At 56.9% G+C, this 57,671-nt stretch carries 48 protein-coding genes and 1 pseudogene (2 of these 49 only partly in view); 37 read left to right on the plus strand and 12 right to left on the minus strand.

The genetic code is table 11. From position 1 onward, the window contains the following. Both ACN08V_RS00570 and pheA read left to right on the plus strand, forming a co-directional pair. Positions 1-1,643 (plus strand): annotated as a pseudogene (locus ACN08V_RS00570) (DUF3427 domain-containing protein) (it extends 1,372 nt beyond the left edge of the window). A 144-nt stretch (positions 1,644-1,787) separates the two neighbouring features. Then, positions 1,788-2,741 (plus strand): prephenate dehydratase, encoded by a 954-nt coding sequence (pheA, locus tag ACN08V_RS00575; RefSeq protein WP_419104148.1) that lies wholly within the window; start codon positions 1,788-1,790, stop codon positions 2,739-2,741. Here the strand turns inward: pheA and ACN08V_RS00580 are convergent. Continuing rightward, positions 2,738-3,898, minus strand: a complete 1,161-nt coding sequence (locus ACN08V_RS00580; RefSeq protein ID WP_419104149.1) for a diacylglycerol/lipid kinase family protein — start codon at positions 3,896-3,898, stop codon at positions 2,738-2,740. The two genes, pheA and ACN08V_RS00580, sit on opposite strands and share 4 nt — an antisense overlap. Positions 3,899-4,043: 145 nt before the next feature. Here ACN08V_RS00580 and serS point away from each other — a divergent pair, with 145 nt between their 5' ends. The 4 genes from serS to ACN08V_RS00600 all read left to right on the plus strand — a co-directional run bounded on the left by serS (position 4,044) and on the right by ACN08V_RS00600 (position 8,127). Further along, positions 4,044-5,345: a serine--tRNA ligase gene (serS, locus tag ACN08V_RS00585; RefSeq protein ID WP_419104150.1), complete on the plus strand. Its 1,302-nt coding sequence runs from the start codon at positions 4,044-4,046 to the stop codon at positions 5,343-5,345. A gap of 211 nt (positions 5,346-5,556) precedes the next feature. Then, positions 5,557-6,513 (plus strand): metal ABC transporter substrate-binding protein, encoded by a 957-nt coding sequence (locus ACN08V_RS00590; RefSeq protein WP_419098998.1) that lies wholly within the window; start codon positions 5,557-5,559, stop codon positions 6,511-6,513. A gap of 8 nt (positions 6,514-6,521) precedes the next feature. Beyond that, a complete protein-coding gene (locus ACN08V_RS00595) occupies positions 6,522-7,271 on the plus strand; it encodes a metal ABC transporter ATP-binding protein (protein ID WP_419098999.1) in 750 nt (249 codons plus the stop codon). Continuing rightward, entirely contained in the window at positions 7,267-8,127 is an 861-nt protein-coding gene (locus ACN08V_RS00600; protein WP_419099439.1) for a metal ABC transporter permease, read from the plus strand. Before ACN08V_RS00595 ends, ACN08V_RS00600 begins: the two co-directional genes overlap by 5 nt. Here the strand turns inward: ACN08V_RS00600 and ACN08V_RS00605 are convergent. Then, positions 8,124-8,822, minus strand: a complete 699-nt coding sequence (locus ACN08V_RS00605; protein WP_419104151.1) for a metal-dependent transcriptional regulator — start codon at positions 8,820-8,822, stop codon at positions 8,124-8,126. The two genes, ACN08V_RS00600 and ACN08V_RS00605, sit on opposite strands and share 4 nt — an antisense overlap. Positions 8,823-9,066: 244 nt before the next feature. On the opposite strand from ACN08V_RS00605, the gene ACN08V_RS00610 reads away from it, so the two are divergent. After that, positions 9,067-9,906 (plus strand): HAD family hydrolase, encoded by an 840-nt coding sequence (locus tag ACN08V_RS00610; RefSeq protein WP_419104152.1) that lies wholly within the window; start codon positions 9,067-9,069, stop codon positions 9,904-9,906. Between the two features lie 42 nt (positions 9,907-9,948). Beyond that, on the plus strand, positions 9,949-11,142 hold the full coding sequence (locus ACN08V_RS00615; RefSeq protein ID WP_419099002.1) for a glycosyltransferase 87 family protein: 1,194 nt from the start codon (positions 9,949-9,951) through the stop codon (positions 11,140-11,142). 6 nt (positions 11,143-11,148) lie between these two features. Here ACN08V_RS00615 and ACN08V_RS00620 read toward each other — a convergent pair whose 3' ends face one another. The 3 genes from ACN08V_RS00620 to ACN08V_RS00630 are packed head-to-tail and all read right to left on the minus strand — an operon-like array spanning position 11,149 to position 16,376. Further along, positions 11,149-11,790 carry a recombinase RecJ gene (locus ACN08V_RS00620; RefSeq protein WP_419104153.1) on the minus strand — a complete coding sequence of 214 codons (642 nt, stop codon included), beginning with the start codon at positions 11,788-11,790 and terminating at the stop codon, positions 11,149-11,151. A 37-nt stretch (positions 11,791-11,827) separates the two neighbouring features. Next, the gene (locus tag ACN08V_RS00625; RefSeq protein ID WP_419104154.1) at positions 11,828-12,565 is read right to left on the minus strand and encodes a hypothetical protein; all 738 of its coding nucleotides are present in this window, start codon (positions 12,563-12,565) and stop codon (positions 11,828-11,830) included. A 1-nt stretch (position 12,566) separates the two neighbouring features. Next, entirely contained in the window at positions 12,567-16,376 is a 3,810-nt protein-coding gene (locus ACN08V_RS00630) for an AAA domain-containing protein (protein ID WP_419104155.1), read from the minus strand. Between the two features lie 622 nt (positions 16,377-16,998). On the opposite strand from ACN08V_RS00630, the gene ACN08V_RS00635 reads away from it, so the two are divergent. Next, positions 16,999-18,120 (plus strand): CAP domain-containing protein, encoded by a 1,122-nt coding sequence (locus ACN08V_RS00635; protein WP_419104156.1) that lies wholly within the window; start codon positions 16,999-17,001, stop codon positions 18,118-18,120. A 57-nt stretch (positions 18,121-18,177) separates the two neighbouring features. On the opposite strand, the gene dacB is transcribed toward ACN08V_RS00635, so the two are convergent. Then, positions 18,178-19,578 carry a D-alanyl-D-alanine carboxypeptidase/D-alanyl-D-alanine-endopeptidase gene (gene dacB / locus ACN08V_RS00640; RefSeq protein ID WP_419104157.1) on the minus strand — a complete coding sequence of 467 codons (1,401 nt, stop codon included), beginning with the start codon at positions 19,576-19,578 and terminating at the stop codon, positions 18,178-18,180. 208 nt (positions 19,579-19,786) lie between these two features. Between dacB and ppa the strand changes: the two genes are divergently transcribed. The 20 genes from ppa to ACN08V_RS00740 all read left to right on the plus strand — a co-directional run bounded on the left by ppa (position 19,787) and on the right by ACN08V_RS00740 (position 41,659). Beyond that, a complete protein-coding gene (gene ppa, locus ACN08V_RS00645) occupies positions 19,787-20,311 on the plus strand; it encodes an inorganic diphosphatase (RefSeq protein ID WP_419104158.1) in 525 nt (174 codons plus the stop codon). 143 nt (positions 20,312-20,454) lie between these two features. After that, entirely contained in the window at positions 20,455-21,600 is a 1,146-nt protein-coding gene (locus ACN08V_RS00650; protein WP_419104159.1) for a zinc-dependent metalloprotease, read from the plus strand. Beyond that, complete coding sequence (gene tilS / locus ACN08V_RS00655; RefSeq protein WP_419104160.1) at positions 21,584-22,774, plus strand: tRNA lysidine(34) synthetase TilS; 1,191 nt, start codon at positions 21,584-21,586, stop codon at positions 22,772-22,774. Before ACN08V_RS00650 ends, tilS begins: the two co-directional genes overlap by 17 nt. A gap of 83 nt (positions 22,775-22,857) precedes the next feature. Continuing rightward, the gene (gene hpt / locus ACN08V_RS00660) at positions 22,858-23,409 is read left to right on the plus strand and encodes a hypoxanthine phosphoribosyltransferase (protein ID WP_419099011.1); all 552 of its coding nucleotides are present in this window, start codon (positions 22,858-22,860) and stop codon (positions 23,407-23,409) included. 240 nt (positions 23,410-23,649) lie between these two features. Further along, complete coding sequence (ftsH, locus tag ACN08V_RS00665; RefSeq protein WP_419104161.1) at positions 23,650-25,797, plus strand: ATP-dependent zinc metalloprotease FtsH; 2,148 nt, start codon at positions 23,650-23,652, stop codon at positions 25,795-25,797. Next, entirely contained in the window at positions 25,788-26,354 is a 567-nt protein-coding gene (gene folE / locus ACN08V_RS00670) for a GTP cyclohydrolase I FolE (RefSeq protein ID WP_419099012.1), read from the plus strand. Before ftsH ends, folE begins: the two co-directional genes overlap by 10 nt. Before the next feature lie 247 nt (positions 26,355-26,601). After that, the gene (folP, locus tag ACN08V_RS00675) at positions 26,602-27,498 is read left to right on the plus strand and encodes a dihydropteroate synthase (protein ID WP_419104162.1); all 897 of its coding nucleotides are present in this window, start codon (positions 26,602-26,604) and stop codon (positions 27,496-27,498) included. Positions 27,499-27,750: 252 nt separating this feature from the next. Then, a complete protein-coding gene (folB, locus tag ACN08V_RS00680; protein WP_419099014.1) occupies positions 27,751-28,164 on the plus strand; it encodes a dihydroneopterin aldolase in 414 nt (137 codons plus the stop codon). Next, positions 28,154-28,660, plus strand: a complete 507-nt coding sequence (folK, locus tag ACN08V_RS00685) for a 2-amino-4-hydroxy-6-hydroxymethyldihydropteridine diphosphokinase (RefSeq protein WP_419099015.1) — start codon at positions 28,154-28,156, stop codon at positions 28,658-28,660. The genes folB and folK overlap by 11 nt, the downstream gene beginning before the upstream one ends. A 44-nt stretch (positions 28,661-28,704) precedes the next feature. Then, positions 28,705-29,178 carry a DUF3180 domain-containing protein gene (locus tag ACN08V_RS00690; protein WP_419104163.1) on the plus strand — a complete coding sequence of 158 codons (474 nt, stop codon included), beginning with the start codon at positions 28,705-28,707 and terminating at the stop codon, positions 29,176-29,178. Positions 29,179-29,190: 12 nt separating this feature from the next. Then, positions 29,191-29,859: a PH domain-containing protein gene (locus ACN08V_RS00695; protein ID WP_419104164.1), complete on the plus strand. Its 669-nt coding sequence runs from the start codon at positions 29,191-29,193 to the stop codon at positions 29,857-29,859. Continuing rightward, entirely contained in the window at positions 29,859-31,421 is a 1,563-nt protein-coding gene (locus ACN08V_RS00700) for a PH domain-containing protein (RefSeq protein ID WP_419104165.1), read from the plus strand. Before ACN08V_RS00695 ends, ACN08V_RS00700 begins: the two co-directional genes overlap by 1 nt. 11 nt (positions 31,422-31,432) lie before the next feature. Beyond that, on the plus strand, positions 31,433-32,110 hold the full coding sequence (locus ACN08V_RS00705) for an ABC transporter ATP-binding protein (RefSeq protein WP_419104166.1): 678 nt from the start codon (positions 31,433-31,435) through the stop codon (positions 32,108-32,110). Then, positions 32,100-33,476 (plus strand): hypothetical protein, encoded by a 1,377-nt coding sequence (locus tag ACN08V_RS00710; protein ID WP_419104167.1) that lies wholly within the window; start codon positions 32,100-32,102, stop codon positions 33,474-33,476. Before ACN08V_RS00705 ends, ACN08V_RS00710 begins: the two co-directional genes overlap by 11 nt. A gap of 51 nt (positions 33,477-33,527) precedes the next feature. Further along, entirely contained in the window at positions 33,528-34,424 is an 897-nt protein-coding gene (locus tag ACN08V_RS00715; RefSeq protein WP_419099021.1) for a Rossmann-like and DUF2520 domain-containing protein, read from the plus strand. A 91-nt stretch (positions 34,425-34,515) separates the two neighbouring features. Further along, positions 34,516-35,382, plus strand: a complete 867-nt coding sequence (panC, locus tag ACN08V_RS00720; RefSeq protein WP_419099441.1) for a pantoate--beta-alanine ligase — start codon at positions 34,516-34,518, stop codon at positions 35,380-35,382. Between the two features lie 99 nt (positions 35,383-35,481). Beyond that, positions 35,482-36,939 carry a lysine--tRNA ligase gene (gene lysS, locus ACN08V_RS00725; RefSeq protein ID WP_419104217.1) on the plus strand — a complete coding sequence of 486 codons (1,458 nt, stop codon included), beginning with the start codon at positions 35,482-35,484 and terminating at the stop codon, positions 36,937-36,939. Positions 36,940-37,463: 524 nt separating this feature from the next. Then, a complete protein-coding gene (locus tag ACN08V_RS00730) occupies positions 37,464-37,817 on the plus strand; it encodes a histone-like nucleoid-structuring protein Lsr2 (RefSeq protein WP_419099022.1) in 354 nt (117 codons plus the stop codon). Between the two features lie 392 nt (positions 37,818-38,209). Continuing rightward, complete coding sequence (locus ACN08V_RS00735; protein ID WP_419099023.1) at positions 38,210-40,792, plus strand: ATP-dependent Clp protease ATP-binding subunit; 2,583 nt, start codon at positions 38,210-38,212, stop codon at positions 40,790-40,792. 360 nt (positions 40,793-41,152) lie between these two features. After that, positions 41,153-41,659 carry an amino-acid N-acetyltransferase gene (locus ACN08V_RS00740; RefSeq protein ID WP_419099024.1) on the plus strand — a complete coding sequence of 169 codons (507 nt, stop codon included), beginning with the start codon at positions 41,153-41,155 and terminating at the stop codon, positions 41,657-41,659. Positions 41,660-41,791: 132 nt separating this feature from the next. Here ACN08V_RS00740 and ACN08V_RS00745 read toward each other — a convergent pair whose 3' ends face one another. Beyond that, positions 41,792-42,757 carry an A/G-specific adenine glycosylase gene (locus ACN08V_RS00745; protein ID WP_419104168.1) on the minus strand — a complete coding sequence of 322 codons (966 nt, stop codon included), beginning with the start codon at positions 42,755-42,757 and terminating at the stop codon, positions 41,792-41,794. Positions 42,758-42,844: 87 nt separating this feature from the next. Between ACN08V_RS00745 and ACN08V_RS00750 the strand changes: the two genes are divergently transcribed. From ACN08V_RS00750 to radA, 3 genes are all read left to right on the plus strand, one after another. Further along, complete coding sequence (locus ACN08V_RS00750) at positions 42,845-43,654, plus strand: hypothetical protein (protein ID WP_419104169.1); 810 nt, start codon at positions 42,845-42,847, stop codon at positions 43,652-43,654. A gap of 94 nt (positions 43,655-43,748) precedes the next feature. Continuing rightward, positions 43,749-44,816 carry a DNA integrity scanning diadenylate cyclase DisA gene (gene disA / locus ACN08V_RS00755; RefSeq protein WP_419099027.1) on the plus strand — a complete coding sequence of 356 codons (1,068 nt, stop codon included), beginning with the start codon at positions 43,749-43,751 and terminating at the stop codon, positions 44,814-44,816. A 74-nt stretch (positions 44,817-44,890) separates the two neighbouring features. Next, positions 44,891-46,300 carry a DNA repair protein RadA gene (gene radA, locus ACN08V_RS00760; protein ID WP_419104170.1) on the plus strand — a complete coding sequence of 470 codons (1,410 nt, stop codon included), beginning with the start codon at positions 44,891-44,893 and terminating at the stop codon, positions 46,298-46,300. 227 nt (positions 46,301-46,527) lie between these two features. Here the strand turns inward: radA and ACN08V_RS00765 are convergent, their stop codons facing one another. Next, complete coding sequence (locus ACN08V_RS00765; RefSeq protein WP_419104171.1) at positions 46,528-47,973, minus strand: FUSC family protein; 1,446 nt, start codon at positions 47,971-47,973, stop codon at positions 46,528-46,530. 221 nt (positions 47,974-48,194) lie between these two features. On the opposite strand from ACN08V_RS00765, the gene pstS reads away from it, so the two are divergent. The 4 genes from pstS to pstB all read left to right on the plus strand — a co-directional run bounded on the left by pstS (position 48,195) and on the right by pstB (position 52,287). After that, positions 48,195-49,298: a phosphate ABC transporter substrate-binding protein PstS gene (gene pstS, locus ACN08V_RS00770; RefSeq protein ID WP_419104172.1), complete on the plus strand. Its 1,104-nt coding sequence runs from the start codon at positions 48,195-48,197 to the stop codon at positions 49,296-49,298. Between the two features lie 86 nt (positions 49,299-49,384). Beyond that, positions 49,385-50,353, plus strand: coding sequence for a phosphate ABC transporter permease subunit PstC (gene pstC / locus ACN08V_RS00775; protein WP_419099031.1), 969 nt, complete (start codon positions 49,385-49,387; stop codon positions 50,351-50,353). Next, positions 50,353-51,450 carry a phosphate ABC transporter permease PstA gene (gene pstA, locus ACN08V_RS00780; protein WP_419104173.1) on the plus strand — a complete coding sequence of 366 codons (1,098 nt, stop codon included), beginning with the start codon at positions 50,353-50,355 and terminating at the stop codon, positions 51,448-51,450. The genes pstC and pstA overlap by 1 nt, the downstream gene beginning before the upstream one ends. A gap of 57 nt (positions 51,451-51,507) precedes the next feature. Next, positions 51,508-52,287, plus strand: coding sequence for a phosphate ABC transporter ATP-binding protein PstB (gene pstB / locus ACN08V_RS00785; RefSeq protein ID WP_419099033.1), 780 nt, complete (start codon positions 51,508-51,510; stop codon positions 52,285-52,287). A 44-nt stretch (positions 52,288-52,331) separates the two neighbouring features. Here the strand turns inward: pstB and ACN08V_RS00790 are convergent, their stop codons facing one another. From ACN08V_RS00790 to ACN08V_RS00805, 4 genes are all read right to left on the minus strand, one after another. Then, on the minus strand, positions 52,332-53,819 hold the full coding sequence (locus ACN08V_RS00790) for a polysaccharide pyruvyl transferase family protein (protein ID WP_419104174.1): 1,488 nt from the start codon (positions 53,817-53,819) through the stop codon (positions 52,332-52,334). A 2-nt stretch (positions 53,820-53,821) separates the two neighbouring features. Further along, the gene (locus ACN08V_RS00795; RefSeq protein WP_419104175.1) at positions 53,822-54,796 is read right to left on the minus strand and encodes a glycosyltransferase family 2 protein; all 975 of its coding nucleotides are present in this window, start codon (positions 54,794-54,796) and stop codon (positions 53,822-53,824) included. Positions 54,797-54,901: 105 nt separating this feature from the next. Next, positions 54,902-55,912, minus strand: coding sequence for an inorganic phosphate transporter (locus ACN08V_RS00800; RefSeq protein WP_419104176.1), 1,011 nt, complete (start codon positions 55,910-55,912; stop codon positions 54,902-54,904). Beyond that, positions 55,912-56,529 carry a DUF47 domain-containing protein gene (locus tag ACN08V_RS00805; protein WP_419099037.1) on the minus strand — a complete coding sequence of 206 codons (618 nt, stop codon included), beginning with the start codon at positions 56,527-56,529 and terminating at the stop codon, positions 55,912-55,914. Before ACN08V_RS00805 ends, ACN08V_RS00800 begins: the two co-directional genes overlap by 1 nt. Before the next feature lie 492 nt (positions 56,530-57,021). Here ACN08V_RS00805 and ACN08V_RS00810 point away from each other — a divergent pair, with 492 nt between their 5' ends. Then, on the plus strand, positions 57,022-57,671 hold the start of the coding sequence (locus tag ACN08V_RS00810) for a S8 family serine peptidase (RefSeq protein WP_419104177.1). Its footprint extends 3,268 nt past the window's final position; 650 of the gene's 3,918 nt are visible here — the first part of the coding sequence; the start codon lies at positions 57,022-57,024; its stop codon lies beyond the right edge, outside the window.

Consider the following 57,671-nt stretch of genomic DNA (forward strand, 5'->3'; position numbering starts at 1 on the left):
AGCGAGGAAGTTATCGGGACAGTGAATTGTCACGGTATTACCTCGAGAATAAGCGGCGGGTAAGCCTTATCCTGCAGCAGATTGATGAAAAAATTGCTAACCCTGGAAGTATGCGAGCCATTGGCTTTTGCGTAGATAGAGAACATGCTCGGTATATGGCCGAGGAGTTTAATAAAGCCCACTTACCGGCTACGTATCTCCTTGGCAATGATAGCGCAGACCGGCGCCGCGAGGTTATCGCGCAGCTTAAAGACCCTGAACATGAGCTGACTACAGTTTTCACAGTGAACCTGTTCAACGAAGGTGTAGATATTCCTGAAGTGGACACGCTGTTGATGCTTCGCCCTACTCAGTCACCGACTCTTTTTCAACAGCAACTTGGCCGTGGTCTACGCAGGTCCCCCGATAAGGCAGTCTTGGTTGTACTTGATTTCGTGGGTAACCAAGCCAAAGGGTTTAGGTTTGACCTTAAGATGCGTTCCCTAACTCGTACTGGTGTAGTTACACCCGGCGAGGTCGAAAACCCACATCTTCCACCGGGCTGCAGCATCCAGCTCGATAAGAAAACTCAAGAACAGGTGCTAAAAAGCATCAAAGATGCTCTTAACCCCAAAATCGAAGTTCTGGCCGATAACCTCAAGGTATTTGTTGAAGAACAGAAGAAAAAGAACTTTGAAGTTATCGTCACGGATCTGTTGGAACCCTACCTCGAACAGTACGGTCTTGAACTTGCTCATATCTATGGGCGGAAGACAAAGAACGGTAAAGGTTTAACATTTACCTTCCTGTTGGACCAGGCAGGGCAAATTCCCAGAATCCCAGAACTTTATGAAAAGGGATCAGTCGTTGAGCATCTTTCCAATCGGATTAAGTCCTTGGCTAATGTTAATGACGAAGAGCGAGCCTCTGTTTATCAACGGCTTTTGACAACTGATGTGTTGGAAAAGGACCTTAGCCTACGGGAGAAACGTTTTGCCTGGATGCTCCTTTTTTCCTTCTGGCCTAATGGAAAGATAGGAAAGGAAGAAAAGAAATTTACCCTAGACCAAGGGCTGGGTGAGCTCCGCCAGCACCCTTATTTCATTCAGGAGCTCCTACAGATCTGGGCCTACCGTCTGGGGACGGATAGGCATGCACCCCAAAAATCACTGACTATTTCACAAGATATTCCGCTGAGCACACACGCCTATTACTCACGTGAAGAGATTTTTGCTGCAATAGGCCTTCACGAGAACGAAAAGAGGTCCGTTCCCGCGGGCGCAGTGCAGGGTGTCTACGAGTCACAGGCAACGAATACCATCGCTTTGTTGGTCAACCTCAGTAAGTCTGAGAAACATTTCACTCCCGAAACCATGTACAAAGATTATGCGGTGACTGAAAGAGAATTCGCATGGGACTCCCAGAATTCAACTGACCCAGAGAGTCGCCTCGGGCAGATTTACCAGCATCACGGTGAGCTGGGGCGGGCGCCCTTACTTTTTATACGCTATACCAAAGAAGACGGGATTGGCACTGCTCCCTATATATTCGCAGGTCCGGTGACCTACCTGTCCCATAGCGGTTCAAAGCCGATGCATATTAAGTGGGAGCTTGAGCGTCCTATACCGGCAGACCTTTTTGCCCTGGCTCGGTCTACAGCATAACTGGGGCCCGTCATTTGCGGGTGGGCAGGTCTTTTATGGGTGTTGCAGGCGCTATGAGCAAAACATGCCCCGGTATTGGCTGTTTCCCAGGTGACTCCTCAGTAAAAACGGAGGCCCTAGCCCTTGCCCACTAGACTAGGGTTCATGCGTTATACCTTTTTGGGTCCGGTGGGTACCTTTACTGAAGCTGCTTTGTTGACCGTTCCGGGTGCCCGGGAGGCTGAGCGTATCCCTGTGTCTTCTGTACCGGCGGCGCTAGATGCCTTACGTTCGGGGCGGGCGGATGCGGCTATGGTGCCCATCGAGAATTCGGTAGAGGGCGGGGTGACTGCCACCCTGGATGCTATCGCCGCCCTGGATGGGTCTTTCCGCATCGTCCGGGAGGTGCTGGTCCCTATTACTTTTGTGCTGGTGGCTGGCCCCGGCACAACCCTGGCTGACGTTCAGACCATCTCAACGCACACTCATGCCTGGGCTCAGGTGCGCAACTGGGTTGCCCAGAATAAGCCGGAAGCGGGCTACCTGCCGGGTTCATCAACAGCGGGCGCGGCCCTTGGGCTACTCCAGCAGAACTGCGGCTACGATGCGGCAATTTGTTCGCCAGCCCTTGCTGAGGCTCACCCGGAGTTGAAGGTGCTGGCCCACAATATTGGGGATAACAAAAGGGCTGTGACCCGCTTCGTCCTGGTGGCCCGTGACGCTGTGACTCCGGAACCTACCGGGGCAGATAAGACAACCCTGGTGATACCGCTCCCGCAGGATCGGCCCGGTGCCCTGCTGGACCTGCTGGAGCAGTTCTCTACCCGGGGGATTAACCTTTCGCGGATTGAGTCGCGGCCCACGGGCGAGTTCTTGGGCGCCTATTTCTTCTCTATTGATATTGACGGGCACCTCTACGATGCGCGGGTACGCGATGCCCTGCGCGGCCTGCACCGGGTAGCACCGGGCGTGCTATTTTTGGGCTCTTACCCCCGTGCGGATCAGCGGGTTGCCAGGGTTGACCCTGTGCACGATGAAAGCTCTTTCGACGCGGCTCGTAGCTGGGTAGAATCCCTCTTCCCCGGGGGCCGCCCGGACTCCCTCAAACACCATATTTAGAGGCCCAGAACCTGCCGCCACCAGCGTTTTTGCTGGGCGGCTAGTTCTTGGCGGGCATCGAGCAAGTCGGTGAGTGAGCGGATCTGCAGGTCCTCGGGGTAGACCTTGATGTTCACGGCTGCGGGGAGCACTTTGGCATTGAGGCTGGTGGTTTCCCCCAGCACATCCCCGTCCACCTCAACGGGTAGGGGCGCCTGCGGGAAGTCTACCTGGGCCTCGGTGCCCACAAAGTGTTCCACTACGGGGAAGATGGCTTGGCGGGGGTGCACGATGAACTGCCCGGCCATGCGAATCCAGCTCAGGAGCGTTCGGGGTGTGAGCACTATGACTTCCAGCTGTCCGTCTGAGACTTCAGCTGAGGAGGCAAGATTAAGTCCGCCCTGAATTTTACCGGTATTGGCAATAAGGACTGAACGTATTTTGCGGCGGATGGGTTCCGCTCCGTCAACGGTAATGATGGCCGGGCGACGGCGGGTGAACATGTGTCTGATGCTGGCTTCTACATAGGCGAGCCAACCAATTTTAGCTTTGAGGTCTTCACTGGTATCCGTCATGATTTGGGCATCGAACCCCGCTCCACCCATGATAATGAAGTCAACCGGGTCAAGCTGATCCGTGTTGCCAAAGCTCATACGAATCATGTCTACGGCCAAGTTTTCCCCATGCAAGGCAAGGTTAATGCAGGCCCGCAGGTCTGTGATGTCTAACTTGAGGTTGCGGGCTAGCAGGTTGCCGGTGCCCAGAGGAACTACACCCAGAGGAACGCCTGTTCCTGCAAGGGCGGTAGCCACCGCGCGTACCGTACCGTCACCACCAACCGCTAGAACAAGCTCGGCACCCTCTTCTAAGGCTTGTTTGGCCATGCCGTGGCCGGGGTCTTCTTCCTGAGTCTCGTAGAAGCGGGCACCAGGCCAGTCTGCCTGCTCGAGGGCTGCGGTAATAAGTTTCTTGACCGAGTCAGAACGCTCCTTGACGGGGTTATAGATAACTGCGACCTGCTGGGGTGGCCCCGGCTCAATCATACGGTGCAGGGGTCGGTAGACCGGTAGCACATCGGGCCTTTTGTGCTGGATATGTCGAACAGCAAGAGCGAGACCGCTGGCGGTCAGGGCCGAGGAAATGGCAAGGGCTGTTAGTGTTGCGGAACGGGATAGCATAGAACTAAGCATACTGAAAATATGGCAGGTCAGGTGTCGCCTCTGCCACCCCTGGCTTACAAGAGGGGCAAAGCTTGGCGGATATCGGTTCTATCAGGTGACCCCCGCCAGCAAAAGGAAGGGTAACTACGGTAGATTTAGAGGCATGATTGACATTAACCTCCTGCGTGAAAACCCCGATGCCTTCCGCGCTTCTCAGCGTGCCCGAGGTGCCGACGAAACCCTCATCGACCAGATCCTTGAAGCGGATACCGCCCGCCGCCAGGCCATCGTAGAGTTCGAAAACCTGCGAGCTGAGCAGAACGTCTTCTCTAAGAAGATTGGTAAGGCTGCCAAGGAAGAAAAGCAGGCCCTGCTCGCAGAAGTTAAGGAGCTTTCGCAGAAGGTCTCCCAGGCTAAGGCGGCTTCGGAGGCCGCTCAGGCCCACCAGGACGCGCTGCTTTCGAGCATGGGGAACCTGATTATTGATGGTATCCCTGCCGGTGGCGAGGACGATTACGTGGTCATCAAGCAGGTGGGGGAGCCGCGCGACTTTAGCGCCGACGGTTTTGAGCCCCGCGACCATCTTGAAATCGGCGAGCTGGTGGATGGCATCGATATGGTTCGCGGTGCCAAGGTATCTGGAGCCCGCTTCTACTTCTTGAAGGGTCACGTTGCCCGCCTTGAGCAGGCCCTGCTGTGGATGGCTCTGGACCAGGCAACCGCTGCCGGGTTTACCATGCTGACCACCCCCACCCTGGTGCGCCCCGAAACCATGAACGGCACCGGCTTCAATGTTGAGCACGACGATGAGATTTACCGTCTTGAACGCGATGATCTCTACCTGGTGGGTACCTCCGAGGTCGCTATTGCGGGCTTCCATGCTGATGAGATTATAGATTTCTCTAAGGGGCCCAAGAAGTACCTGGGCTGGTCGTCTTGCTACCGCCGTGAGGCCGGTTCAGCGGGTAAGGACACCCGGGGTATTATCCGAGTGCATCAGTTCAACAAGGCAGAAATGTTTGTCTACTGCCCCCTTGAGCAGGCGGAGGATATGCACGCGCAGATGCTGGCCTGGGAAGAGGAAATGCTAGCCAAGTGCGAGCTGTCCTACCGGGTGATTGATACCGCCGCAGGGGATCTGGGTTCGTCTGCTGCCCGTAAGTTTGACTGTGAAGCCTGGGTCCCCACCCAGGGTGCTTTCCGGGAACTGACTTCTACCTCTAACTGCACCACCTATCAGGCCCGCCGCCTGAACGTGCGTGAGCGTATGCCCGATACCGTGGACGCCCAGGGCAAGGTCAAGAAGGGTGGGACCCGTCCTGTGGCTACCCTCAACGGTACCTTGGCTACTACCCGCTGGCTGGTCGCCATCCTAGAAACCCACCAGCAGGCTGATGGCTCTGTGCGCATCCCCGAGGCCCTACGCCCCTATATGGGCGGTCTTGAGTTAATACCTGTCAAGTAGGTTTTTGCGTGAAATGTTTTTAGGGCGCCCCCTCCTGTGGAGGGGGCGCCCTGTTGTGTGATGTCCGGGGTGCGGGCGTGTCACCGTTGAAAAGTTCGTCTAGACGAACTTATGCTGTTAGCGGTGAAAGATAAGGCCGGTACAAGCTATGAACAAAGCAGTTCAGCAGCGGAAACCGCCCCAACCCGCCCTCAAGACAAGAAAGACACTGATGACTTCCACAATTCACGCAGATAAGGCCAAGAGCAGTAGCAGAAGCTGGGGCAGGAGCCTGTTCGCTATGGCCGCAGCTCTCCTCCTGATCTGCCTATCAGCCTGCTCCGCAAAACCAGGGGAGGCCAGCTCGGAAAAGCCCTACGTCCTAGCAACCTTCACTGTTATTGCGGATATTGCCCAGAACATCGGGGGTGAGTACGTTCAGGTGGAATCGCTCACTAAGGCTGGCGCTGAAATTCACGGTTATGACCCAACCCCTTCAGATGTGCGTAAAGCTTCAGAAGCCGATCTGATCATTGCTAACGGTCTTCACCTAGAGTCCTGGTTGGATAAATTCCTGCAAGATTCCAAGGCACCGGCCGCTATCTTGACTGAAGGTATCGAGCCAATCAGCATCACCGAGGATGCCGGCGCTGGCTACCCTAACCCTCATGCCTGGATGAGCCCGGTAGCTGCTCAGGTTTATGTGGATAACATCGTCAAGGCCCTGAGTGAGGTCGCCCCTGAACACGCCGATGACTTTGAAAACAACGCTAAGGCTTACAAGGGGCAACTGGAGGAGGTTCACCAGGAACTGGTGGATTCCCTGTCCCAGCTCCCCAGCAATCAGCGCATGCTGGTTACCTGTGAAGGTGCTTTCTCCTACCTGGCAGCCGATGCCGGTTTAACAGAAGCCTACCTCTGGGCAGTTAACTCTGACGGGCAGACTGGTGCTCAGCGTATTGCCCAGATAGTTGAGGAGGTCGCTACTAATAATGTGCCCGCTGTTTTCTGCGAATCAACTGTCTCCGCGCGCTCCATGGAGCAGGTCGCTGCTGAAAGCCATGCTAAATTCGGCGGAACACTCTATGTTGACTCTCTTTCTGAGGAAGGTGGGCCGGTGCCGACCTACCTGGACTTGATCCGTTATGATACCCAGCTCATCGCTGATGCCCTGGGCTCAAAGGACTAGGGCTAGTCATGGTAGAGAACACACAGGATATGTTAGAAATCTCCAATGTCACCGTGCACTACGGGCAGGTAGCTGCCCTGAGTGATGCTTCCTTGAGCCTGGCGGCTGGGCATATTTGTGGGCTGGTAGGCATGAACGGATCGGGTAAGTCCACGCTCTTTAAGTCCATTATGGGTCTGGTACCTGCATCAGGGTCAGTCCGTATTGCTGGGCTGAGCCCCCGCCAGGCCCGCCGCCAGGGCTTGGTCAGTTACGTACCCCAGAGCGAGGACATTGATTTTAGCTTCCCGCTATCGGTTCGGGATATCGTCAGCCAGGGGCGCTATGGGCGCTTGGGGCTGACCCGGCGGCTCAAAAAAGAGGATGTCCAGGCTGTTGACCAGGCTTTGGAGAGAGTCGGGCTTGAGCAGCTTTCCCACCGCCAGATTGGCAACCTTTCCGGCGGGCAGAAAAAACGAGCTTTTGTTGCTCGAGGCTTAGCCCAAGGGGCCCGGATCCTGCTCCTGGATGAGCCTTTTGCCGGTGTCGATAAAAAGAGTGAAGCTATGCTGATTAGTCTCTTCAAAGAACTCCGCGATTCGGGTGCCAGTATTCTTATTTCCACCCATGACCTAGCTAATTTAGCGGATTTAGCGGATAGCGCTGTCTTGTTGCGCAATAGGGTTATCTCACGAGGTAGCCCCCAAGAGGTGCTAGAACCATCGAACCTTATTCGGGCTTTTGGAGTAGACCCCCTTAATCAGGCAGGAGCAAATTAGCATGTACGAACTCATTATCGAGCCTCTGAGCTATGGTTTTATGCAACGGGGGCTACTCGTAACGGTGGTAGCCGCCACGGTCTGTGCCTTGCTGTCCTGCTGGCTAGTGCTGATGGGGCTTTCACTCATGGGTGATGGTATTTCGCATGCGGTTCTACCGGGTGTAGCGATATCCTACATTTTGGGTATCCCCTATGCCATTGGTGCGGTTCTGGCAGCTCTTACTGCTGTGGCTTTAATCGGATCCGTCTCATCTGGGGGGCGGGTTCGTAAAGATGCTGCTATAGGCATCGTCTTTACCACCATGTTTGCCCTCGGGCTGGTCCTACTATCTGCCTTCCCTTCTCAGGTTGATCTGCACTCAGTGCTCTTTGGCAATGTGCTGGGAGTGTCATGGCTAGATCTAGTGCAGGTAGTAGTGCTTGCTGCGCTGGTGATCTCGATTCTTATGATTAAGCGTAAGGATTTGATTCTCTACGCCTTTGACCCTGGTTACACTCACGCTATCGGGCTCAACCCGCGTGCCCTTTCAGCTATTTTGTTGGTGGCCCTGGCAGTGACTTCGGTACTGGCTCTTCAGATCGTGGGAGTTGTTTTGGTGGTGGCTCTACTGGTCATTCCAGGGTCTACTGCCCGCTTACTGACCGATAAATTCAATTCCATGTTCATTATCTCTATCGCGGTATCGGTAAGCGGGGCTCTACTGGGTTTCTTCTGCGGCTACCTATTTGATGTTTCCGTAGGAGGTACCGTAGTCCTAGCTCTAGGAACGATTTTTGGGATCACCTACCTGTTTGCCCCTAGGCACGGAATTCTGGCTCACTGGCGGGCTCGCAAAATGGCAACTGTAGCCTAGCTTGCTGGCAGAGACACGAAGATCGCCTCTGTCTCTGCTGGGCTGAGTCTGAGCGGGAGGCCCTGACCGTTATGAACGGTTAGCTGGCCTCCCGTGTTTGTCTCACGTAAGGTCAGAAGAGCACCAGGAATGACCCCTTGATAGGTGCAGGCCCTGAGAGTCTGAGCGTTAGCGTCGGAGACTCTCTCAACCTTAAGGGTTAAGGGCAGTTCTTGCCTATACTCCTGGGAACCTGCGTAGTGGCTCAGCGGAGCCATCGGTGGGTGGGTCATCTCCCCTGAAGCGGAGGGGATGGGGTCCCCGTGAGGGTCTCGGCTGGGGTACCCTAAAAATTGATCCAGGCGTTCGATGAGGGTATCTGAGACTGCGTGTTCCAGCACTTCTGCCTCATCGTGAACCTGATCCCAGCTGTAGCCCAGAGTCTCTACCAGAAAAGTTTCTATGAGGCGGTGCCTGCGAATCATAGAGAGAGCGTAGCGATGGCCTTCTTCGGTGAGCTCAATAGCGCCGTAGGGTTGGTGCTGGACCAGCCCGGCTTGGCGCAGGCGTTTGATGGCATCCGAGACAGACGATTGCCGCACTCCGGCTCGGGAGGCTATCACGGAGGTACTAGCCGGTTCTGAAGAATGTTCGGTAATGCTCCAGATAATTTTTAGGTAGTTTTGGGTGCTCTCAGAAAGGTCAGCTAAAGACATGTTCTCTAGTTTAAGGCCTCTGGCCCCCCATAAACCTTTAGGCCCTGCCTTGCTTCTATTTTCACCGGAGAGATTTTCTGTATAGTCTGGTCAGGGGTGGGCGGCTAAAGAGGCCATGAACCTTGCTGGCATAGCTAGTGGCTGGGGCCAGCTGATAGGGGGCCTACCCTGTGGCAAGGCGATGCACCCGGTGCAAGAACCTGACCTGAGAGACGGAGATAGAGTGATAGACAGCATTAAAGATATGAAAACCCTGCCCTTGCGGAAGTCTGACTGGCGGAAAGAGCCGGGGGTCCACTACCTGGTGGCCCTTGACGTGGATGGGACCTTGGTTAACCACGATGGGAAGATGAGTGAAGCCGTCAAAGAAGCGACCAGACAGGTAGCTGAGGCCGGGCACCATGTAGTGATCTCCACCGGCCGCTCCCTAGGCGCTACCCTGCCTATTGCTCAGCTCATAGGCCTTGATAGGGGTTATACCGTATGCTCCAATGGGGCTGTTACTGTGAGCATAGATCCAGGGGCAGAGGGGGGCTATCGGGTCGTTGACAAGGTCAGTTTTGATCCTTCCTCAGCCATTACAACCATCAAGGAGCGTCTGCCTCAGGCATCTTTGGCTTTGGAGGCACCCGACGGCACTGTTTATGCTACTGATAATTTTGAAGACTGGTCCTTTGGGGTTAAGACCACTAAAGTAAGCCGTACCCAGATGGCCGCTATGGACTCAGCGGTGCGCGTAGTTGTTTGTTCACCTGAGGACACTCCTGCCGATTTTAAGGAAGTCATTAGCAACCTGGGCCTCAGCGGGGTCAATTACGCTGTAGGTTGGAGCGCCTGGCTAGATATCTCTCCAGAAGATGTCTCTAAGGCAACAGCCCTCGAAGAGATCAGGCAAGGATTGGGCGTCAAGCCAGAGCACACCATCGCTATTGGCGACGGCCTCAACGACCGCGAAATGATTCAATGGGCTGCCCGTGGTGTGGCTATGGGTCAGGCCCTGCCCGAGGTCGCGGAGCTCGCTACAGATGTGACTTTATCGGTCTATGATGATGGCGTGGTGCCTATCATCCGGGAGCTACTCTAAGAGAGAAAATGCAGTGCTTTACCCGGAGCATACGGTGGAACCATGACGCTTAGAAGCAGATACGGGTTAATCGCTATCTGTCTGTTGGCTCTCGCTGTTGCCGGAGCGCGAATCGCTCTGCTGTCTTCTACACTGGTCTATGGGCCGGTTGACTACGGTGTTTACCGGGGTGTTGGGTCCTACCTGTTCGAGGGTGCCAACATCTATGCGGAGAACATCGTCGGTGAGTATGTACCCCAGGGTCTCCCCTTTGTTTACACCCCTTTTGCCGCTATCCTACTGACCCCGCTAAGCTGGCTTCCTGAGCCTCTGGGCTTAGGTGTGTGGACCTTCCTCAACGCACTAGCCCTCGGCTTTATCCTGGCAAGCTCACTGAGGTATGTCCGACCCAACCTGGCGATTAAGTCTTACCTGCTATGGTTTACCGTTCTTTTCACAGGTTCTTTGTTCTCCAATGTTGTTGCCCAGCACCTCATCTTCGGGCAGATCAACCTCATCTTGGTCGCTCTCTGCTTAGCTGACATGACTCGCCCTCCGTCGCGCTACCTACCGCGCGGGGTGCTTCTGGGCATAGCTGCCGGAATCAAGCTCACACCAGCCCTCTTTATTCTCTTTTTTGTGCTGACCGCCCGCTGGAAACCTGCCCTGGTCACATCGGCTACCGGCCTTGTAACCCTTGTGGTGAGCGCTGTTTTTCTTCCCGCTACCACCTTCAACTACTTCAGTTCGCGGCTGTTAGAGCTAGAAACAGTTGTTGATTTAGGCGAGAATTTTGCGACCTCTGGCAATAGCTCACTGCAGGGGATCAGCGAGCGGCTCTTCGAGACCCACTCTCTGTTCCTGCTTGCGCCCCTTCTGGTGGGACTCCTAATCGCAACCTTTTGGTTGGCAGATCGCTTCATCAAGACTGACGATTTCCTGGCAGCCACCGCTTTAATCGGTGTTGCCACCTGCCTACTCTCACCTGTTTCGTGGCTCCACCACTGGACGTGGGCTTTCATGGAGATAGCTGTTCTAGCTCGCCACAGAGGGGCAGGCAGAGTATGCGCTCTTGTCTGGGTCTTAGTATGCCTCAGCCACCTCACAGATCTCGGAGACTTGGCCTCAGTAGCAGGGTGGCCACCGGTTCTGGTAGAGCTGATGAGAGCATCAATGGTGATCTGTGCTCTTTCCGCTCTGGCTCTCCTTGTGGGTAAAACTGTCCAGAAGAAAAAGTCGGTTGACCTGACAAGCTAGGTCGTTCTAGCGTCTGGGCCGCTGGTGGGTTCCCTGCGGGGCACGGTTGAGTTCATCCATGAGCTCGGCAAGCAGTGCGCGGGAGGCCAACTCCTCATGCCAGTAGGCCCTGACCAGGGTCTTACTGACCGCCTGGGAACTGATACCGAGCGCTGCCGCTACTGCCTTCTGCTGGCCACGTACCCCGGGCACAATCAGGTCAAGAACACGCCACTCTGCTTCGGTGCGGGCCGCTGCCACCCGGTAGAGCAGACGCAGGAGGCCGGTTACCCGGTCGGCGCGGACGGCGGAATCACCGGCGGCGTGCAGACAAATACCGCGCGGTGGTGCACCGGTCTGTGCCTGCTCAACGGCTGACCGCGACAGGCTCAAAGCGGGCCCCGAACACTCCGGGGTACTTACCGCCCCCAGGGCGGCGGCAAACCGGGGCTGGGCTAGCTCACCGACACCAATACCCACCCAAAAACTCGCCTGACGCGCCCCCAAGAGGGCAGCGGCTAGAGAATCCTCGCTGGTGGCAAATGCGCCCTGTAGCTCATCCGGGTAGGTCTGAGTAAACGCTACTGCCGGGTGCAACTGATCAAGGCGGGACTCCAAGGCGGCCAAGTCAGCATGTTTCGAACGTGCAATAAAGGTCAGTACAAACACAATTCTAAGTATGCCCTACTGACAGCCCTATAGGGGGTTAGTTTTTGTCCCAAAAAAGGGTTTCAGCATCCACTCCGGCAAGAAAGAGTTCTTCTTCTAGCGGCCGCCGGCACTCTATCGGCAGGCAAATGCTGCTACAGGTCAGATCATAGCCCATATAGGCGACCATCCGATCAAAACCGGTTCGCTCCCGCGCCAGTTCTCGGCACAGACGGACTATCTGTTTAAGGTCAGGGGCAGAGCCAAAGACCCAGAAGGAGGTATTACTGGTCAGCTGGAAAAGCCCGAGCGGCTGATTACCGCCAGGGGTTTCCCGCACCCTCACCCAACCACCGGCAGGGTCTGGCTCACCGCCCCCCTCGTAGGGGGCAAGCGGGTCAATAGACCAAGCTCTAGAGCGTTCTAGCCAATCTGGTAGCTGGGGCATATAGAGGGTGTCATCGCAGCCTGCACCCCAGCTCGCGGCATTGAAAGCCCTAGCGTACATGGCAGACCAGAACTCACTACTGGCGCAATCCACGCCCACACTGTTGAGCTGGTCAGCCTGGCTGGGAAGATCGAACTGTTCGGCGGCGACGCTAAAGTTTTCGGGATTGGTCATAGAGAGATCAGCCAGGTAGGCCTGGTCCCAATAGGTGGGCCTGGTCCTGTAGCCTTGCTCGATGAGGCGCTCGTTAATGCGGTGCAGGTAGCGGGCTTCCCCCAGGGCCACGGTCTGACCCTCGAAGTGGAAGATGTAGGGGCCGCGTTTACGGCTGGTGGGTTTGAGGTTCACGTTAACTCCCGGTAGATGAGAAATCGGTGGTAGAAGCAGGCGGCGGAAGCGCAGGCAGGGATTGAGCAGCCTGTTCAAGTCGAATGAAAGCGCCGAGCTGGGCCAGGGATTCTGGGCTGGCAGGTAAGAAGTCGGTAAAACGGTCGGAGCAGACCACCACAGCCGCCCACATGCCACGGGACAGAGCGACATTCAACCTGTTGGGCGAGAGCAGGAAGTCTGTTCCGCGGGGGCTATCCCCGGCACTGGATGCTGCCATCGACATAATCACCACAGGTGCCTCCTGGCCTTGGAACTTATCGACTGTACCCACACGGACACCCTTGCCTTCTGCGTCAGTTAATCCTGACTCAACCAGAGCAGAACGAATCATATCTACCTGTGCGTTGTAGGCGGCAACAACAATGATGTCCTCGGGTTCTAAGGGGCTTGCCTGCTCTGGTTTCTGACGGTTAGGGGTCCACATCTGCCCCATAAAACTTCGCGCCAGAGAAATAACTTCGGCTGTTTCCTCGGGCGAGAAAGTGGAGTTTCCGCTGTGTTCCACAGTGCGCAGGTAGACTCCAGGTGCCCAACCGTCCAGGTGACGCTCTTCCCCCACGGGTGCAGAAATCAGCTTACCCTCGTAGGAAAGTTCAGATACCGGGGCGCAGAGAGCCGGGTGCATGCGCCAGCTCATATCCAAGAAATAACCGAACTCAGCAGGTAACACGGACCGGCCTGCAGAGAGCCAGCCCAGGGCTGACTCGTCCACGGGGTAGGGGTGGGCACCCTGGGTCACCTGGGGGAGCTGGGCAGGGTCCCCCAGGAGCAAAAGGTTCTTAGCGGACCGGGCCACCGCCAGGGTATTGGCCAGTGAGTACTGGCCGGCTTCATCAATGACCAGCAGGTCAAGACTTTCCCCACGGAACTTGCGGTCGGAGGCAAAGTCCCAGGCTGTGCCGCCAAAAATTCGGCCTCCGGGTTCGTCCATAAACCGAGTGACGTCCGCATTACTGACCTCCCGCCAGGGAAAGTCGGGGGTCTGGCTCTTACCCGCACCCTTGGCTACCGCATCGGGGTCAACCTGACCATTCTTGATACAGCCCAGGAGCATGTTCTCTACCACCGCGTGGGACTGGGCCACAATGCCCACCTTCCAGCCGGAGTCCACCAGCCTGCCGATCACATGTGACCCCACAAAGGTCTTACCCGAACCGGGCGGTCCCTGCACCGCCAGATAGGACCGCTTAAGCCGGCTCACTGCCCGGTAGATAGCCTGCGCCCCCGCCAGAGAGCCGTGGCTCTCCACGAACTCACTGGGCTGAGGTAGCTCACCACCGCCGGTCAGGCGGGGTGGGGTCCGCAGGAGCAGGTCGGTACCCGCTGACTGCGGTAGCTCGGGCAAAGACCGTGCAGTCCGCAAGGCAAGCTCAGCTAGCGACTGCTCCTGAGCACGTGTAGGAATAGGCTGGCCAGGAGTAATCGCCAAGGGAAGCTGAGCATAAGGACTGGCAGCTTCCTCCCCAAAACCCCGTAGGGTTTCCCGTACCGTCAGCTTTACCAGGTGCGGCTGACCGGCCTGTTCCTCGGGAATTTCCGCAAGCTCCACAATCTCGGTATTAAATGCTCCCGCCCGTTCTGGCTCAACCGGCAGAACCCCCTCATGCAGAGCCGCATAGGTCAGAGCCTGCTGACGAGCCTCCACCTCCAGGAAAGGGGGAAAGGGACGCGCGTACATAGCAAACAGGTTACTGTTGCCCACCTTGACCGAAGACCCCGGAGCCAACCTTGCCACCCCGCTGAGCACACGCGAAACCGACCTGGCACCTTCGGGCTTATGCCAGTCACTCACGACAGACAGCCTGCCCAGCAGAAGAATGTCTCGGGTATCTTCCCAATCCTCCAGCGGGGCCGTGAGCCGGTTAAAGTGATCCCACCAAAACTGGCGGCGCTCGCGGCGGTGGTAGCCGGTCGCGGCGGCCACCATCGCGATAGCTTGCCTGGTGCCCTCTAACTGGGTGCCTTCTACCTGACCCCCAGAATCAACAGCCTGTACAAACCTGCGGAGTTCGCGCTCTTCTGCGCTTTCATCTTCAGCTCGCCCAGCCTGCACCAGGAGGTCATTAACATCAACCAGGGGAGCAGGTTGGGCTAGCTCCTGATCAACTGAGCGGCCCGCCAGTCCAAGGAGCCAGGCCCGCAACTGGAGTAGAGAGAGGCCGGTGCGGTAGGAATCACGAGACAGAGCGGCCTCCATCGCTGATACCCGCTCAACCTGACCATCGGCCTGCGCCTGACAGTAGTCGGCATAGACGGTAGCGGGTATGTCGAGTTTCTCTTCTAGTCCGCTCAGGTAGAGCGGTTCCAGCGCTGCCAGGTCGGATGTCCCGGTGCTGACCCGCATAGCCCGCCGCATGACCTCGGACAGATCCACCAGCACGTTCTCCCGTTGGAGGTCGGTCAGGTAAGCCTCCCCGGAACCGTGCAGGGACACGAGTTCTTGGAGGGTAGCCAAGGTAGAAGCGCCAAAATAGTAGACCCTCAGCCCGGGGTGGAGCTGACGCTGGTGGTGAATCATGCTGAGGGCATCGGTCAGCAGACGGTTTTCCGCTGACCTGCTCTGTGCCCAGAAATGGCTAAAACTGGGTTGCTCACCGGGATCTTCTGGCAGGTGAACTGCCGCAAAAGAAAAGGTGAGCCCCCACATCAGCACCGGGCTTGTAGCCTGCTCGTCGCGCCAGAAAGGATCGCTACGGAGGGATATAAAGAGATCTCCTGCGCTGGCACGGGGAAGCAGCCGCAGAGCCTGGCGAGGGAGAAGCTTGTAGGTGACCTCATCTTCGACACCATTGCGGCGGAAAGTGGCTCGACCATCGGGTTGGGCTACCCCCGTTTGAAGAGCCGCCTGCTCCGCATAGCGGCGCACAAAGCCGGGGAGCTGCTTATTACCGGCCAATGCCGCCAGCTCATCGATGGTGGTGATACCGCACCTCTCATAGATAGCTTGCCGAGTGCGGGGGTTCATACCGGCGGTCAGGAGCATATCTCGGTGAAGACGCACCATTTCTAAGCAAATATCGCACCGCCCGCACCGGCTCAGAGCTGGCACCAACCCTTGAGTCTGCCAGCTCACCGGAGCCTGGCCCTCTAGTCGATGGGCGGCGGTGAGGGACTGAAAGCGCTCTCGCTTCTCCTCAAAGACAGGGGTTATAGTTGCCAGCTCGTGCAGAGATTCAACACCGTTGCCCAGAATCAAGGAAACCTGAGGGTCAAGGCTTATACCCTCACGGTGGAGCTGGTCTGCATAGGCAGCTAGCTGAAGGAGGGCGGGCACACGGGCAGTACGAGCCAGTTTGCTATCAACTACACGATAGGTACCGTTTTCTTGTTTAACCAGAAAGTCTGCTCGCCCGTGGAACTCCCCATCAAAGAAAGAAGCCTGGAAGACCACATCTGCACCTGCATGCAGGGCCATGAGGGTCTCATCTCGCTTGGCCTGCAGATCTTGCCTGCTGTAGCTGGTAGGTGGCTCAACCTGATAGACACCGCTCCCTGTCAGCTCGTTCCAGGGGCCATACTGGTTAAGGAAGTCTGCCAGCACTCTTTCTTCATGGGCTTGGCCAAGGGCGGCGGCGCGGGATCGCTGTATATTTTCGCTTATCTCTATACGGGGAAGCCGGCCAAGTGCCTGATCGAGAGTGTAGAGAGTAGCAAACTGGCATTGGGCAGATAGAACTATATCTGTGGCTGAGTAGATGAGGTCTTGCCCGACAGGTTCAAGCCGCGCCTCTTGCTCTGCATAGGTAGTTTCTGAGTCAATAAAGAACATCTTGCTCCTTGGGTTTCCTGTACCCAAGGCTAGCAAGGGTGGCTGACAGTTTAAGCGTCTGGGCGCCATCAAAAGGTTCGGACCAATGCTATAAACATGGAACACTTGTTCTAATAATTTACTAATTGGTATCGAACATAAACTTAGGGACAATAACTCCTTTTATCAAACGGGATAAACACGTAATCCCTTGAATGGCTATGTCCTGCGCCACGAATCAATGCTTTCGGGCACCCTGTGGGTTGAATTGGGGGTGCCTTTATTTTGTTAAGCAGTTGTTGAAGGGGGAAATATTGATTGTGCGGAGCTTCGATGTTCTCGCATGTCAAGGGCTTATTGGCCTGCTTGAGAGGTGCGGTTTTGTATAGTCGCCACGCGGAAGTAGCTTTAATTTTTTGGTTAATTACCGTCTGCCAGGAATATATGTATAACTGCAGATTATTAGGCCCTGAAAAGGCAAAATACTCTCCAGGAGTCTTCTTCTGCGATTGGGGAGCTCTGAATGATTATGGTTCTAGACTCAAAAAATCATGTGAAAAGAGTAAAAATCAGGTCACGATTCTATAAAGTTGTGTTCAGAAAATTTATCTGCTCACTCATTGCACAAGAAAAAGGAGCCAGCATGAAGAGTCTTCTTAAAACTGCACGCGCAGTTCGGCCCACTCGTCGACAGGCTGCAATCCTTACTCTCTCCGGCCTGGCTGCCGGCTCTGCCATGACTTCCGCCTCAGCCGCTGCTTCAGATATCCGTAGAGTATCTCACGACCGGCTTGCTGCCGATCAGCAGACCCTACTCGACCTTATTAACGCCTACCGTGCCCAGTATGGGCTAGCTCCGGTTAAGCACTCGGCGACCGTGGCAGGAGTTATGGAAGGCGAGGCAATCCGCCAGTTCAAAGCGGGTTACTTCTCCCACGGTACCGAATTTATTTACAATGCTAAGGTTCAGGGCTATAGCTTCGTTCGTGAGGTTATTGCCCTCTCCTACAATGACGACCTCAACCAGCTCCTGAACTTCTGGAAGAGCTCTCCCCCTCACCGCGCTGCCATCCTATCCCCCTACGCAAACGTCATCGGTATTGGCTTCTGCTACGGCTACGGCAGCTCACTGCCTTGGCGTGTACTGGGCAATGTGGGTATCTACCGCTACGAATCAGGCCGCGGCCCCAACGACTACGTTTCTACCATCACCGCCGCTGAACCGGTAGGGCCAGTACCCGAACCGACTGAAGACAGTAGCTTGGTTAAGGGTGTCATTGGGCAGTACTACTACCAGCACGGTGGGGAAGGTGCTTTTGGGCAACCGCTAGGTGAGCAGTTCGGTTCAGTAGGTGGGGGCCTCATTCAGAACTTCTCCAAGCACCAAACCATCTACTGGTCCCCCCAGTACGGAGCCCAGCACGTCTACTGGCCCGGTGCGATTGGTAATAAGTTTGCCCGCAACCGGTACGAATTTAACTGGGGCTACCCCATGAACTCTGAGTACAGCTACATGGGCAGTATGCGTCAAGATTTTGCGCGCGGAGGTTACGTGACTTCTGTCTACTGGACCCCGCGTACAGGAGCACGTGCAATTGCTGGTCGGGGGGCAATCTCTCGTCGTTGGTATGCCATGGGCGGCCCTAGCGTTTTAGGTTTCCCTGTTACCGACGAGACTCGCTGGGCCGATGGGGTAGTTCGCGTCACCTTTGAAAGCGGTACTACCATCAACTGGACCTGGCGCAGCGGAACCTGGGTGAGCTAAGACCGGAACGGCCAAGGAATAAAACCCGCACCTAGACAAGTAGGTGCGGGTTTTTGTCTAGCGGTCGGTGAGTGTAGCGGCAAATCGGTCTATCGTGCTCTTAGCGGCTCTTGTATCGTCAAGATCGTTCATGATGACGGAGAAGACCAGCACCCGCCCTGAGCCGGTGACGGTGTAACCGGTGAGTGAGAGCACGCTGTTGAGTGTGCCCGTCTTTGCTCTCACCAGGCCGCGGCCGGCGACCTCATCGGCATCGTTGAACCGGGTAGCCAGGCCTAGCGTTCCGCTATAGCCTGCAACGGGGAGCCCTTCAAGGGCAAGGCGTTCGGAAGCGCTACCTATGACCGCCCGCAGGGCTAGCTGGGTGAGCAGGTCGCTGCTGACCCGGTTATTCATGGAGAGGCCGCTGATATCTTTTTGGGTGTATGAGGTGGGTAAACCAGCTTCAGCCAGAATAGTTCTAACGGCATCAATGGCACCTCGGGTAGAGCCGTCACCGCCTGTGACTACCGAGAGATTACGGCCCAGGTTTTCAGCCAGGCTGTTATCCGATTCCAGCATCATATGCGCTGACTGCTCAGCTAGGGTAGCTGATTCCACCGCTGCCAATTCTGTTCCTTGAAGGTGTTCCTCGGTGGTGAACCCGGCCGTAAAGCTCAGCCCTTCTGCCTGGCCCAGCCGGTTCAGGGCTGCTATGAAGCTCTGGTGGACCTCTGCGGGGGCATTCTTGGGGCGGTTGGTGCTGGCGGCTGAGCCGTCTGCTGTGGGGGAGTAGTGGGAGTAAAAAGCCAGGGGTGTCACGGCACTGATAAAACCTGACTCAATATCCTCTTGGGCCCACTCACTGTTAAAGGAGTCCCCAGCAAAGACCCCTATATCAAGGTTGACAGCCAAGCTCTGCTTGGTGGTTCCTTGAGCCTTGAGGGCATCGATAGTGCGCTGGGCGAGAGTCTCAATGCCGGCGTGACCGACAACAGCGGTTGGGGTTGATTCGCCGGGAACCAGGAGACTGTCACCGCCGGAGACCAGTGTTAGGGTAGCGGGGTCGTTGAGCTCAACAGAGGTTTTGAGGCGAGCTTGGGGCGCGGTTGCCAGGACGGCATAGTCCACCAGGAGCTTCATATTCGATGCGGGGATACGAGATGCATGGGCATCGCGACTGTAGAGTACCTGCCCACTTTCGGCATCAACTACCTGGGCTGAGACTGTTCCTTGGCCTAACGAACCCAGAACCTGGTCAATATCGGCCTTTAGAGTCGCAGTATCTACGGGGGTGCCAGCCGATACCGCTTCAAGAGCGGGTTGGGTGCTCTCAAGGGTGGGGGCTAGGGCCTGCTGCTGAAGACGGTCAGCCTCCTGCCAGCGGGGGAGCGCCCACATGCCCGCTGCGCTGCAACCGGCAATCAGCATACCGGTCAGTGCCCAAGCCAGAAGCGGGCGTTGGCGAGAAGCAGTCATATAACCTCCGTATGTATCGGTCCCTTAGCGCAGATGCGTGTCCTCTATATAGGTTATATGTAGCGGGCGTAAGCTACCGGCTGGCTTGCCCGGCCTGCTATGACAAACCGTTCCCGCGTAATACGGGTGACACCAGCGCGCCTATCAGGGGAAAAACACTGACTATGCCTGTTCTCGGATAGACTAATAAGCTGGACCGGCCGCTCTTATGCGGACCTTTGTACACCACTCAACCAGGAGGTTCCCCTTGGAACTCGATGTCACTATTGAAATTAACCGTGGTTCCCGCGTCAAGTACGAAATTGACCACGAAACCGGCCGTCTGCGTCTGGACCGCGTACTGTTCACCTCCATGCAGTACCCCACCGCCTACGGCTACTTTGAGAACACCCTCGGTGAAGACGGCGACCCGCTGGATGCCATGGTCATTCTCGATGTTGACCTTGTTCCCGGCGTACTGGTTGAAGCACGCCCCATCGGTGTCTTCCGTATGACCGACGAGGCCGGTGGCGACGATAAGGTTCTGTGTGTACCCGCTGACAAGCGCTATGACCATATTCAGGAAGTCGGCGATGTTGCCGACCAGCTCAAGGACGAAATCAAGCACTTCTTTGAGCGCTACAAGGACCTGGAACCCGGCAAGTGGGTTAAGGGTGAGGGCTGGGAAGACCGTGCCTTTGCCGAGAAGCTGGTTGCAGAAGCCCAGGAGCGCTTCAAGCAGGAAGGCCACTAAGGCCTCTCTGTCTCTTACAGGGGAAACCCTAGAAAAGCCAAGGTTAAAGACCTAGATATTCAAGCCCATTGTGAGCCCAGGGGGACTGGCCACAATGGGCTTGATGTTTATGCGGTGAAATCAACCCGGTAAAGTGGGTTCTCATGAAGGCATCATCTAGCCCCGCTAAGCTCCCCGTCAATCTCTCTCTGGCCCACAAGGTCGCTGGTTTCCTGGCCCCGGCTGGCCCCCGCGCCCAGGCCCAGGCCAAGCGTAAGGCCGTCGAAGAAATGCGGTACGCGGCGGTAGCAGCTGTAGACCATGTGTACGCCATTACCGGCCTTGAGGCGGCCGCCAACCTGCACGATTCTGAGGTCCTGGTCCTTGACCGCCCCACCTGGGTTAAAGCTAATACCCAATCCTTTGACGTGATGCTGGGCCTGATTGCCCAGGAGGTACTGGGGGAGCGGCTATCCCGTCTATCGACTCTTGAACAGGCCTTCACTGAGACCGGTGGAGCAGCCGAGCTAGGTGGCGTCTTGGCTTTTCTTTCGACCCGTGTGCTGGGCCAGTACGACCCCTTTGCCGCTCTTGCCGGGCACGGGCCAAGCGGCGGCCGCCTGATGATCGTAGCGCCCAACCTGATGATGCTGGAAAAAGAGCTGAACCTTGACCCGGCAGATTTTAGGCTCTGGGTTGCTCTGCACGAGCAGACCCACCGGGTTCAGTTTGCCGCCGCCCCCTGGCTCCGCGACTATCTGCTCAACCTCATTCACCAGCTGGGGCATGAGCTGGGCCAAGCGACCGATAACCTGCCCGAGCGGATTGCCTCCGCCGCCACCGGCACGGTGCGTAGCATGAAAGAACACCAGGCCCCTGGGGAAGGCAAGGAACCCCGCCCCGCCGGGGCCACCCTGCTTCTGAGCGACCGGGGGCGTGAGCTCATGGAGGCAGTAACCGGTGTGATGAGCCTGATGGAAGGCCATGCCAATGTGGTGATGGACTCGGTCGATGCCAGCATCGTCCCCAGCGTCAAGACAATTCGCCGCCGCTTTGAACAGCGGAGCAAGAACCAGGGTTTCTTCCCGCGTTTTATGAGCAAACTTCTGGGTATGGATGCCAAGCTGGCCCAGTACAAGAACGGGCAGAAGTTTGTGCAGGCTCTTGTTGACCGGGTGGGTATGGACAGCTTCAACCGTATCTGGGAGGGCCCCGAGAACCTGCCCACGGTCAAAGAAATTCATGAGCCTATGCTCTGGGTTGAGCGGGTCCTTGGGCAGGAGACTAAGGCTGATGGCCAAGATGCGTAAGAGCCGCCTGAACCCGGTGGTGGGGGCCGCCCGCCGCGAAGTGGCCCGCGTCCTCGACAGTATTTTTGGTGTAGGCACAGTTGCACCCACCGGTAGTGCACCGTCTACCGGCACTGAAAACGCCCCCCTTATCCTTGCCGCTGTGAGTGGTGGCCCCGACTCCTTGGCTCTGGCTAGCCTGCTGGCGCATTTCAACCGGCGGGGCGATATCCGGGTGGGGGCTATCGTGGTAGATCACCAGCTTCAAGCCGGCTCAGCGGAGGTCGCCGCAGACACCGCCCAGACACTAACAGGTATGGGCTTGAACCCGGTACTGGTGCGTACCGTTCAGGTAGCAGAGAGTAAGGAAGGCCCCGAGATGGCCGCCCGCCTAGCCCGCTACGGCGCCTTTAAAGAGGCTGCCGCTGAAACCGGCGCTGGGGCCATAGCCCTGGGGCATACTCTCGACGATCAGGCTGAAACTGTTTTGCTGGGTCTAGCCCGGGGCTCCGGAACCCGTTCCCTGGCGGGTATGCCTGTCTGGCGGCAGGACGGAGGCACCGGCTACCTGCGCCCCCTGCTGGCCCTGCGCCGGGCAGATATCGATCAGATTTGCCGGGCTGAGGGGCTAGAACCCTGGAATGACCCCACCAACATAGACCAGAGTTTGATGCGGGCTAAGGTACGGCACAGTATTCTGCCCTACCTTGAAGAGCACCTGGGCGGTGGTGTTGCCCTTTCCCTGGCGCGAACCGCCGCAATCACCGGTGCAGATAGCAACTACCTGGACCGGGCCGCCCGCCAGGCCCTGGATAGCGTACTGGTGAGAGCAGAGGAACTAGCGCCTACCCCCCAAGAACTTGCCCAGCGGCTAGCACCGGCACTGGCTGCGCCCCTAGACGGCTCCCACCGGTGTGTCTTCCTTGACCGGGCTAGTCTGGCCGATCTGCACCCAGCCCTGCGTACCCGCGTCCTAGCCCTGGCTCTGGCGCAGGCTGGGGGTCAGTCCGTTAGTTTTGAGCGCTTGGCCGCCCTAGAAACCTTCACCCGGGAACATTCTGTGGCAGGGCCACTCCAGCTCCCTGGCCACGTTAAGGCTTATCGCCGCCGCCCCGGCCTTACCCTCAAGCGGGGACGACAAGAAATAAACCTCAAGAAAACCGGCCTCATCGTTTTACTCAACACCGCCCCATAAACCATACTTAAGAGTGAACGTATGCCTTACCCAATCCCCACGGTAGGGTACTTTCCTCTTTTACCCCAGCAGAAAGATCAACTGTGGACGCACTCGATGTACAGAAAGACATTAAGCACGTTCTCTTCACCAAAGAAGAGATCGACGCCAAAATCAAGGAGCTAGCCGCTCAGATTGATAAGGACTACCAAGGGCGGGACGTCCTGCTTGTTGGCGTGCTTAAGGGTGCCATTATGGTAGTTGCTGATCTTTCGCGCGCCCTCAAAGCTCACTACACCATGGACTGGATGGCAGTCTCCTCCTACGGTTCGGGCACCAAGTCCTCCGGTGTGGTCCGTATTCTCAAAGATCTGGATACCGACTTGACCGGCCGCGATGTGCTTATCGTTGAGGACATCATCGACTCCGGCCTAACCCTCAAATGGCTCCAACAGAACCTGGTCTCTCGCGGCGCTTCCTCCGTGGAAATCTGCACTCTGCTCCGCAAGCCCAAGAGCGTGAAGACCGATGTTGAGGTCAAGTACGTTGGCTGGGATATCGAACCTGAGTTCGTGGTGGGTTATGGCCTGGACTTTGCCGAGCGTTACCGCAACCTTGATTGCATCGTAACCCTGGCACCCCACGTCTACTCCTAAGAGCTAAGGGGAGCTTCAGGTCAGGGGCGGAGGCTCACACTCCGCCCCTGACCTGTACCCGGGAGCTTGCCCCCTTTAGCCCTGAGGTGAAAAATCAGAACTAGGGAGCAAGCAGCCGGTAAGTTTAGGTACATTAGATAGGTCTGAGGCTCACTGCACCCAAAAACCGGGGTGCAGAGCAACCAAAGTTGCGGGGGGATTCAAGCAACCCCCGCACCATCATGTGTGGAAGGCGCGGCTGTGCAGAAAACGGATAACACCCCTGACCCCAAGCAAAAGGGGTTCTTCGGCAAGCTCATTTCTGGGCCCTGGTTCTGGGTTCTCATGGCTTTGCTGATCGCTGTTCCTATGCTGTTTGCCAATTCCATGGCAGCATCATCGCGCGTTGACACCAACGTTGGTATTGGCCTGCTGAATGACCACAAGGTAGTCAGCGCCAAAATTTATGACGGCGACCAGCGCGTTGACCTGGAACTCAAAGATGACTACGTCAATGCTGCTGGTGATAATCAGGGTAAGTCGGTGAGCTTCTACTATGTTGCCCCCCGAGCCGCAGATGTCATTACAGCTATGGATGATGCCTCACTTGAGTCCTACACCGACCAGCCGGTGCAGACTAACTGGTTTACCTCCACACTCTACATGATTCTGCCCTTTGTCATCATGGTGGGCCTTTTCTGGCTCATCATGTCCCGTATGGGCGGCGGCAGCTCACAGATTATGAACTTCTCCAAGTCGCGCGCTAAGAAGTTCAACAAAGATAACCCCACCGTCCGCTTCGCCGATGTCGCAGGCGTGGACGAGGCCCTGGCCGAACTCGAAGAGGTCCGCGAATTCCTGGCCGAACCCGAGAAGTTTACCCGCCTGGGTGCAAAAATCCCCAAGGGCGTTCTGCTCTACGGCCCTCCCGGTACCGGTAAGACCCTGCTCGCTAAAGCAGTTGCGGGCGAAGCCGGTGTGCCCTTCTACTCCATCTCCGGCTCCGACTTCGTTGAAATGTTCGTGGGTGTGGGTGCCTCGCGTGTGCGGGACCTTTTCAAGGAAGCCAAGACCAACAAGGCCGCCATTATCTTTGTGGACGAAATCGACGCTGTAGGCCGCCAGCGCGGCATCGGCATGGGTGGCGGTAACGACGAGCGTGAGCAGACCCTCAACCAGCTCCTAGTTGAGATGGACGGTTTCGACGGTAGCTCCAACATCATCGTTATTGCGGCAACCAACCGCCCCGACGTTCTTGACCCCGCCCTGTTGCGCCCTGGCCGTTTCGACCGCCAGGTAGGGGTTGACGCCCCCGACCTTAAGGGTCGCCAGCGAATCCTGGAAGTGCACGCCGCAGGTAAGCCTATCGACCGCCGCGTAGAGCTGGCCTCCGTCGCTAAGCGCACACCCGGCTTCACCGGTGCAGACCTGGCAAACGTCATGAACGAAGCCGCCCTGCTTACCGCCCGCGACGGCGGGAACGTCATTGACGAGCGCGCCATCGACGAGGCCATTGACCGTGTCATGGCTGGCCCCCAGCGATCCTCACGCATCATGAAGGAGCACGAACGCAAGGTCACCGCCTACCACGAAGGCGGCCACGCCCTGGTCGCGGCGGCCCTACGTAACTCAGCCCCGGTCACCAAGATTACGATTCTTCCCCGTGGCCGTGCCCTGGGCTACACCATGGTCATGCCCCAGGACGACAAGTACTCCACCACTCGCAACGAGCTACTGGATCAGATGGCCTACGCTATGGGTGGCCGTGCAGCCGAAGAAATTGTCTTCCACGACCCCTCCACCGGCGCCTCCAACGACATTCAGAAGGCCACTGATACCGCCCGCAAGATGGTCACCGAATACGGTATGAGCACCAAGGTAGGCTCCGTGCGCCTGGTCGCCAAGGAATCCGACCCCTTCCTGGGTGGTGGCTCCGGTGGCGGCAACCAGCACTCCGACCAGCTGGCCTTTACCGTTGACCAGGAGGTTCACGACCTGCTCTCTATGGCTCACGATGAGGCCCACGAAATCCTCATGGAGAACCGTGACGTGCTGGATACCCTGGCTTACGCCCTACTCGAGCGCGAAACCCTGCTAGAGAACGAAATCGCCGAAATCTTCAAGGATGTCCGCAAGCGCCCCGAGCGCGCCCAGTGGCTGTCCAAGGAGAACCGCGAAATCTCAACTCTCCCCCCGGTCCTGGCCCCGAGCGAACGTGAAGCCGCCGAGCAGGCTAAGGCAGAGAACACCCCTGAGCAGGGCGAAACTGCTGAGCCCGCAGACCAGCAGGGTATCGTTCAGCAGCCCGTAGTTGACCCTATGGGACCCGGCAACCCGCACCCCGGTGCCGCTGGCCCCGACGGCAACCCAGATATCGACCCCTTGGGTGGCAATCGCTCATGGCAGTAGACCAACCGCGTATTGAAGCTGCCGTCCGTGAAATCCTCCTTGCCATCGGTGAGGATCCTGAGCGTGATGGCCTGCTTGAAACCCCGGCACGCGTGGCTAGGGCCTACGAGGAAATGTTCTCCGGCCTGCACCAGGATGCCGGTCAGCTCCTGAGCACCACTTTCGATATCGACCATTCCGAGCTGGTCCTGGTCAAGGACATTCCTTTCTACTCCACCTGCGAGCACCACCTGGTTCCTTTCTACGGGACCGCCCACATCGGCTATATTCCCGGTGGCGACGGTAAAGTTACCGGCCTGTCTAAGCTGGCCCGCCTGGTCGATCTGTACGCCAAGCGCCCGCAGGTACAGGAGCGGCTGACAACTCAGGTCATTGAGGCACTGGTTGAACACCTGAACCCCGCCGGGGCTATCGTAGTTATGCAGGCTGAGCACATGTGCATGTCCATGCGTGGGGTGCGCAAGCCTGGCGCTAAGACCGTGACAAGTGCGGTGCGCGGTGCTCTACGTGACCCTGCCACTCGTGCTGAGGCGATGAGTTTAATGAACGCTTCGTAGGCTTTTATAGAGCTCAATACCGTTCCTGCCAACACCCTTAAACGCCAGCCCCGAGCCAGTTGGCGGGAACGGTATTGAGCTTGAGACGGCACCACCCCCCACACCCTTAAACGCCAGCCCCGAGCCAGTTAGCGGCTATAGCAAGCCCTCGTAACTTAGCCCAAGTAGCATTGAACCAGGCACCGGTGATAGAGCCGGTGCCTTTCTTTCTGCTTTTAGACCGGGCGCACAGTGTTACGCTGAAACCATGACTCTTCCCCACGCCCACGGCTCCTTTGAGAACCTGCCCACTGACCGCACCCTGATTATGGGGATTCTTAACGTAACCCCCGATTCTTTCTCGGACGGGGGGCTTTACGACGACCCCGCCGCCGCTGTTGGCCACGCCCGCAAACTGGTAGCCCAGGGGGCAGACATCATCGATATTGGCGGTGAATCGACCCGCCCCGGCGCTATTCGTGTACCTCTGGCCGAGGAACAGCGCCGCGTCCTACCTGTGGTCGAAGCCCTGGTTGCCGAGGGCATTGTCATATCCGTGGACACCCTCAACCCCGAGACCGCACGAGCTGCCGTTGAAGCCGGTGCGCATATCATCAACGATGTTGCGGGCATGAGCCTGCGTGAGGATATGGTGTCCACCGTAGCCGAATTGGGTGTGCCCTACATTCTGATGCATGCGCGCGGCACCTCCCAGAACATGGATACCCAAGCCACCTACACCAATGTGGTTGAGGAAGTGCTGGGGGAGCTCTTCGTGCTGCGTGAGCGTCTACTAGCCGGGGGAGTAGCACCAGAGAACATCATTCTTGACCCCGGCCCTGGTTTTGCCAAGCAGGGGGATCAGAACTGGCAGGTTCTAGCGGCCACTGAGCAACTGGCCGAGCAGGGGCACAGGGTACTGGTTGCTGGTTCTCGCAAACGCTTTATCGCCCGCCTTCTGCAGGAACTCGATGCTGCCACAAACGGGCTAGACCTAGAAAAAGTGACCGAACGGTCGGCTACCGAACGGGACATCGCTTCTGCCGCTCTTTCCCTCTTGGCTGCCGATGCTGGTGCCTGGGCTGTACGTGTTCATGATGTGCAGGCAACAGCCGATGCGCTGGCCGTACGAACCGCCTGGTTAGAGGCAACACGAGGTAGCTGAAAGCACAGAATAAGGCCTGACATAGAGTCGTCATATATAAAAATGTATATGTGACTTTAAGCGCTTTAGGGTGGCCTGCGCGCTGGGTGCGGTTAGGTTTATAGCCCTTGAAAAATGGGGCATCTAGCGCCTCTAGGCCTACCTTGTGCAGATCAAGCCCGTCCTCCGGTGCCCTCCCCGCAGGGTGCATAATTGCAGACAAAAGCGCCGGCGCTTTTCTGAGTCGGCGGCTATTTTCGGTGAAAGGTACCCATGCAAGATCAGAGCTCTTCGCGTGCAACTGTTCGGGACTATTCGCGCGCCGACCGTATCACCCTCACCGGCGTCGGTGGAGTGGGCTATCACGGGGTACTTGAGTCAGAGAAACAGACGGGGCAGCCCTTCTTCGTTGATGTCACCATGTTCACCGATTTCACCCGGGCAGCAGCTACCGACGATGTTGCCCACACCGTTAACTACGCAGAAGTAGCGGAGACGATTAGAGCTGTCATCACCGGTGAGTCGCTCGACTTGATTGAGACACTAGCCGAACAGCTGGCCCGAACAATCCTAGAACAGTTCCCTCTGCTCGCTGTTGAACTGACCGTACATAAACCGAAGGCTCCCATCGAAGTGACCTTCGCCGATGTTTCGGTCACGATTTTTAGGGAGAATAATGCCCGTTAAAGCTATCCTTGCCCTGGGGTCAAACCTGGGGGACAGTGAAGAAACTCTGGTGCGGGCTATTGCCGATATCTGCTCCCACGAAAAAATTACCGTTACTAAAATTTCACCTATAGCTATTACAGCGCCTGTGGGTGGGCCAGCAGACCAAGATGACTACGCAAATATGGTTGTTGAGGTTGAAACCTCACTCAGACCCTTCCAACTTTTGGAGTACGCTCAGCAGATTGAGCAGAAGCATCACCGTGTGCGCGATGTCCGCTGGGGGCCTCGCACTCTTGACATAGACATTATTGATATTGCCTCTATTCAGATGGATGATCCTGAGCTGACCTTGCCTCACCCGCGGGCTGCTGAGAGGGCTTTTGTCCTAGAACCCTGGGCTCGTATGGATCCTGATGCGCTTCTGCTGGGAGAACCTGTACGGGATCTAGCTGACCGCGCTGAGGATATTGGGGGGATCCGCGAATTCCATCCTGCACCGGTGGTGTGCCTATGAGGCTGAGGAGCCGGGCACTTGCCCTCACCTTCGCCCTAGGGGTTTTGACAGGTTCGGTTTTTAACCTCTTGAGCATCAAGATGGGGGGCCGTGAGCTATCCCTACCCGCCCTTATTGTGCTGGTTTGCCTCATTGTAGGCACGGTGGCCCTGTACTGGGGCCGCCAGGTTGCTCAATACAGCCGGGTCGAAACCCGTAATCAGGCAACTAACATGACCCCGCTCTTTGCGGCTCGGGTCGCTGTTTTCGCTCAGGCTATGGCTCTGACCGGGGCGCTCATGATGGGCTGGCAGGTAGCGATTTTGGTCTATCAGTTGGGTTTAACCGGGGCTCGTGCCACCTGGTCACCCCTGGTCGATACTCTGTGTGCCCTAGCCGGTGGGCTCATTCTCTTGGTGTGCGGAATCCTTGTTGAGAACTGGTGCAAGATTCCGCCGAACGACGACGAACCCGGAGGCGGACTAACAGAGGCTGCCCCACAGCCAGGTCCCCTGGGCCGCACTAGCGATAAAACGTAGACTGTAGGGGGAATGGGGTCGGTTTATGGCCCCTTCCGCAGGTTTGACTCTGATGCAACCGAGGCAGAAAAGGGTGGTATAAGCATGGACGATATCTCGTGGACTCAGCCTTCCCCTAACCGGGCAGAGCAAAAGCTCTTCAGCCCGACCTTGCCTCCCTTGGATCTGGACGGCGCTGGCCGGGGTGTTGGTACCTTGCCGGAGGTCTCCTGGAAAGGTGTTTCTACCCGTTATGTTCGGGTGCGTCTGATAGCCCGCCTGATATGGTCTCTTGGGCTGACAGGAGCTGCTTTCTTACCGTTAGTTTTTACCCGGTTTCTGGGCTGGTGGGACTGGCCTCTCTGGCTGTCTTACCTGCTTCCTGCTTTGGTTCTTGCCCTGAACATCTGGCTCACTCTTCTGGTTAAAGGGCAGGTGCTGGCGCTTGGTTACAGCGAACGTCAGGACCACCTGCTGGTGCGGCGGGGCCTGATGTTCCGTTCGGTGACCGCTATACCCTATGGGCGCATCCAGTATATTGATGTGACTTCCGGCCCTATCCTCAACGCCCTGAACCTAGCAAATGTAGAGGTGCGGACTGCGGCCAACAGCACCACCGTCCCCGGGCTAGACCGTAGGATTGCGGAGAACCTACGCGAGGTCCTGACCGACCTGTCCGATGCCAAGATGGTTGGTCTCTAATGGCAGAGTCGCGCACAGAGCATACTGAGCATACAGAGCATACAGAGCAACAGTGCGAGCCTGAACCCGTGAAGCTGGTCTGGCAGCGTGCTCACCCGCTATCCCCTCTGGTGAAGGCCTGGCTGCTTATCTTTATCTTCTTCTTTACCATTGGGCGTCATGCGGTGGAAAGCCTGCTGTCGGGGGAATTTGATGCTGACCCCAGCGCCCGCCTTAAGAGTGGGCCCCCGGACACAGCGCTTTTTGCCTGGACCGCTGTATTTGGCACCTACTGGTATCTTGCGGCCCTGCTGGCTCTCTTTCTAATTTTCTTTATCCCCATGATGAGCCAGTGGTTCTTCTACCGTTTTGCGGTGGATGGGCAGAACCTCTATCTCAAGAGCGGGGCAATTTTCCGCACCGAACGAAAAGCACGGTTGGATAGGGTGCAGTCTATTGACGTCAACCGTCCCTTTGCGGCCCGTCTGCTGGGGCTGGCAGAGCTTAAGTTTGATGTGGCCGATGGTGATTCCTCTGCTCTCAAGGTTGAGTATCTGAGCTACCGCCGTGCCCGTCAGCTTCGCGATGAGCTCTTAGCTCAGGTTGGCTCCCTCAAAGCTCCTGCCCAGACTGTAGCCGGTGAAGCCGCTACTCTCCCTGCGCAGGGGGAGAAGCACCTTTCTGAGCCTTTAGTCCAGCACCTGACCGAGAATTTTATGGGTCTTACAGGTGAGGATGAGCGCCTTATTGTTAAAGTGCCTCTGGGCCGCCTGATTGGTTCCCTGGTTTTTAACTTTGGTTGGGGGCTGGGTCTGCTTATTGGCATAGGCCTAAGCGCATTTATGGTGTCAGCTGACTGGGGTATCGGCACTATCATCACGTCTAATCTTGCTGTGATTCTGGGCGTTTTCGCGGGAGCTTTGAAGCGGTTGAATACCGGCTTTAACTTTTCGCTGTCTACGAGTTCTAGCGGCTTGAAGACCCGTTATGGCCTGTGGGACACCACCACGCAGACCCTGCCGGCCGGTAGGGTCCAGCGCCTGCAGGTGGAGCAACCTTTCCTCTGGCGGTTTTTCGGCTGGTATCGGGTTAGGGTGACGCTGGCGGGTAAAAGCGAATTGGATGAACAGGCTACCGGTGAGCTTTTGCCGGTGGGCACCTTTGACGATGTTCTTGCTATTGTCCAGCTCATTCTGCCTGCTTTGAGCCAGGGTGGAGTATCCATTGGGCATCTGCGTGAAGGCTTGGGCGCTCTTGAGGGCCGTGCTGGTTTTACGGTTTCTCCTGCTTCGGCTCGTGTTTTTGACTGGTTTACTTACCGGTATAACGGTTTCTTGCAGACTCCTGAGTTCTTGCTGGTTCGTTCGGGTCGGTGGCATCGGCGGTTTGGCATGGTGCCTCATAGGAAAATCCAGGGGGTTGCTTTGCGGCAGGGGCCCTGGCAAAGGCGTCTAGGTCTTGCCCACCTAGAGGTGTCGGTGGCGGGGAGTGCCTTAGGGACACGCGTATCTCACCTTGATGCAGAGGTCGCGCGATCCTTGCTGGTTCGTCAATCCCAGCTTGCTGTGCTTGAGCGCATGTAGAGTGTATATTCATGAGCGAACAATCCTTACTTATGGATCGGGCGGCCAAGTCATACCGCGATAACTTCATTTTTTCGGAGATATCCGTGACCTTTGAGCCGGGTACCTACTCCACTCTGGTCGGCCCCAACGGTTCGGGTAAATCGACCTTTATGAGTTGCCTGCTTCAGCAGGAAGAATTGACTGAGGGGCATGTGGTCCTGGATGGACAGCCTATTACTTCAGCTTCTCCAGAGTTTCGCCTGCAGGTTTTTGGTATCAATGATTCTGTGGGTTGGCTACCCGGAGTGACGGTGGGCCAGCACCTTGAGATGATTGCCTCCCAGGGGCCTGCTCTTGCCCAGGAGCTGGGGTTTGACCCTGCACAACTGCTGAGCGCGCGTGATGCCCTCGAAGAGCTAGGTGTACCCCAAGCCTACGACAGGGAGGCCTTCACCCTAAGCTCTGGCCAGGAACAGCGTTCTAAACTGGCCTCCTTGCTGGTGCGTCCAGCCCGCTATTACTTCCTGGACGAGCCAGAAAAACGCCTTGATAGGCGGGGTATTGAGTGGGTGGCCGCCTGGGCACAGGAACAAACCGCCCAAGGCCGGGCTGTCTGCCTAGCTACCCACGAACCCAGCCTTAATATGCTCCCCGGAACCCGTAAGCTCACCTTCCCCCTGCTCTTAGATGAGTCCCATGAAAACTAAAATCACCGACAGGTTTGTTGATCTCTATAACCTAAGCTTTTACCTGCTGGTGATGCTAGCGCTGGTGGGCTCAATCTCGTACGCCCTCAAACAGCTCAGGGGCCACTACCTCTACTTCACGCTCGATGACGCTCAGGCTCCCGGCTTTTTCCTGGGTGCCCTGCTTATAGTGGTGGCCGCCTTCGTGACCGTTCTGGGCTTACTGGGCCCGGTAGCTTACTCACCCTCCCAGCTTTTCTGGCGCTATTCCGGTCTTATCCCTGCCAGCAAGAACCCCTGGAAACAACCTGCCATGTGGGGTGCCCTGGGGCTATGGGCGCTGGTAGTGACATCATTTGCCATCATTTTTACGCCCCTAACACCCCCGCAGCTCTGTGCAGTGCTAACTGCTGCCTGCCTGTATGGTGCTGTGCTGGTTCACGGAGCAATCGGTGTTCAGGCCAGCGGGCACTGGCGGCTACTGGCAGGCTGGGGCGTTCTAGCTTTAGTAACCGGTCTGGGACTGGTCCTTGCGACCACCTGTGATTTACTGCCCGGCTACGACCCCACAAGTACGGCCCAGCTCTGCGCGGCGGGAATCTTGGGTAGCGGCTTTCTGGGCGCGCTGGCCTATGGTCTTGCCGGTACCAGAACGAACCTGACCTGGTACGCCCTCACCAGCGCTTACGGGCGTAGTGCTATCCTCTTTCAGGGGCTCCGCAACCTGGGCGGGGCAGACGGCTACCGCTACTACGGCTCCCAGAGTGTACGGTTCAGAAGGCGGGTGCTCTCGGCTCGCCCACTCCTGCTGTCTTTGGCTGCTCTAGCTGATAGCACCGGCCCTTTCTTCCTCATCCTTGTTCTCACCATTCCCTTCGCTATCCTGGGTGGAGTTGCCCTGGGGCAGGCTGGTGCCAGTGTGGTGATTGCAGTTGGGGCCTGGATGGTGGCAAGCCTCTACCGCTGGCTGACCCGCGAGTGGGCGGCCAACCTTCCCCTGCGCGGCTGGCTCTCAGCGCCCTACTTTTCTACCGTCCTGGGCTTTGCCGGAGGAGCCACCCTTGCGGCTTCCTGCTATGTTCTGGTGATGGCTCTGGTCTTCCAGCTGCCGCTACTTTCTGCCCTGACCGGTTTTATCTTTGGCCTAGCTACCGCACTCGGTGAACACAACCCACCCTTGACCTATAACTACGACCTGGTCATAACCCTGCCCGAGGGGCTGGTTATCCCTATTGAACCGGCCTCTGCACTTTTCCGTGTGATGCTGGAGATTCTCTCGGTAAGTCTGCTTTTAGGGATTGGTAAGCCTTGGGCTGTTCTTATCCCGCTAGGTATTCTGGGTTCTCGCCTCTACGAGCACTACCGCAAGGGCCACCCCGCACACTAGACTTCGGCAGGTAGACTGGGCAGGTCAGTGTCATCGGCAGAAAGAAAGACCATGAACAGCCCCATTAGACCGGCCCGCCTCAAGATCGGTCTTATCAGCGCCGGCAAAGTCGGTGCGGTACTGGGCGCGGCACTGCGGTCAGCCGGCCACACCATCGCCGGCCTTCACGCGGTTTCTGAAGCCTCCCGCACCCGGGCCGATGCCCTGCTTCCCGGGGTTCCCGTGCTGACCGTCCCCGAAATTATCGAGCAGAGCGAAGTCATCCTGCTAGCAGTTCCCGATGATGCCCTCCCCGGCCTTGTCACAGGAATAGCCCAGACAGACGGTTGGCGTAGCGGCCAAATCCTGATTCACACCTCGGGCCGCCACGGTACAAACGTCCTGGCCCCGGCAACAGCCCAGGGCGCTATCGGTCTTGCCATTCACCCGGCCATGACCTTTACCGGGCTTTCCCTTGACCTGGCGCGGCTGAACTCCACCAGCTTCGGGGTGACTGGCCCAGCCCCCTTCCTTCCCATTGCCCAGGCGCTCGCCGTTGAGATGGGTGGGGAACCCGTCATCATTGCTGAGGGGGACCGGCCGCTCTACCACGCGGCCTTAGCCCACGGCGCTAATCACCTGGTAACAGTCACCGGCCAGGCACTCCAAATTCTGAGTTCTATAGGTATTGAAAATCCCGCCCGCTACATTGAGCCGCTCCTGAGGGCCTCCCTGGATAACGCTCTTGCCTCGGGGGAGAACGCCCTGACTGGCCCAGTAGTTCGGGGTGACGCTCATACCGTTGCGGCACATGCCCAGACTTTGGCAAACTATGCCCTGGAAGAAGGCGCAGAAGATATTCCTACTGCCTACCTTGCCCTAGCCAAGGCGACTGCCCAGAGAGCATACACTCGCGGGGCACTAACTCAAGAGCAGTACCATAGTGTCTTGAGCGCACTTGCCGGGTAAACTGGGAGAGCGCAAAAAACCGAAAGGAAACCTCGCCACCGTGACGAGCCAAATCCCCATCGCACACACTATCTCCGATCTCGCCCGTGAAATGCTTCTTTCTATGACCACGGCAACAGCACAGGTTGAGAAAAATGGAGCCGCAAAGTCTAAGAAGAAACTCAGCGTTGGCTACGTAGCCACCATGGGGGCCCTCCATGAGGGGCACGCCACCCTGATTCGTCGTGCCCGTGAACAGAACGATCTTGTTGTTCTCTCGATTTTTGTGAACCCCCTTCAGTTCGGTCCCGGTGAAGATTTTGAGCATTACCCTAGGACCCTTCAAGCAGATGCTGAGCTAGCCGCTCAGGCAGGGGTTGACGTAATTTTCGCTCCTCAGGTAGAAGATATCTACCCCGGCGGCAATCCGAAAATTACCGTCTCGTCGGGCAAGCTGGGCACCCTCTTTGAGGGGAAAACCCGCCCCGGGCACTTCGACGGTGCCTTGACTGTTGTCAATAAGTTCTTCAATATCCTTAAGCCCATGGTGGGGCAGGCTACCCTCAACGCCTACTTTGGGCAGAAGGACGCCCAGCAGCTGGCTCTGATTCAGCGCATGGTCAAAGATTTCAACCACGAGGTTGTTATTAAGCCTGTGCCGATTGTTCGTGCCGATGACGGTTTGGCGCTATCCTCCCGAAATCAGTACCTGAGCGCCGAAGAACGCGAATCTGCTCTGGTGCTCTCCCGCACTCTGGCTACCCTGCGTGAGCAGTACATCACCGGGGCTTTCTCTCCGGAGCAGGTTGAGCGGGCCCGCCAAACGATTGATAAGACCGACGGTGTCCGCCTGGACTACCTCGAAGTAGTCGATACTGACACCTTTGAGGCCCCCCTTGATGAGAGCGGACGTGTCCTAGCGCTCGTAGCTGCCTACGTAGGCAATACTCGCCTCATCGATAACATGGAAATCAACTAAGAATCTTTTATCATCAACCTCAGAACAGGTACATCATTGACTGAACAGGGCAAGACCCCCGCAGAGACCAAGGCCGTAGAGAACGCCGCCTCGGAGCAGATGCAGATCCGTCTCGAAAAGCGCGCGAAGCTGCTGGAAAGTGGCCGTGAAGCCTACCCAGTAGGTGTTCCCGTTACCCACACCATTACCGAGATTCGTGAAAAGTACGATGGAACTCTTGAAGCTGACCAGACGACCGGCGATATTGTCGGTATCGCTGGGCGCGTAGTGTTCGTGCGTAATACCGGCAAGCTGTGCTTTGCTTCCCTACAGCAGGGTAACGGCACTCGTATTCAGGCCATGATTTCGCTGGCTGGTGTGGGTGAAGAAGCCCTGGCTGATTGGAAGGCTCTGGTTGACCTGGGTGACCATGTGTTTGTTCAGGGTGAAGTTATTTCATCTCGCCGTGGTGAGCTTTCGGTCATGGCCGACAGTTGGCAGATGGCTTCTAAGGCTTTGCGCCCCATGCCCAACCTGCATTCTGACCTCAACGAAGAGACTCGTGTCCGCCAGCGCTACCTGGATTTGATGGTGCGTGATGAGGCCCGCGAGCTGGTCATTAAGCGCGCCAAGATTACTCAGACTGTCCGTAACGTGCTGAATAACCACGGCTATATTGAGCTGGAAACTCCGATCCTGCAGCTGATTCACGGTGGTGCGGCAGCGCGTCCCTTTGAGACTCATCTGAATGCTTTTGATCAGCCCATGACCCTGCGTATTGCTACCGAACTCTTCCTCAAGCGCGCCGAAGTCGGTGGCCTAGAACGTGTCTACGAGATTGGCCGTGTATTCCGTAACGAGGGCGTGGACTCCACTCACAGCCCTGAGTTCACCACCCTGGAATGCTATGAGGCTTATGCTGACCAGTTCGTTATGGCCAAGCGTATGCAGGAAATTATTATGGCCTGCGCTGATGCTGTGGGTGTGCACCAGATTGAGACTGAAGCTGGAACCATTGACCTGACCGCTGAGTGGAAGTGGCTGGGTGTCTACCCCGGTCTGTCCGAGGCAGTGGGGGTTGAGATTACTCCTGCAACGAGCGCTGAGGAACTGCGCGCAATCGCGGAGAAGCACTCCGTTGCGGTTGATCCTAAGTGGGATGCCGAGAAGTTAGTCGTGGAGCTCTTCGGTGAGATTGTTGAACCCACCCTGCTGAACCCCACCTTTGTCTATGACTACCCGCCCAGCGCACAGCCTCTGGCCCGTCAGCATCGCTCTGAGAGCAACCTGATTGAAGCGTGGGATCTCATTATCGGTGGCATGGAGCGTGGCACGGCCTTCTCTGAGCTCATTGACCCCGTGATTCAGCGTGAACGGCTCACTGAGCAGTCTAAGCTGGCCGCTGGCGGAGATGACGAAGCCATGCAGCTTGATGAGGACTTCCTGCGTGCCCTGGAGTACGGTGCCCCTCCCATGGGTGGCCTAGGCTTGGGCATTGATCGTTTGATTATGCTCTTTACCGGTGTTGGTATTCGTGAAACTATTCTCTTCCCTTTGATGAAACCCGAAGCTGAATAAATGAAAAGTAGCCTCTGATTTTTGGCCCGCTCAGCAAAGGCTGGGCGGGCTTTACTCTTGGGTTCTAGGGTAGAGTTCTAGGGTAGATTACCGGGGCTTAAAGAGAGCGAAAGGTTAGAACAGTGGATTTTCTTATTGGGCTAGTGCCCTCCACCTGTGCTGGGGTAGCGCTTTATTTTATTTTGCGGTGGATGAGCCGAGCTGACCGAACAGAAAGAGCCGCGCAGCGTGATATTCAAAAGGATGCTGAGCAGTGGTATCAGTCAGTAAAAAGCTCTGATGGGGCTAGGAATCCTTTTGGCTCCGAAGATTCATAATAATTTTTTTGAGGGAAACCCGAGATAAGAATCTGGGCTTTATTTCCTATTTGGTGCAATGATATGTATTATTTATTATTAGTCATCGAGGGTGGCTAACTTCGTTACACACCCCACAGCCCAACCAAAGATTTATTAGTCTTTACTTAGGTACCCGAAGTAGCGGAGTGTATATTCCCTTCATCACCTCATCAAAAGGAGAAAACAATGGCTCAGAAGGTCAAGATTATTCTTGAAGACGATCTCGACGGTGGCCCCGCAGACGAAACCGTACGTTTCGGTCTCGACGGTGGTCAGTTCGAAATTGACCTTTCCAGCGCTAACGCTGCCCGCCTGCGCGATGCCATCCGTCCGTTCGCCGCTAAGGCCCGCCGTGCAAATGGTGCTCAGCGCACCGCTGGCCGTCCGGCTGGTTCACGTACCACCCCCAAGCGCAATCCCGAAATTGCTGAGATTCGCAAGTGGGCGCAGGAGAACGGTCATAACGTTTCTAGCCGTGGACGTATTCACCAGGATATCCAGGATGCTTACTACGCTGCTAAGGGTAAAGAAAACAAGTAAATAGTTTCTTTCCCGTTTTTATGGGGCGGAATACCTTAAGGTATTCCGCCCCATTTCTTTACGGGATTCATTGTGTTTACCCATATCAAGGCATCTAAATTGGCGACAGGTGTTCATTATTTGTGGGCCTAATGGGGGAGGAGTTTTTACTTGAAACTTCCTGGGAGTTCTGAGGGAATGTTTTGTGTAACTCCCTGAGGCCGTGAAAGTGCCATTATTATTTTCTAGCGCCCGATACCGCGCAGGGTTTTTGCTCTCTGATTTTTGATGGGTGGGTGTGGGCTTTCGTTCCCTTGTAGGCGAACACCATTCATTCCGTGGCGAACAGGCCCCCACGGGCTAGAGAACACGCGTAATCTTTTGGGTAATAGTAAGTTTCCAAGGAGTGTTCAATGTTTGAACGGTTTACCGACCGCGCCCGTCGAGTGATTGTGCTTGCCCAAGAAGAGGCACGCATGCTCAACCACAATTACATCGGCACCGAACACATTTTGCTCGGTCTGATCCACGAGGGTGAAGGTATCGCTGCCCGTGCTCTTGAATCGCTCGGGGTGAGCCTCGCCGCTGTCCGTGATCAGGTGCAGGACATCATCGGTTCTGGCGCTCAGGCCTCTAGCGGCCATATCCCTTTTACCCCTCGTGCCAAGAAGGTTCTTGAACTCTCCATGCGTGAGGCTATTCAGCTTAACCACGGCTACATCGGCACCGAACACATTTTGCTCGGTATGGTGCGCGCTAATGAGGGTGTAGGCAACCAGATCCTGACCCAGCTTGGGGCTGAGCCTGCCAAGGTTCGTCAGACCGTGATGGACCTGATTGCCGGCTACCCCGGTAACAACAATGGTGAGGGTGGCAAGGAGACCGCTGGCGTTGGTGCCGGTAATTCCCGTGAGGGCACCCCCGCGGGGTCAGCCATCCTTGACCAGTTCGGTCGTAACCTGACTGCCGCTGCTCGTGAGGGCAAGCTTGACCCCGTGATCGGTCGTCATCAGGAGATGGAGAGGGTTATGCAGGTCCTCTCTCGCCGCACCAAGAACAACCCTGTGCTCATTGGTGAGCCGGGTGTAGGCAAGACCGCTGTGGCTGAGGGCCTTGCCCAGGCTATCGTTCACGGTGATGTTCCTGAAACCCTTAAAGACAAGCACCTTTATACTCTAGATTTGGGTTCTATGGTTGCGGGTTCACGCTACCGCGGTGACTTTGAAGAGCGCATGAAGAAGGTGCTCAAGGAGATCCGCAACCGTGGTGACATCATTCTCTTTATCGACGAGATTCACACCCTGGTTGGTGCCGGTGCAGCTGAGGGCGCCATAGACGCGGCCTCTATTCTCAAGCCCATGCTGGCCCGAGGTGAGCTACAGACCATCGGTGCTACCACCCTGGATGAGTACCGTAAGCACATTGAGAAGGACCCCGCTCTGGAGCGCCGTTTCCAGCCGATTCAGGTGGATGAACCGTCACCCGAGCTGGCTGTGGAAATCCTTAAGGGCCTGCGCGATAAGTACGAGGCTCACCACCGCGTCACCATTTCCGATGAGGCTATCGAGACCGCTGTTAACCTGGCCCACCGCTATATCTCAGACCGGTTCCTGCCCGATAAGGCTGTTGACCTGATTGACGAGGCCGGCGCCCGCCTGCGTATTAAGCGTATGACCGCACCCCCGGAAATCAAGATCTTGGAAGAGCGTATTGCTAAGCTCCGTGGCGAGAAGGAAGAGGCTATCTCTGCTAACGAGTTCGAGAAGGCCGCTGACCTGCGTGATCAAGAGCAGAAGCTGATTGCCGAGAAGGACGAGAAAGAAAAGGAATGGCGTAACGCTGGGGATGCCTTTGGTGAGGTAACCCCCGAGGTTATTGCCGATGTCCTAGCCGCCTCAACTGGCGTTCCTGTCTACAAGATTACTGAAGAAGAGTCCGGTCGTCTGCTCAAGATGGAAGACGAGCTACACAAGCGCGTGATTGGCCAGGAGAACGCTATCAAGGCTCTCTCCCGCTCTATCCGCCGTACCCGCGCCGGTCTGAAAGACCCCAAGCGTCCTGGTGGCTCCTTCATTTTTGCAGGCCCCACCGGTGTCGGTAAGACTGAGCTTGCTAAGGCTCTAGCCGAGTTCCTCTTCGGCGACGAGGATGCCCTTATCACTTTGGACATGTCGGAGTACCAGGAAAAGCACACCGTTTCCCGTCTCTTCGGTGCCCCTCCCGGCTACGTAGGCTACGAGGAAGGCGGCCAGCTGACCGAGAAGGTCCGCCGCAAGCCTTTCTCTGTTGTGCTCTTTGATGAGGTGGAGAAGGCTCACGCTGACCTCTTCAACTCCCTGCTCCAGATTCTTGAGGACGGCCGCCTGACTGACTCACAAGGTCGCGTGGTGGACTTTAAGAACACTGTCATCATCATGACCACCAACCTTGGTTCTCGTGAGATGGCCCGCCGTGTTCCTGTTGGCTTCCAGCAGGTGGGCGACGACGCAGGCACCTACGAGCGTATGCAGGGTCGGGTCATGGAGTCCCTCAAGGAGCACTTCCGCCCCGAGTTCCTGAACCGCGTCGATGACATCATTGTCTTCCCGCAGCTGTCTGAGTCTGAGATTCTGCAGATTGTGGATTTGTTTGTTGCCCGCCTGGCCGTGCGCCTGCGCGAGCAGGATATGTCTATTGAACTGACCGATCAGGCTAAGGCTTTGATGGCCGCTAAGGGCTATGATCCCTCGATGGGTGCCCGCCCCTTGCGTCGTGAGATGCAACGCAACCTGGAGGACCCGCTCTCCGAAAAGATTCTCTTTGGTGAGATCAAGCCCGGTGAGAAGATTACCGTGGACACTGAAGGCGAGGGCGACCTGGCTAAGTTCACCTTTAGCTCTGCCCCTTTGGGTGAGCTGGATAGCGACAGCTTTGACCGTGTCTTTAGCGAAGGTGATCAGAAGGCTGACCAGCCTGCCGTTGCCGAGAGCACGGTGGAAGGTGACAGCCAGCTCTAGACTCTCACCTAAGAAACCGCCCTGCGCCCCCGAGAGGGGAGCCGCAGGGCGGTTTTCGGTCTTGACAGGGAAAAATATATCGAAATATGGCCTAGTGTTGGAGCTGTAACCAAAGCTTGACCAACCTTTCAGCTAGCGCCCAGGTCTTTAAGGACTTGGCCCAAGGCTAGTGGTCAATACTTAAGTCATACGGTTCGACAGAGCCCCTGAAGCAAATGGTCTTAGTGTGTAGGACCGTTCAGGACAAGAAAACTCTTGTGTGTATGTGTGTGTAATGATGTAAATCAGCCCCCTCACCAATAGGTGGAACGGGGGCTGATTTATTTTTAACCTGGCTCATGGGGGCAGTAGCCTGGGGGTATGACTTCTTTCCGTGTACGCCGGGCTACCGTGGACGATGTGGCAAATATTCAGGCGCTTGTACGCCCCCTAGCTCTTGAGGGTATCCTCCTTGATAAGGAGGACGTTGCCTACTACGAGGCAATCCAGGAGTTTGTGGTGGCTGAGACCGAAGACGGGCAGATGCTCGGCTGCGGTGCGCTCCATGTGATCTGGCGAAACCTTGCTGAAGTGAGGACTTTAGCAACCGACCCCGCTGCCCGGGGCAGGGGAGTGGGTGCTGCTTTGGTCTCAAATCTGCTAGAGCGTGCCCGGGATTTGGGTGTGGAGAGTGTCTTCTGTTTGACCTTTGAGGTGGACTTCTTTGGGCGATTGGGCTTTAGGGTGATGGAGAACCAGGAAGAGCTTGATCCAGAAACCTACATGCAGCTCCTGCGTTCACACGATGAGGGTGTGGCTGAGTTCTTGGACCTGGCTCGGGTCAAGCCCAATACTCTGGGCAATACCCGCATGATTATCTCCCTCTGAGCCAAGACCTATCAAAATGTTGGCCGCAGCAGTCAGCAAATGACTCGAAGGTATAGAAAGTTTCTTCTGACTTCTGTACTCAACTGCTAGTACTGGCTGGGGTGGCTGTCTCTGTTCCCGGTTCTTAGCAACCTAGAGCGATATCAAGCCCCCGCTGTGTTCCTTGGCGAGACCATCAGCGACTAGCCCCAAGTAGCACCGTTCTATCTGCTCAGAGGTGGGGGAGAGCTTCTGTAATTTTTCTACGGCAGGAACCAGCTCGGTGGGCACCACAAAATCAAGCTGGCCCGGTGCAGTGAGTAAACGCGAGGGAACCGGGGCTAGGGCCGCACGGAGTACACCCAGCATGGCACCCCGCAACTGGCGGTCGGTCCCAGCCCAGGCCTGACCCTTAGGCTGGTAGTCAGCCTCCGGTTTTCCTGCGCCCACCCAGGCACAAGCATCAGCCACGGGGCAGGAAGCGCAATCCGGTGACTTAGCAGTGCAGATAAGAGCACCCAGCTCCATCACCGATACATTCCACAGGCAAGAAGTAGGGGTATCAGCGGGCATGAGCTCGTCGGCTAGCCGGGTTTCAGCTGCCGTGAGAGAAGGCCCCGGTAAAGCTCTACCCGAGACCAAGCGGGCGTGAACCCTGCGGATATTGGTGTCAATCACCGTAGCCCGGTTGCCAAAAGCAAACACAGAAATAGCCGCCGCCGTATAGGAACCCACACCGGGAAGGTCAAGCAGCTCATCATAGGTGCTGGGTACTTGGCCTCCGTGGCGCTCAACAATAGCCTGAGCGGCAGCGTGCAGACGCAAAGCGCGGCGCGGGTAGCCCAGACGCCCCCAAGCGCGTACTGCCTCCGCGGAATCCTCAGCCGCCAAATCAGCAGGGGTGGGCCAGCGATCCAGCCATACTTCCCAGACCGGCAGTACCCGCTTGACAGGGGTCTGCTGCAGCATAAATTCGCTGACCATGACCTCCCAGGAAGAGTTCTCACCGGTGCGCCAGGGCAAATCACGCCGGTTCTCTAAGTACCAGGAATTGATGCGGGCATGAAGAGTGTTGAGGTCCTGTGGAGCTAAACCGCTCAGAGGCAGAGTAAAAGACACCCCAACACTCTAAAACACGATTGACTTAACCCCCTAATAGGGGCTTAAAAGCTCCTATCTTGGCGTAGAAGACGGTAGTCTAGAGATATGTCTGTTAAAGTTGATTCACCGGTAGAAGAGGTTTCCCCCGAAATCTACCGCCGCCGCCGCATTGTCGCTCTGCTCGTTCTTGTTTTTATCCTGCTCCTGATTATCGGGCTTATCAGCCTGCTGGCTGGTCGCGGAAAGAACACCGAGAGCGCCTCAACCGCCGCTAGCGCTTCTACCAGCGCCGCCGCCTTTAGCGATTTTAGCGAGCGTCCTAGCGAATCAGCATCTGCTTCTGAGAGCGCAAAATCGGACGAAAGCTCCGCTTCTGAAAGCGCCAAAGCCGATGACAGCTCAGCATCAGATGAAGCCAGCAAGAAGGCAGAGGAAGAGTCTGATCAGGAGTCAGCTAAGCCCTCTGATGAAGCCAGTGAGGACGCTGAAGCCACACCTTCTGCTGATCCCAGCGAGGCCCCCGCTGTAGTAGCTGCCTGCACCGCAGCAGACCTACAGGTCAGCATCACCTCTGATAGCCCAACCTACGCCGCAGGCCAGAACCCCGCACTCGCTGTAACCTACACCAACACATCAGGTAACCCCTGCATCGTTACCGGTGGCGCTAACAACGTGGATGTCAACATCACCTCCGGCCCCGCCCAGGTCTACAACTACGCTCAGTGCTACGCTAACCCCGTTGCAGACGCCGAAGTCGCGGCCGGTGCCACCAACACCACCCCGCTGACCTGGAACCGTTCACTGAATGTCCTCGGTTGCAACACCACCGCAACCATCCAGCCCGGCCACTACTGGGCAACCGCAAGTGTCAACGGTATAGCCTCACAGCCCATCCGCATCATCGTCACCGGCTAAACCCTAAGGGTTTTCTCTTCCGGTGCCCCGGCATACTCTGCCGGGGCACCGGTCTTTAAGGCAGGAAACAGTCGGGTGCACTAAAATAGGTGGGGTGCTAACGGTTTATAGTGATTCCCTGCTGAAAACAATCGCCCAGATTGCCCCCGGTACGGAGCTACGCGAGGGGCTCGAACGTATCCTACGCGGTCGTACCGGTGCCCTCATCGTGCTGGGCAATGACAAGACCGTTGCCCACATGTCCTCAGGCGGCTTCGCCATCAACACCGAATTCTCGGCAACCCGCGTGCGCGAACTCGCCAAAATGGACGGTGCCATCATCTGCGACCGCGACGCCTCAACCCTATTAGCAGCAGGGGTCCAGCTCCTACCCGACCCCTCTATCGACACCAACGAATCCGGCACCCGCCACCGCACCGCCGAACGAGTCGCCAAACAAACAGGATTCCCCGTTATCGCAGTCAGCGCCTCCATGTCACTGATTTCGGTCTACACCGAAGGAATCCGCTACACGGTCGAAGACGCCCAATCTCTGATGAGCCGCGCCAACCAGGCCATCAGAACCCTCGACAGCTATACCGAACGCCTAGAACAGGTGCTCCACCAGCTTTCCTCCCTCGAAATCGAAGCCAACGTAACCCTGCGCGACGTAGCCAGCACCCTCCAGCGTATGGAAATGGTGCGACGCATCGCAGTAGAAGCCGGGCACTATGTTGTAGAACTGGGCGATGTAGGCCGACTGGTCGCCCTCCAGCTCGAAGAACTAGCCACCCACGACCTGCCCGAAAGCTGGGTCGTGCTCCGTGACTACCTGCCCGCAGACATCACCCCCGAAGAGCTCCAAAAAGCCGTAGCCGCCCTGCAAGAGCTCAACGACAAAGAAATCGTTGACTTACTCGTTATCGCCCGCACCGTGGGACTTGGCGAAGAACTCAGCGCCTCCCTACATCCCCACGGACACCGCCTACTAGCAGGAATCAAAACAATGCCCGGAGCAGTCGCAGACCGCCTAGTAGACCGCTTTGACGGCCTCCAATCCCTCATGGCCGCCAGCCTCGATGACCTACGCGCCGTAGAAGGAATCGGGGAACAAAGAGCACGCGTCATCCGCGAATCACTCTCCCGCATGGCAGAAAGCTCCCTGCTCGAACGGTTCATGTAGGTCCCCACCCCGCACCGGTCAGCCGGTAGCTAAGTCACACCTAAAATGTCAGCCCCCGGCTTTATGCTGTGACTATGGCTACCCGAAAAAACACCCGCTCCCGCTCCACCAACGCCTACCGGTGCACCGAATGCGGCTGGACCACCGCTAAATGGGTAGGCCGCTGCGGCGAATGCCAGTCCTGGGGCACCGTCGAAGAAGCCGCCACCGGTGCCATCGCCGCCAAAACCACCGTAGCCTCCAGCGTCCAAACCCCCGCACAACCCATCGGGGCAGTCGACTCCACCGTCGCCCAATATATGAGCACCTGCAACCCCGAATTCGACAGGGTCCTCGGCGGCGGGCTCGTCCCCGGCGCAGTCATCCTCATGGCTGGTGAACCCGGCGTCGGTAAATCCACCCTCCTACTCGATGTAGCTGCCACCTTCGCCCGCGGCAAAGCCACCGGCAAAGCACACAACGTCCTCTACATCACCGGCGAAGAATCCGCCGCCCAGGTCAAACTCCGCGCCGACCGCATCGGCGCACTCGCCGACACCCTCTACCTCACCAGCGAAACAGACCTCGGCACAGCCCTCGCCCACATCGAACAGGTTAGCCCTGACCTGCTCATCATTGACTCCGTGCAAACCCTAGCCTCCACAGACGTTGAGGGGAGCGCAGGCGGCGTAACCCAGGTGCGAGAAGTCGCCGCCAGCATCATCGCCGCCGCCAAACGCCGCAACATGTGCACTCTCCTGGTCGGGCACGTCACCAAAGAAGGCACCATCGCCGGCCCCCGCCTCCTAGAACACCTGGTCGATGTCGTCTGCCAATTCGAAGGCGACAAACACTCCCACATCCGCATGCTCCGCGCCATCAAAAACCGCTTCGGCCCCACCGACGAAGTCGGCTGTTTTGACATGCACGAAGACGGCATAGCACCCGTCACCGATCCCTCCGGCCTCTTCGTCTCCCGCACCCCCCACCCGGTGGCCGGAACCTGCGTCACTGTCACCATGGAAGGCCGCCGCCCCCTCCTAGCAGAAGTCCAAGCCCTCCTCGACCAAAGCGCAACACCCCAGCCCCGCCGAGCAACCAGCGGCCTAGATAGCTCCCGCATCTCTATGCTGCTCGCCGTCCTCCAAAAACGAGCCGGCTTCAGCGTGGGAAAACTCGACTGTTACATCTCAACCGTAGGTGGCGCCAAAATATCCGAGCCCTCCGCAGACCTCGCCTGCGTCATAGCCCTCGCCTCAGCCGCCCAAGACAAACCACTCCCACGCAAACTTGCAGTCTTCGGAGAAGTAGGTCTAGCCGGTGAAGTCAGAGCCGTACCGGGCATCCGCCAACGCATTGCCGAAGTAGGACGCCTGGGCTTCACCCACGTCATTGTTCCTGCCTCCCCAGCAGGCGTGGGCCAAGTACCCGCCGGAGTATCGGTGCGCGAAGTGGCATCGCTGGGGGAGGCTCTAGCCCTGCTCTTTCCCAACGCTGGGAATTAGTTATCGTGATATTCTGCCCAGTACTGGTGCCTGCCAAGATCCCTTAAACGCCAGCCCCGAGCCAGTTGGCAGGGACTTACACTGGGCTTTGCTCGGTATCATGCCCGCTAACTTCCCTTAAACGCCAGCCCCGAGCCAGTTAGCGGGCACGATACCGAGCTGGGCAACTGCCCTAGAAGACCAGCCCCGCATCAGCTAGCGGGCACGACACCGAACTGAAGGGGAACCTACTTTTCGGGGCTCCGCCCGGTTTCAATCTTCTGCTCAATAAGGGCTAACTGCTGAGTATTCAGCTCCTGCTGTTTCTCCACACGAGCAACACCATCGGCTAACTCAGGATCCACATTCACAGTTGCCTGTGGCCCCGTAGGCTCCTGCCTACCAGACCGTGCAGAAGCCCGGTCCTTAGCCCGCAAAACAATAGTAAGCTGTTGCGTATCGGCCCGGTGCTTTTCCTCAACCAAGGGCTGCTGATCCGATTTCAAGGGGCTAGGCTGAACCGGAATCATACTGGTAGTCGGAGCGTGCTCAGTCATAGAATCACCCAGCGGAACCAGCATAGACTCCGCCTCCGCATGAGTCAGCCCCGAGGCCTCCAAAAGATCCACCACCAGCGGGCGCAACATTAAAACCAGGGCTTCCGCCTCCATACTCTGAACACCCATCATGTGGGGCTCTAACTGCCCCGCTAAGAGCGACAAATTCTGGCGTGCCTGCATCATGCAGGCTGAACGGGTTTTAGCCTCCGGCGCAGACATACCTTCACCCAAAATCCCGATAGCATCACCAATGTGGGTAAGGGCCTGGGCAATTGAGCTAATTGCCCGGTGCGAAATCTGCACGTTATTAATGGTCGAAGCCATACGACGATTAAGCACCCGGGTATTACGGATCGCATAGTCAATCTTGCTTAGAACCTGACTATAGCCTTCCAGCTCTTTCATGTGTGACCGACCGGTCCAGGCCAACTGAGCCATCCCCTTAGAGGTAATAATGTCCTTCTCACAGGTGGTATAGAGAGGCTGAAGCCTACGGGCACTACCCAGTGCATACCAGGCCTCCTTGCCGTCATAATGCTCCATTGCCGTCCCAGCATCACGGAAAACAGAGGCAAAAGCACTCATCAACTTGCGGGCGTTCTCACGCGGAGTTCTGCGCGGATCCTTAGGGAAGAGAAACATCAACAAGAAAGCGCACAAGCCACCCACAATCCCGTCAAGACTGCGGCCAAAAGGCCCGTCCGCATTAGGTGGTAGCAAGACAACCAGGCAAGACTGCAAACCCATCTGAATAGTAAAAAGAATCCCGTTATCCAAGAACCGGGCCAACATAATCGACAGGAACATCACTAAGCCAGCCTGCCAAATCCCTTGACCCAGAACTATCATCATGAGGTCACCCATCAAAATACCCAGCGTCACCCCAAAAGAAACCTCAAGGATACGGCGGGCATGAGTAGCACCCGTGATATAGCCCAGCGACACAATTGCAGCGGTCGCGGCAAAAATCGGTTGCCTATGGCCCAGAACTTGCTCAGCAAAGAGATAAGCGCCAATACCAGAGACCACAATCTGAAGGGACTGGAAGAACCCCTCCCTCATACGAATCACACCCAGGCGACCCCGGTGCGCTGCCTTCTTCCTGATGACACTAACCTGCTGACCAAAACACATGCCTACCATTCTAGTAGGAGCCCATCACCACCCCACCTTCCCAGTCTTAACGCCCACTGTGCGCCCTCTGTTCACCCACCGTTTACTCAGTGCTAGCCCACCTGCTACCTAAGCTCCCTAAAGTCATAGACGTTAGATACCTGACCAACTGTTCAACGGTTGTCGGCCCCACCCAAACACGGTCGGCACAAGAGAGCACACAAACAAAGGATCCTCATACCGTGAAGGCTAAGTCACTCGCTCGCTGGAGCTCACTTGCATTTGTTGGCGCACTCGCCCTCACCGCTTGCGGCTCAGATAACGCAACCGGAACCGGCTCCAGCGCCGGTGGTAGCTCGTCCCCCCTCCCCTCAAGCGCCCTGACCGGTGTTGGCGCATCCTCACAGCAGGCAGCCATCACAGCCTGGGAAACCGGCTTCGCCAACATCGGCGGTACCGTCCAGTACTCACCCGATGGCTCCGGTGCTGGCCGTGAGGCCTTTCTGGCTGGTGGCGCCGCTTTCGCAGGCTCCGACCGTGCCCTCAAGACCGAAGAGTGGGAAAAATCCAAGGAAGTCTGCGGCCCCGACGGCGCAATCAACATCCCGGTCTACATCTCACCCGTTGCTATTGCCTTCAACCTGCCCGGCATTGACTCCCTCAACCTCGATGGCGAAACCATGGCCAAAATTTTCAAGGGTGAAATCACCACCTGGAAGGATGCAGCTATCGCCTCCCAGAACGAGGGCGTCACCCTGCCCGACACCAAGATCACCGTGGTACACCGCTCCGATGACTCCGGTACCACCGAGAACTTCACCGAATACCTGCAAGCCGCCTCCAACGGCGCCTGGGACGTAGAAGCAGACGGTAACTGGCCCTCCCAGTACTCCGGTGAATCTAACAAGGGCACCTCCGGTGTTGTCTCCACCACCTCATCTACCGAGGGCGCTATCACCTACGCTGATGCCTCAGCTATCGGAAACCTCGGCAAGGTAAACGTCAAGGTCGGTGATGATTACGTTGAGCTCTCCGCAGAGACTGCCGCAAAAGCCGTTGAACTTTCAGAGCGGGTAGGCGGCATGAACGAGAAGGACATGGCAATCCAGGTCAACCGCACCCCCGAAGACCCCACGGCCTACCCCGTAGTCCTGGTCTCCTACCATATCGTCTGCTCCGGCTACTCAGATGAGGACAAGGCAAGCCTAGTCAAGGCCTACGAGAGCTACGTCGTCAGCGAGCAGGGCCAGAAGGACGCCGCAGACGCAGCCTCATCTGCCCCTCTGACATCGGCACTGAGCACTGATGCCCAGAAGGCAGTCGAGTCCATCACCGTTACTAAGTAACTCTCACCCCGCCAACGGTGCGGCTAGTTGTGATAACTAGCCGCACCGTCCCAGTAAGACAAGGCCAAAGGCTCAAATCAATTACTATGTCAACTACCGAAGTATCGCAGCATGGCCCAGCAGGTGGCCGCGCGAAAACTCAAGACCTGCCCGCTGTCGGCAACCCAGCGGCCGACAAAATTTTCTCGGGTATTTCCCTGGGTGCGGGTGTCCTAATCCTAGTCGTTCTTGCAGCTGTTGCTATCTTCCTGGTGGCTCAGGCTCTACCGGTCTTCACCTCTGACCCGGCTGAACTGCCCAGCGGTAGTTTTGTTCAGTACATCGGGCCGCTGGCCATCGGTACACTGATTGCCTCGGCTATCGCCCTACTCCTTGCCACCCCTATCGGTATTGGTGTAGCGCTCTTTATCTCCCACTACGCCCCGCGTAAGCTGGCCCAGAGCATCGGCTACGTCATTGACCTGCTAGCAGCTATCCCCTCCGTTATCTTCGGTGCCTGGGGCGCCTCGGTGCTAGCGCCCAAGATTGTTCCTTTCTACGACTGGCTAGCAACCTACTGTGGTTTCCTGCCCATCTTTGCCGGTCCCGCCTCGCAGACCGGTAAAACCATCCTGACCGCGGGCATCGTGCTGGGCATCATGATTCTGCCCATCATCACCTCCATGTGCCGTGAAATTTTTGTTCAGACCCCGCTCCTGCAACAGGAAGCCGCCCTGGGGCTAGGTGCAACTCGCTGGGAAATGATACGGATGACGGTCCTTCCTTTTGCCCGCGGCGGCATCATCTCATCGGTCATGCTAGCCCTAGGTCGCGCCCTGGGCGAAACCATGGCTGTGACCCTGGTACTAGCCTCCGGCCCACTGACCGCTTCACTCATCACCTCAGGTAACCAAACCTTCGCCTCGGAAATCGCCCTGAACTTCCCCGAAGCCTACGGGCTACGCATGTCAGAGCTGATTGCCGCCGGTATGGTGCTCTTCGTCATCACCCTCATGGTCAATATCATGGCTCGCATGATTGTGTCCCGCTACAAGGACTTCTCAGGAGCTAACTAATGTCTGTAGCTAGCAGCAAATCCCGCTTTACCAGCCGCCAGGCCCCCCGCTGGCTTGCTCCGGCTGTTGGTCTGGGCGCTCTTATCCTGGGCGCTGCAGCCAGCTCCCTCATGGGCTTCTCCATAGCAACCTTCGCTGTTTTCTCCGCGCTCATCTTTGTCCTGGCCGGGCCACTAGCCCTAGGCTCCATTGAAGGCAAACGAAAGGGGCAGGACGCCTTTGCCAGCTACCTGGTCTATGGCACCTTCCTTCTAGCTCTGCTACCCCTGGTGTCGGTTCTCTACACCGTACTCGCCCGGGGCGTCCCCGGCCTCTCCGGTAACTTCCTGAGTACATCCATGAAGGGCGTCACCGGCGTCCACGACAATGCGGCAGCCGAGGGCACCGGACCGGTACTGGGCGGTATCTACCACGCCATCCTTGGCACCTTAGAGATCACCCTGCTTGCCACCGTGATCTCTGTGCCGATTGGCCTACTAACCGCTATCTACCTGGTTGAATACGGCCAGGGTAAATGGTTGTCCAAAGCAATTACCTTCTTCGTGGACGTTATGACGGGTATCCCCTCAATCGTGGCCGGTCTTTTTGCCGCTTCTTTCTTCGCCCTTATCTCGGGTGACCCTATGAACCGTATGGGTCTGGTCGCTGCGGTAGCGCTATCGGTGCTCATGATTCCCACCGTAGTTCGTAACGCCGAAGAAATGCTCCGAATCGTGCCCAACGAACTGCGTGAAGCGGCCTACGCGCTGGGCGTGCGTAAATGGCGAACCATCATGAAAGTCGTCATCCCTACCGCAATCTCAGGTATCGCATCCGGTGTCACCCTGGCTATCGCCCGAGTTATCGGTGAAACCGCCCCGATTCTGGTAACCGCAGGCTTCGTCACCTCCATCAACTGGAACGCCCTGGGCGGCTGGATGGCCACACTACCCACCTACATCTACTACCAGATCATGTCACCGACCAGCCCCACCGCAGCCGGAGTTTCCGAGACCCGCGCCTGGGCGGCGGCACTGATTCTGATTCTGATTGTGATGATCCTGAACCTAACAGCCCGCCTTATCGCCAAATTCTTCGCCCCCAAGACCGGGCGCTAAGCACCCGGCCCGAGCGGCCTCCCTCTTTAGAGACTTCATCTTGAAAAAGGAAAACACATGTCAAAGCGTATCGACGTTGAAAACCTGAACGTGTACTACGGTGACTTTCTCGCGGTAGAAGATATCACCATGGCCATTGAGCCACGAACAGTGACCGCCTTCATCGGCCCCTCCGGCTGTGGCAAGTCAACCTTCCTGCGCACCCTCAACCGCATGCACGAAGTTATCCCCGGCGCCCGGGTCGAAGGCAAGGTCCTGCTCGACGGGGACGACCTCTACGGCAAGGGAGTAGACCCCGTGACCGTGCGCTCGCAGATCGGCATGGTTTTCCAGCGGCCTAACCCCTTCCCCACCATGTCAATCCGTGAAAACGTCTTAGCAGGGGTCAGGCTCAACAACCGCAAAATTTCTAGGAGTGACGCCGATGAGCTGGTTGAGAGCTCGTTGCGCGGTGCTAACCTCTGGAAGGAGGTTAAGGATCGTCTAGATAAGCCGGGTTCCGGCCTGTCGGGCGGTCAGCAGCAGCGCCTGTGCATTGCCCGCTCCATAGCGGTCAAACCTGATGTAATCCTGATGGACGAGCCCTGCTCCGCCCTGGACCCTATCTCTACACTGGCCGTGGAGGATCTTATCAATGAGCTGAAAGAAGAGTTCACCGTGGTGATCGTGACCCACAATATGCAGCAGGCCGCTCGCGTCTCAGACAAGACCGCCTTCTTCAACATTGCGGGAACGGGTAAACCGGGCAAGCTCATTGAATATGCCCCCACCCAGGAAATCTTCAACAACCCCCGAGAAAAGTCCACCGAGGATTACGTCTCAGGCCGTTTCGGCTAAAAAATAAAAGAAGCCCAGCTCCCAGACGGGAGCTGGGTTCCTTTTTACTCTCCGCGCATCTTGCGGCGTACCCAGCCGCGTAGAGTGGCGTTTTCTTCTGCCTCAATCAGAGAATCAGCCAGCTCCGCGTTCCTACGCTCGAGTTCATCGGCGCGGGCTTGGGCACGGTCGCGCTGGAGCAGACGCTGGTAGTCCCAGGAAAGCGCTCGGTCACTTTCAGCGCGAGCTAGGGAGGCTGCCAGCGAAATCTCGGCAATATCGTCACGAACCAGCAGATTAGTGAGATTCCATTCACCGGTAAAAAGCGTGGGAGTACTGTCTAGATTTTGGATAGTTGGGGCCAGATGGTTGCTCTTGTGGGTTAAGACAGTGGATACGGCATCCCACCACTGAGCTGAGAAAGCACTCAGGCGGTTTGTGCGTGCTTGCAGGCTTGCAGAAAGCTCAGGGCGTAGCTGAACTACCTCGTGCAGTGCCTCAAGGGGGGCTGCTGAGTTTAAGAGGGCCAGGGGTATAGCGTAGTTCTCTGCACCGTACTGGCTCATCATTCCTCGTACCCGCATGTCGGTAAAAGCATCGGGTAGCAGGGCTACGAAAGGAATACCCGCTGAGAGGGAAAATACCCCGGGGTGGTAGCGGGTCGAAAAACCGATGTAAGCTCCCCTGTGTACCTGGACGGCGTCGTCTGCATGGACGACCGGTAGCTCAATGGGGTTCGAGAACATGTGTGAGGCAATCTCTCGGTGAACCGCTACATCGCCCTGTTGCTCCTGCTGGGGCTGGCCCATATGGGGCAGGAAGACGGTGCCTAGGCCGTACTGGCGGTGCATATCGTCCAGGATCTGACCGATTATCCGGGACTGCCCGGAGTTCAAGCCGTTGAAGGTGGCACAGATATAGTTCTCGGGCAAATCAACAATCGGGCGTCCGGGTAGGGAGCGGTGCTTATGCTGGTAGAAAGTAGCGTCATCTGCAATGAGGTTAGCTTTAAGACCGCGGGACAGGGCCCAGCTGTAGGAGCTAGATTCGCGCAGGCCAACGAGCTGGGCTATATCGAGCATCTCGTGCAGAACCTTTGCATCGGCTTCGGTAAGAACCGGTCCCAGAGACTGACCCGAAATAACCAGGGGTATTTGATAGGCCTGAGCGATCAGAGCATAGGCAACCCGCTCGTAGAGTAGCCAGCCATAGGTGGAGTTCATATTGCCGCCACCAGCTATAACTATGCCGTCTACTGCTGATACATTGTGCACAAAATCTGTGATTTCTGACCGTGCTGGTGCACCTGCTAAATGAGCGCGGAGCTCAGCAATATAAAGCTCACGTTCAGCCGGGGGCCAGGGTACCTGCAGGGTTGCCATATAGTCGCTTGCGGACCCAATATATTGCCTGGAATGTTCGACGTCACGGGTTGCGATGACAACATCGAACCCCCGCCGGGTAAGTTCCGCGGACACTGTAATGCCCATAGCCTCGTCGCCCACATGGTACTGAACCTGCCCTAGATCGGCGAGCACAAGAATACGTGGCATGGTTAACGGTTTCCTTTCACCAGACGAGTCAGGCGTGATTTGAGGGAGAGCGCCCGCTCGATGCGGTTAAGCTGCTCTGCGGTGGCACGACTTGTTTCTTCTAACCGGTCCAGCTTGCTGTTGATAGCTGCCAGCTCGTCAAGGACGCTGTTGGTCAAGTCAATGTTATGCCCTACTCTGCCATCGACTTGATTTGCTAGGTGTGCCTGGAAGAGATAGGAGCCTAGCCGACCCTGCTGTGAGAGGTCTTCGCGGATAGCCCGCGCACGAACCTGCCCGTCGAAAATGTTATGGAGTATCTGGCCTGCGTAGACACTGTTGGCGTTAGAACCGTCTGCTTGGGGCCTTTTGGACCAGTGAGCGAGGTTCTGGTCGATAAAGTGTACCGGGTAGCGGGAGGCTACCCGGATATTGAACTCCCAGTCTCCGGTCACGGGTAAGGATTCGTCGTAGTAGCCTAGCTCTTCGTGCAGACTCCGGCGGTAGAGGATAGAGATGGGGACAGCTCGGTTGATACGCATGAGGTCTTGAATCGTGATGTCGTTGAGGAAGCCCCAGAAAGGTCTTGACTCGATGAATTCTAAGGTGCCCTGATCGGTGATACGTTCAAAATATTCATCAGTGCGTACGGTGACTAACTGCCCGTCGGTTTCTTCCAGGGCCGCTACGGTAGTTTCCAGGAAAGTTGGTTCCCAGAGGTCATCATCGTCATGAATGGCTATATAGGTCGATTCTGTGGCTTTGATTCCCAGGTTTGATGCAGCCTCCATACCCTTTGATGAGCCTGTATGAAGGATCTGGATTCCTGAGAGGCCCTGAGCTTGTGCTACCAGTTGTTCTACGACTTCACGGTCACCACCGTCGTTAACGATAGCTACCGTGTAGTCCGTGTAGGTTTGTTCGGCGATGTTGGCTAGAGCTCTCCTCAGAAAGAGCGGTCGATCTTTGGTGCGAACGATAATTGCAACTTTTGGCATGGCACTTTCAGACTGTTTGGGGCGAGGTTCTCTTCCCAATATAGCGAATGGTGGCTGACTCCGCGATGTCGGGGTTTGCCCCTGTTTGTGGGGAAAGACCCTGAGCTAAAGCAGGGGCGAGAGAGCCAGGAGCAAAACTGCTGAGAGTATGAAGCAGGCCGGCAGAGTGATGACCCATGTGAAAATAATGCGCACAACAATTTTGAGACGCACCGCTGCGAACCGCTGGTTAACCCCGGAGCCCAGAACTGCCGATGCTGATAGGTGGGAGGACGATACCGGAGTGTTCAGGAAGAACTGCAGAAGCACGAGCGCTAAAGCGGTGGAGCTTTGGGCGATAGCCCCTCGCAGGGGGTCGACTCTGACCATCTGGTGAGCGAAGGTGTAGCCGATACGGGAGCTTCCGCGGGCCGTGCCCAGGCCCAACACCATGGCCAGGAAAATCGCCGATATAACGTAGGTCGTCGGAGCGACATCCAGCCCTGCCGAGAGGAGTAGAACCGCGTATATCACCACAGCTCGCTGCCCTGTTTGCACGCCGTGCACCAGGGATATAAGGGAGTTCGCCAGGGACAGGATAATACGGGAGAACCTGTTGACGGTGGCGGGGTAGGTGCCTTGAAGTAACCCGTAGAAAGGGAAAACAGCGGCCCAGGAGAAACAGAAAAGGACAAGGGGAACCAGGATCAGGGGAATGATGAGGAAGGTGGTGAGCGGTTCAGAAAAGGGGTTAAAATGGCCAAGCCCTACTGTTTGTGCCGCCCAGGCAGCCCCCGCAAGGCCACTGATGAGTGCGTGGGTTGAGGACGAGGGCATACGGAACCACCAGGTGATGAGCCCCCACATGACTGCGGAGGTGAGGGTTGCCAGGATCATGCCCAGGCCGGTCTTGCCCTGGGGAACAGTAAGCCAGTGTGTTGTCAGCGATCCCAGAGCAAGGCCGGTGAGGGCCATGCCCAGAAAGTTAAAGAGGGCGCTAGTGCGTAAAGCTACCTTGGGTGTGAGTGCTCGTGTCTTGACGGGGATCGCTGTTGCGTTGGGAGCATCGTGAAAACCTGTCACAAAGGTGAAGCCGATGAGGGCTATACAGCTAAGGGCGAAGAGAAGCAGGGTCACTAGGATTCCTGAACGATGATACGACCGATTTCTGTGGCGACGGTGCGCATGGCTTCGGAGGCTTCAACCAATTTATGGATAAACCGCCTGGTTTGCAGATAGCGACTCTGCTTGTAGCGGCCCTGGATATCGGCATCGTACTCCTCTGCGATTCTTACGGCCTGTTTGGTGATGCGGAGCATGGTTATCCAGTAGTTGTCCATATCGCGCAGGGTGCTGAGTTTGGGGATGATGCCTGTGGTGAGTACGGCCTGACGCTGAATGAGGTCAAGAAGGGTCGCGGCCTTAGGAGAGAACCTGACAATGCCGTAGAGGTGAAGAATATTTGCGGCGGAGGTGAGCTTTTCAACGGCGGTGTTGAGAGAAACAGCGAGTGCGTAGATATCTTCGCGGGCAATAGGTGTGGAGAAGGAGCTACGGACCGCTGTCATGGTTGCTAGAAGCATGTCGAGTGTTTCAGCTTCGTGGGTGAGTGTTCTTTCGAGCAGTTCGGGGTAGCGGTCTTCGGGGGAACCCACCATTTCGGAGAGCAGGGCAGCGGAAGCTGAGACCTGTTCGGAGAGGCCGGCAAGGGCTTTTAGCGAAGTGTTTTCTTGGGGGAACATGCGCTGGAGCATTTGCCGTTTCTCCTGATGATGCTGTCTGGTCTGCTTGTGCTTATGGTACCGCCAGAAAGTTAACAAATGCTGGGGTGGCGCTACCCTTGGGCACGCAAAAGCCGGACAGCCAGCCCAAGAGGGTGGTGCCCGGCCTAAGCCGTATGAAAGTTGAGGGATGCCAGGCTGGGAGCGCCTCTCGGCGGTAGGCCGCTCGAAGCGGCTAAAGATTTGGAGCCCGGGGCTACCTTAGCAGCCTGACATCTTGTAATACATCTTTCTCCTCTGCGGTGCCTCTGTCAAGCTGTGTACGGGGTCTTTGTTGGCCTCTAGTGAAAGCAGAAGCGGCCGCTTAGTGCAAGTTCTTCTCTGCTGTGTCACCAGTGTGTGGCGGGGGCTAAATATTTGGGTAATAAGCTGGGTTACTATTGACTAAGAATGTGATGTACGACATTGTTATTGTACGCTCGCACTTTTACACACCGTGAATCACTGATTCAAAGGAATCCTTCAATGAATGAAAAATACACACCCAAGAAGGTAGCTCGCGCCAGCGTGGCATCTGTCCTGGGCTTGGGTATGGCCCTAACTTTGGGTCTGCCCGCAGCAAGTGCCCTAGAAGATGCCCGGCTCTTCCAGGGCTCGGTAGACGATATGGTGCAATCTGGCCATCAGATTGGCGACCAGGTTATTAGTCCCTCCATGCAGGCCGCTGAAGGCCAGGTGAGCGTCTTCGTCCAGTTCCGCGGTAAGGGAGCTTACGAGAGTACTCAGCCGGACTCTGTTCTGCAGGGTGAGCAGGCAACTGCCGTTGATGCTCAGGCGCAGGTGCAGGCTATTGCCGCAGCTGTTGAAAAGCAGGGGCAGTCAGCTGCAGCTGCCGCAGGTGCAGATGTTATTTACACTGCCCACAACACCGTACGCGGTGTTGCCTTGCGCGGTGACGCCGCTAAGATTCGTGAGCTTGCCTCGCGTAGTGATGTAGTTAAGATTTCCCCCATCGTTGCCAAGTACCCTTCAAATGCCGGCTCAGCCATTGATACCAAGGCCATTGCCTCCTGGCAACAGACCGGTTTCACCGGTGAAGGTGTCAAGATCGCTGTGATCGATACCGGTATCGATTACACCCACACCCAGTTTGGTGGTCCCGGTACCAGCGAGGC

The sequence above is a fragment of the Rothia sp. P5766 genome, assembly GCF_048513555.1.
Classification (GTDB): domain Bacteria; phylum Actinomycetota; class Actinomycetes; order Actinomycetales; family Micrococcaceae; genus Rothia.

What these genes read in the sequence shown, in the direction of transcription:
- pheA (WP_419104148.1), top strand. Translation starts at nt 1,788, where the DNA reads ATGCGTTATACCTTTTTGGGTCCGGTGGGTACCTTTACTGAAGCTGCT.
- ACN08V_RS00580 (WP_419104149.1), bottom strand. Translation starts at nt 3,898, where the DNA reads ATGCTATCCCGTTCCGCAACACTAACAGCCCTTGCCATTTCCTCGGCC.
- serS (WP_419104150.1), top strand. Translation starts at nt 4,044, where the DNA reads ATGATTGACATTAACCTCCTGCGTGAAAACCCCGATGCCTTCCGCGCT.
- ACN08V_RS00590 (WP_419098998.1), top strand. Translation starts at nt 5,557, where the DNA reads ATGACTTCCACAATTCACGCAGATAAGGCCAAGAGCAGTAGCAGAAGC.
- ACN08V_RS00595 (WP_419098999.1), top strand. Translation starts at nt 6,522, where the DNA reads ATGGTAGAGAACACACAGGATATGTTAGAAATCTCCAATGTCACCGTG.
- ACN08V_RS00605 (WP_419104151.1), bottom strand. Translation starts at nt 8,822, where the DNA reads ATGTCTTTAGCTGACCTTTCTGAGAGCACCCAAAACTACCTAAAAATT.
- ACN08V_RS00610 (WP_419104152.1), top strand. Translation starts at nt 9,067, where the DNA reads ATGAAAACCCTGCCCTTGCGGAAGTCTGACTGGCGGAAAGAGCCGGGG.
- ACN08V_RS00615 (WP_419099002.1), top strand. Translation starts at nt 9,949, where the DNA reads ATGACGCTTAGAAGCAGATACGGGTTAATCGCTATCTGTCTGTTGGCT.
- ACN08V_RS00630 (WP_419104155.1), bottom strand. Translation starts at nt 16,376, where the DNA reads ATGTTCTTTATTGACTCAGAAACTACCTATGCAGAGCAAGAGGCGCGG.
- ACN08V_RS00635 (WP_419104156.1), top strand. Translation starts at nt 16,999, where the DNA reads ATGAAGAGTCTTCTTAAAACTGCACGCGCAGTTCGGCCCACTCGTCGA.
- dacB (WP_419104157.1), bottom strand. Translation starts at nt 19,578, where the DNA reads ATGACTGCTTCTCGCCAACGCCCGCTTCTGGCTTGGGCACTGACCGGT.
- ppa (WP_419104158.1), top strand. Translation starts at nt 19,787, where the DNA reads ATGCGGACCTTTGTACACCACTCAACCAGGAGGTTCCCCTTGGAACTC.
- ACN08V_RS00650 (WP_419104159.1), top strand. Translation starts at nt 20,455, where the DNA reads ATGAAGGCATCATCTAGCCCCGCTAAGCTCCCCGTCAATCTCTCTCTG.
- tilS (WP_419104160.1), top strand. Translation starts at nt 21,584, where the DNA reads ATGGCCAAGATGCGTAAGAGCCGCCTGAACCCGGTGGTGGGGGCCGCC.
- folE (WP_419099012.1), top strand. Translation starts at nt 25,788, where the DNA reads ATGGCAGTAGACCAACCGCGTATTGAAGCTGCCGTCCGTGAAATCCTC.
- folP (WP_419104162.1), top strand. Translation starts at nt 26,602, where the DNA reads ATGACTCTTCCCCACGCCCACGGCTCCTTTGAGAACCTGCCCACTGAC.
- folB (WP_419099014.1), top strand. Translation starts at nt 27,751, where the DNA reads ATGCAAGATCAGAGCTCTTCGCGTGCAACTGTTCGGGACTATTCGCGC.
- folK (WP_419099015.1), top strand. Translation starts at nt 28,154, where the DNA reads ATGCCCGTTAAAGCTATCCTTGCCCTGGGGTCAAACCTGGGGGACAGT.
- ACN08V_RS00695 (WP_419104164.1), top strand. Translation starts at nt 29,191, where the DNA reads ATGGGGTCGGTTTATGGCCCCTTCCGCAGGTTTGACTCTGATGCAACC.
- ACN08V_RS00700 (WP_419104165.1), top strand. Translation starts at nt 29,859, where the DNA reads ATGGCAGAGTCGCGCACAGAGCATACTGAGCATACAGAGCATACAGAG.
- ACN08V_RS00705 (WP_419104166.1), top strand. Translation starts at nt 31,433, where the DNA reads ATGAGCGAACAATCCTTACTTATGGATCGGGCGGCCAAGTCATACCGC.
- ACN08V_RS00710 (WP_419104167.1), top strand. Translation starts at nt 32,100, where the DNA reads ATGAAAACTAAAATCACCGACAGGTTTGTTGATCTCTATAACCTAAGC.
- ACN08V_RS00715 (WP_419099021.1), top strand. Translation starts at nt 33,528, where the DNA reads ATGAACAGCCCCATTAGACCGGCCCGCCTCAAGATCGGTCTTATCAGC.
- panC (WP_419099441.1), top strand. Translation starts at nt 34,516, where the DNA reads ATGCTTCTTTCTATGACCACGGCAACAGCACAGGTTGAGAAAAATGGA.
- lysS (WP_419104217.1), top strand. Translation starts at nt 35,482, where the DNA reads ATGCAGATCCGTCTCGAAAAGCGCGCGAAGCTGCTGGAAAGTGGCCGT.
- ACN08V_RS00730 (WP_419099022.1), top strand. Translation starts at nt 37,464, where the DNA reads ATGGCTCAGAAGGTCAAGATTATTCTTGAAGACGATCTCGACGGTGGC.
- ACN08V_RS00735 (WP_419099023.1), top strand. Translation starts at nt 38,210, where the DNA reads ATGTTTGAACGGTTTACCGACCGCGCCCGTCGAGTGATTGTGCTTGCC.
- ACN08V_RS00740 (WP_419099024.1), top strand. Translation starts at nt 41,153, where the DNA reads ATGACTTCTTTCCGTGTACGCCGGGCTACCGTGGACGATGTGGCAAAT.
- ACN08V_RS00750 (WP_419104169.1), top strand. Translation starts at nt 42,845, where the DNA reads ATGTCTGTTAAAGTTGATTCACCGGTAGAAGAGGTTTCCCCCGAAATC.
- radA (WP_419104170.1), top strand. Translation starts at nt 44,891, where the DNA reads ATGGCTACCCGAAAAAACACCCGCTCCCGCTCCACCAACGCCTACCGG.
- ACN08V_RS00765 (WP_419104171.1), bottom strand. Translation starts at nt 47,973, where the DNA reads ATGTGTTTTGGTCAGCAGGTTAGTGTCATCAGGAAGAAGGCAGCGCAC.
- pstC (WP_419099031.1), top strand. Translation starts at nt 49,385, where the DNA reads ATGTCAACTACCGAAGTATCGCAGCATGGCCCAGCAGGTGGCCGCGCG.
- pstA (WP_419104173.1), top strand. Translation starts at nt 50,353, where the DNA reads ATGTCTGTAGCTAGCAGCAAATCCCGCTTTACCAGCCGCCAGGCCCCC.
- pstB (WP_419099033.1), top strand. Translation starts at nt 51,508, where the DNA reads ATGTCAAAGCGTATCGACGTTGAAAACCTGAACGTGTACTACGGTGAC.
- ACN08V_RS00790 (WP_419104174.1), bottom strand. Translation starts at nt 53,819, where the DNA reads ATGCCACGTATTCTTGTGCTCGCCGATCTAGGGCAGGTTCAGTACCAT.
- ACN08V_RS00795 (WP_419104175.1), bottom strand. Translation starts at nt 54,796, where the DNA reads ATGCCAAAAGTTGCAATTATCGTTCGCACCAAAGATCGACCGCTCTTT.
- ACN08V_RS00805 (WP_419099037.1), bottom strand. Translation starts at nt 56,529, where the DNA reads ATGCTCCAGCGCATGTTCCCCCAAGAAAACACTTCGCTAAAAGCCCTT.